The 57,671-nt window shown below is 71.1% G+C and carries 52 protein-coding genes (1 of these 52 only partly in view); 21 read left to right on the top strand and 31 right to left on the bottom strand.

The features are described from left to right. The 3 genes from QPJ90_RS06700 to QPJ90_RS06690 all read right to left on the bottom strand — a co-directional run. Positions 1–1,219, bottom strand: the 5' portion of a protein-coding gene (locus QPJ90_RS06700; RefSeq protein WP_290133659.1) for an extracellular solute-binding protein. 143 nt of this gene lie to the left of the window's left edge; the window shows 1,219 of its 1,362 coding nt (coding positions 1–1,219); it begins with the start codon at positions 1,217–1,219; the stop codon falls past the left edge of the window. Positions 1,220–1,331: 112 nt separating this feature from the next. Next, on the bottom strand, positions 1,332–2,171 hold the full coding sequence (locus tag QPJ90_RS06695) for a PhzF family phenazine biosynthesis protein (protein WP_290133658.1): 840 nt from the start codon (positions 2,169–2,171) through the stop codon (positions 1,332–1,334). A gap of 36 nt (positions 2,172–2,207) precedes the next feature. Further along, a complete protein-coding gene (locus tag QPJ90_RS06690; RefSeq protein ID WP_290133657.1) occupies positions 2,208–3,449 on the bottom strand; it encodes an ROK family transcriptional regulator in 1,242 nt (413 codons plus the stop codon). Between the two features lie 109 nt (positions 3,450–3,558). On the opposite strand from QPJ90_RS06690, the gene QPJ90_RS06685 reads away from it, so the two are divergent. Then, on the top strand, positions 3,559–4,017 hold the full coding sequence (locus tag QPJ90_RS06685) for a GNAT family N-acetyltransferase (RefSeq protein ID WP_290133656.1): 459 nt from the start codon (positions 3,559–3,561) through the stop codon (positions 4,015–4,017). Next, complete coding sequence (locus QPJ90_RS06680; RefSeq protein WP_290133655.1) at positions 4,014–4,481, top strand: MGMT family protein; 468 nt, start codon at positions 4,014–4,016, stop codon at positions 4,479–4,481. Before QPJ90_RS06685 ends, QPJ90_RS06680 begins: the two co-directional genes overlap by 4 nt. Here QPJ90_RS06680 and QPJ90_RS06675 read toward each other — a convergent pair. The 8 genes from QPJ90_RS06675 to QPJ90_RS06640 all read right to left on the bottom strand — a co-directional run bounded on the left by QPJ90_RS06675 (position 4,439) and on the right by QPJ90_RS06640 (position 16,540). Beyond that, on the bottom strand, positions 4,439–5,134 hold the full coding sequence (locus QPJ90_RS06675; protein ID WP_290133654.1) for a DapH/DapD/GlmU-related protein: 696 nt from the start codon (positions 5,132–5,134) through the stop codon (positions 4,439–4,441). The genes QPJ90_RS06680 and QPJ90_RS06675 overlap by 43 nt on opposite strands. Positions 5,135–5,210: 76 nt before the next feature. Then, entirely contained in the window at positions 5,211–5,636 is a 426-nt protein-coding gene (locus tag QPJ90_RS06670; RefSeq protein ID WP_290133653.1) for a DUF805 domain-containing protein, read from the bottom strand. Positions 5,637–5,673: 37 nt separating this feature from the next. Then, complete coding sequence (locus QPJ90_RS06665) at positions 5,674–7,764, bottom strand: acyltransferase family protein (RefSeq protein ID WP_290133652.1); 2,091 nt, start codon at positions 7,762–7,764, stop codon at positions 5,674–5,676. A gap of 130 nt (positions 7,765–7,894) precedes the next feature. Next, complete coding sequence (locus tag QPJ90_RS06660) at positions 7,895–9,799, bottom strand: ABC transporter ATP-binding protein (protein WP_290133651.1); 1,905 nt, start codon at positions 9,797–9,799, stop codon at positions 7,895–7,897. Further along, positions 9,796–11,619 carry an ABC transporter ATP-binding protein gene (locus QPJ90_RS06655; RefSeq protein ID WP_290133650.1) on the bottom strand — a complete coding sequence of 608 codons (1,824 nt, stop codon included), beginning with the start codon at positions 11,617–11,619 and terminating at the stop codon, positions 9,796–9,798. Before QPJ90_RS06655 ends, QPJ90_RS06660 begins: the two co-directional genes overlap by 4 nt. 687 nt (positions 11,620–12,306) lie before the next feature. Next, the gene (gene purH / locus QPJ90_RS06650; RefSeq protein WP_290133649.1) at positions 12,307–13,935 is read right to left on the bottom strand and encodes a bifunctional phosphoribosylaminoimidazolecarboxamide formyltransferase/IMP cyclohydrolase; all 1,629 of its coding nucleotides are present in this window, start codon (positions 13,933–13,935) and stop codon (positions 12,307–12,309) included. Then, positions 13,932–14,525 carry a phosphoribosylglycinamide formyltransferase gene (purN, locus tag QPJ90_RS06645; protein WP_290133648.1) on the bottom strand — a complete coding sequence of 198 codons (594 nt, stop codon included), beginning with the start codon at positions 14,523–14,525 and terminating at the stop codon, positions 13,932–13,934. Before purN ends, purH begins: the two co-directional genes overlap by 4 nt. A gap of 29 nt (positions 14,526–14,554) precedes the next feature. After that, entirely contained in the window at positions 14,555–16,540 is a 1,986-nt protein-coding gene (locus QPJ90_RS06640) for a DUF6350 family protein (protein ID WP_290133647.1), read from the bottom strand. 102 nt (positions 16,541–16,642) lie between these two features. Between QPJ90_RS06640 and QPJ90_RS06635 the strand changes: the two genes are divergently transcribed. Further along, positions 16,643–17,485: a hypothetical protein gene (locus tag QPJ90_RS06635; RefSeq protein WP_290133646.1), complete on the top strand. Its 843-nt coding sequence runs from the start codon at positions 16,643–16,645 to the stop codon at positions 17,483–17,485. Between the two features lie 71 nt (positions 17,486–17,556). On the opposite strand, the gene sucD is transcribed toward QPJ90_RS06635, so the two are convergent. After that, a complete protein-coding gene (sucD, locus tag QPJ90_RS06630; protein WP_290133645.1) occupies positions 17,557–18,450 on the bottom strand; it encodes a succinate--CoA ligase subunit alpha in 894 nt (297 codons plus the stop codon). Between the two features lie 15 nt (positions 18,451–18,465). Beyond that, entirely contained in the window at positions 18,466–19,635 is a 1,170-nt protein-coding gene (sucC, locus tag QPJ90_RS06625) for an ADP-forming succinate--CoA ligase subunit beta (protein ID WP_290133644.1), read from the bottom strand. A 260-nt stretch (positions 19,636–19,895) separates the two neighbouring features. Between sucC and QPJ90_RS06620 the strand changes: the two genes are divergently transcribed. The 5 genes from QPJ90_RS06620 to QPJ90_RS06600 all read left to right on the top strand — a co-directional run bounded on the left by QPJ90_RS06620 (position 19,896) and on the right by QPJ90_RS06600 (position 23,886). Continuing rightward, a complete protein-coding gene (locus tag QPJ90_RS06620; protein ID WP_290133643.1) occupies positions 19,896–21,521 on the top strand; it encodes a RecQ family ATP-dependent DNA helicase in 1,626 nt (541 codons plus the stop codon). Positions 21,522–21,795: 274 nt separating this feature from the next. Continuing rightward, complete coding sequence (locus tag QPJ90_RS06615; protein ID WP_290133642.1) at positions 21,796–22,248, top strand: ester cyclase; 453 nt, start codon at positions 21,796–21,798, stop codon at positions 22,246–22,248. A 43-nt stretch (positions 22,249–22,291) separates the two neighbouring features. After that, positions 22,292–22,585, top strand: coding sequence for a hypothetical protein (locus QPJ90_RS06610; RefSeq protein WP_290133641.1), 294 nt, complete (start codon positions 22,292–22,294; stop codon positions 22,583–22,585). Positions 22,586–22,625: 40 nt separating this feature from the next. Continuing rightward, the gene (locus tag QPJ90_RS06605; protein ID WP_290133640.1) at positions 22,626–23,033 is read left to right on the top strand and encodes a hypothetical protein; all 408 of its coding nucleotides are present in this window, start codon (positions 22,626–22,628) and stop codon (positions 23,031–23,033) included. Next, the gene (locus QPJ90_RS06600) at positions 23,023–23,886 is read left to right on the top strand and encodes an oxygenase MpaB family protein (protein ID WP_290133639.1); all 864 of its coding nucleotides are present in this window, start codon (positions 23,023–23,025) and stop codon (positions 23,884–23,886) included. Before QPJ90_RS06605 ends, QPJ90_RS06600 begins: the two co-directional genes overlap by 11 nt. Here the strand turns inward: QPJ90_RS06600 and QPJ90_RS06595 are convergent. Next, positions 23,859–24,368, bottom strand: coding sequence for an FHA domain-containing protein (locus QPJ90_RS06595; RefSeq protein ID WP_290133638.1), 510 nt, complete (start codon positions 24,366–24,368; stop codon positions 23,859–23,861). The two genes, QPJ90_RS06600 and QPJ90_RS06595, sit on opposite strands and share 28 nt — an antisense overlap. Positions 24,369–24,469: 101 nt before the next feature. On the opposite strand from QPJ90_RS06595, the gene QPJ90_RS06590 reads away from it, so the two are divergent. From QPJ90_RS06590 to QPJ90_RS06540, 11 genes are all read left to right on the top strand, one after another. Beyond that, positions 24,470–24,763 carry a WXG100 family type VII secretion target gene (locus QPJ90_RS06590; RefSeq protein ID WP_290133637.1) on the top strand — a complete coding sequence of 98 codons (294 nt, stop codon included), beginning with the start codon at positions 24,470–24,472 and terminating at the stop codon, positions 24,761–24,763. A gap of 145 nt (positions 24,764–24,908) precedes the next feature. After that, the gene (locus QPJ90_RS06585; RefSeq protein ID WP_290133636.1) at positions 24,909–25,166 is read left to right on the top strand and encodes a hypothetical protein; all 258 of its coding nucleotides are present in this window, start codon (positions 24,909–24,911) and stop codon (positions 25,164–25,166) included. After that, positions 25,163–26,371 carry a putative T7SS-secreted protein gene (locus QPJ90_RS06580; RefSeq protein ID WP_290133635.1) on the top strand — a complete coding sequence of 403 codons (1,209 nt, stop codon included), beginning with the start codon at positions 25,163–25,165 and terminating at the stop codon, positions 26,369–26,371. The genes QPJ90_RS06585 and QPJ90_RS06580 overlap by 4 nt, the downstream gene beginning before the upstream one ends. 92 nt (positions 26,372–26,463) lie before the next feature. After that, entirely contained in the window at positions 26,464–27,030 is a 567-nt protein-coding gene (locus QPJ90_RS06575; RefSeq protein ID WP_290133634.1) for a hypothetical protein, read from the top strand. Then, positions 27,023–27,613, top strand: a complete 591-nt coding sequence (locus QPJ90_RS06570) for a hypothetical protein (protein WP_290133633.1) — start codon at positions 27,023–27,025, stop codon at positions 27,611–27,613. The genes QPJ90_RS06575 and QPJ90_RS06570 overlap by 8 nt, the downstream gene beginning before the upstream one ends. After that, complete coding sequence (locus QPJ90_RS06565) at positions 27,610–28,158, top strand: hypothetical protein (protein WP_290133632.1); 549 nt, start codon at positions 27,610–27,612, stop codon at positions 28,156–28,158. Before QPJ90_RS06570 ends, QPJ90_RS06565 begins: the two co-directional genes overlap by 4 nt. Positions 28,159–28,222: 64 nt before the next feature. Next, positions 28,223–32,596: an FtsK/SpoIIIE domain-containing protein gene (locus QPJ90_RS06560; RefSeq protein WP_290133631.1), complete on the top strand. Its 4,374-nt coding sequence runs from the start codon at positions 28,223–28,225 to the stop codon at positions 32,594–32,596. A 44-nt stretch (positions 32,597–32,640) separates the two neighbouring features. Beyond that, positions 32,641–33,471 (top strand): ribose-phosphate pyrophosphokinase-like domain-containing protein, encoded by an 831-nt coding sequence (locus tag QPJ90_RS06555; RefSeq protein WP_290133630.1) that lies wholly within the window; start codon positions 32,641–32,643, stop codon positions 33,469–33,471. Then, positions 33,468–35,039, top strand: a complete 1,572-nt coding sequence (locus tag QPJ90_RS06550; RefSeq protein ID WP_290133629.1) for a nicotinate phosphoribosyltransferase — start codon at positions 33,468–33,470, stop codon at positions 35,037–35,039. Before QPJ90_RS06555 ends, QPJ90_RS06550 begins: the two co-directional genes overlap by 4 nt. Continuing rightward, positions 35,036–35,689, top strand: a complete 654-nt coding sequence (locus QPJ90_RS06545; protein WP_290133628.1) for a hypothetical protein — start codon at positions 35,036–35,038, stop codon at positions 35,687–35,689. The genes QPJ90_RS06550 and QPJ90_RS06545 overlap by 4 nt, the downstream gene beginning before the upstream one ends. Positions 35,690–35,707: 18 nt before the next feature. Further along, positions 35,708–36,343, top strand: coding sequence for a pyridoxal 5'-phosphate synthase (locus QPJ90_RS06540; protein WP_290133627.1), 636 nt, complete (start codon positions 35,708–35,710; stop codon positions 36,341–36,343). A 274-nt stretch (positions 36,344–36,617) separates the two neighbouring features. Here the strand turns inward: QPJ90_RS06540 and QPJ90_RS06535 are convergent, their stop codons facing one another. Further along, positions 36,618–39,080 (bottom strand): UvrD-helicase domain-containing protein, encoded by a 2,463-nt coding sequence (locus tag QPJ90_RS06535; RefSeq protein WP_290133626.1) that lies wholly within the window; start codon positions 39,078–39,080, stop codon positions 36,618–36,620. 12 nt (positions 39,081–39,092) lie between these two features. Beyond that, positions 39,093–40,121: a glycerophosphodiester phosphodiesterase family protein gene (locus QPJ90_RS06530; RefSeq protein WP_290133625.1), complete on the bottom strand. Its 1,029-nt coding sequence runs from the start codon at positions 40,119–40,121 to the stop codon at positions 39,093–39,095. A 215-nt stretch (positions 40,122–40,336) separates the two neighbouring features. Between QPJ90_RS06530 and QPJ90_RS06525 the strand changes: the two genes are divergently transcribed. Beyond that, complete coding sequence (locus QPJ90_RS06525; RefSeq protein WP_290133624.1) at positions 40,337–41,188, top strand: Bax inhibitor-1/YccA family protein; 852 nt, start codon at positions 40,337–40,339, stop codon at positions 41,186–41,188. A gap of 354 nt (positions 41,189–41,542) precedes the next feature. Here the strand turns inward: QPJ90_RS06525 and guaA are convergent, their stop codons facing one another. Genes guaA through QPJ90_RS06500 form a run of 5 tightly spaced genes read right to left on the bottom strand, consistent with a single transcriptional unit; the run spans position 41,543 to position 46,392 of the window. Then, positions 41,543–43,129, bottom strand: coding sequence for a glutamine-hydrolyzing GMP synthase (gene guaA, locus QPJ90_RS06520; RefSeq protein WP_290133623.1), 1,587 nt, complete (start codon positions 43,127–43,129; stop codon positions 41,543–41,545). Further along, positions 43,126–43,572, bottom strand: a complete 447-nt coding sequence (locus tag QPJ90_RS06515; RefSeq protein WP_290133622.1) for a DUF3817 domain-containing protein — start codon at positions 43,570–43,572, stop codon at positions 43,126–43,128. Before QPJ90_RS06515 ends, guaA begins: the two co-directional genes overlap by 4 nt. Positions 43,573–43,582: 10 nt before the next feature. Next, the gene (locus tag QPJ90_RS06510) at positions 43,583–44,362 is read right to left on the bottom strand and encodes an SURF1 family cytochrome oxidase biogenesis protein (protein ID WP_290133621.1); all 780 of its coding nucleotides are present in this window, start codon (positions 44,360–44,362) and stop codon (positions 43,583–43,585) included. A gap of 5 nt (positions 44,363–44,367) precedes the next feature. Then, positions 44,368–45,858 carry a cation:proton antiporter gene (locus QPJ90_RS06505; protein ID WP_290133620.1) on the bottom strand — a complete coding sequence of 497 codons (1,491 nt, stop codon included), beginning with the start codon at positions 45,856–45,858 and terminating at the stop codon, positions 44,368–44,370. Positions 45,859–45,861: 3 nt separating this feature from the next. After that, on the bottom strand, positions 45,862–46,392 hold the full coding sequence (locus QPJ90_RS06500) for a TrkA C-terminal domain-containing protein (RefSeq protein ID WP_290133619.1): 531 nt from the start codon (positions 46,390–46,392) through the stop codon (positions 45,862–45,864). Positions 46,393–46,514: 122 nt separating this feature from the next. Between QPJ90_RS06500 and QPJ90_RS06495 the strand changes: the two genes are divergently transcribed. Then, entirely contained in the window at positions 46,515–47,039 is a 525-nt protein-coding gene (locus tag QPJ90_RS06495; protein ID WP_290133618.1) for a hypothetical protein, read from the top strand. Between the two features lie 63 nt (positions 47,040–47,102). On the opposite strand, the gene QPJ90_RS06490 is transcribed toward QPJ90_RS06495, so the two are convergent. The 10 genes from QPJ90_RS06490 to QPJ90_RS06445 all read right to left on the bottom strand — a co-directional run bounded on the left by QPJ90_RS06490 (position 47,103) and on the right by QPJ90_RS06445 (position 57,405). Further along, positions 47,103–48,974 carry a glycerol-3-phosphate dehydrogenase/oxidase gene (locus tag QPJ90_RS06490; RefSeq protein ID WP_290133617.1) on the bottom strand — a complete coding sequence of 624 codons (1,872 nt, stop codon included), beginning with the start codon at positions 48,972–48,974 and terminating at the stop codon, positions 47,103–47,105. 33 nt (positions 48,975–49,007) lie between these two features. After that, positions 49,008–50,129: a GuaB3 family IMP dehydrogenase-related protein gene (locus tag QPJ90_RS06485; protein WP_290133616.1), complete on the bottom strand. Its 1,122-nt coding sequence runs from the start codon at positions 50,127–50,129 to the stop codon at positions 49,008–49,010. A gap of 9 nt (positions 50,130–50,138) precedes the next feature. Further along, positions 50,139–51,158 carry a D-alanine--D-alanine ligase family protein gene (locus tag QPJ90_RS06480; protein ID WP_290133615.1) on the bottom strand — a complete coding sequence of 340 codons (1,020 nt, stop codon included), beginning with the start codon at positions 51,156–51,158 and terminating at the stop codon, positions 50,139–50,141. Beyond that, positions 51,155–52,315, bottom strand: a complete 1,161-nt coding sequence (gene alr, locus QPJ90_RS06475) for an alanine racemase (RefSeq protein WP_290133614.1) — start codon at positions 52,313–52,315, stop codon at positions 51,155–51,157. Before alr ends, QPJ90_RS06480 begins: the two co-directional genes overlap by 4 nt. After that, positions 52,312–53,028 (bottom strand): M15 family metallopeptidase, encoded by a 717-nt coding sequence (locus QPJ90_RS06470; protein ID WP_290133613.1) that lies wholly within the window; start codon positions 53,026–53,028, stop codon positions 52,312–52,314. Before QPJ90_RS06470 ends, alr begins: the two co-directional genes overlap by 4 nt. A 79-nt stretch (positions 53,029–53,107) precedes the next feature. Beyond that, positions 53,108–53,317 (bottom strand): hypothetical protein, encoded by a 210-nt coding sequence (locus QPJ90_RS06465; RefSeq protein ID WP_290133612.1) that lies wholly within the window; start codon positions 53,315–53,317, stop codon positions 53,108–53,110. Positions 53,318–53,485: 168 nt separating this feature from the next. Then, positions 53,486–54,322: an ABC transporter ATP-binding protein gene (locus tag QPJ90_RS06460; protein WP_290133611.1), complete on the bottom strand. Its 837-nt coding sequence runs from the start codon at positions 54,320–54,322 to the stop codon at positions 53,486–53,488. Next, entirely contained in the window at positions 54,319–55,203 is an 885-nt protein-coding gene (locus QPJ90_RS06455) for an ABC transporter ATP-binding protein (protein ID WP_058725420.1), read from the bottom strand. The genes QPJ90_RS06460 and QPJ90_RS06455 overlap by 4 nt, the downstream gene beginning before the upstream one ends. Beyond that, positions 55,196–56,182, bottom strand: a complete 987-nt coding sequence (locus tag QPJ90_RS06450; RefSeq protein ID WP_290133610.1) for a branched-chain amino acid ABC transporter permease — start codon at positions 56,180–56,182, stop codon at positions 55,196–55,198. Before QPJ90_RS06450 ends, QPJ90_RS06455 begins: the two co-directional genes overlap by 8 nt. An 11-nt stretch (positions 56,183–56,193) precedes the next feature. After that, positions 56,194–57,405, bottom strand: coding sequence for a branched-chain amino acid ABC transporter permease (locus QPJ90_RS06445; RefSeq protein ID WP_290133609.1), 1,212 nt, complete (start codon positions 57,403–57,405; stop codon positions 56,194–56,196). Between the last annotated feature and the right edge of the window lie 266 nt (positions 57,406–57,671).

Raw genomic sequence — 57,671 nt, 5'->3', positions numbered from 1 at the left:
CGCTCGTCGCCGGGCGGAAGTTGGTGTGCTCCACCAGCCCGGAGAAGAACTTGAACGTGGGGTTCGCGTCGGTGTAGGCGCTGTCCTCGGCGACGTCCTTGCGGACGGCGATCTGGCTGTTCTCGGTGTCGTACTTGAGCGAGCCGTCCTTGTCGAGGAACTTCGTGATGAAGTCGAACGCCGCCTGCGGGTTCTTCGAGTTCTTGCCGACCGCGAGCGTCCAGCCACCCGACATCGAGTTGTAGCCGGGCTCCTGACCGTTCTGCGTCGGGAACGCTGCGGTCCCCATCACGTCGTTCCACTCGGACCACGGCGCGGTGCCGGTCTTCAGCCAGGTACCGGACTGCCACGAGCCGTCGAGGTCGATCGCGAGCTTGCCCTGCGGCAGCCACGTCTGGGCGATGGTCGTGCCGACGTTGGTGTCGAGCGCCTGCTGCGGGGTCGGGCCGAGGCCGCCCTGGTAGACGTCCTTCACGAACTGCAGCGAGTCCTCGAACTGCTTCGAGCCCGTGACCCACTTCTTGTCCTTGTAGAGCGTGTTGCCGTCGCCGTCGGCCCCGTACAGGAGCATCTCGAAGCCCTGCATGGTCGAGGCCTCGCCCTGCGCCTTGCCCGAGTAGATGTTGAACGGGATGACGCCGGAGTCCTTCTCCTTGATCGTCTTCGCCGCGGCGAGGACGTCGTCCCAGGTCTTGGGCTCCCACGGGACGGGGAGGCCGACCTTCTTGAAGATGTCCTTGTTGTACCAGAGGGCCCGGGTGTCGGTGCCCATCGAGACGCCGTAGGTCTTGCCGTCGACGCCCTCACCGGCCTGCTTGGCGTTGTCGTAGAACTGGTCCCAGTCCTTCCACTTCGCCGTGTACTTGTCCAACGGCAACAGGTAGCCGGCCTGCGCGTCCGCCTTGATGAGGAAGGTGTCCTCGTACATGACGTCCGGCGCGGTCGCCGGCGCCTTGTTCATGAGCGCGAGTTTCGTGTAGTAGTCGTTGCCCTGCGCCTGGATCGGCACGAGGGTGACCTTCTTGCCCGGGTACTCCTTCTCGTACTCCTTCTTGACTTCCTTCATCTGGGCGTCGAGCTGCTGGAAGGCGCCGAACTTCTGGTACGCGATCTTGATGGTGTCGCTCGAGGCGGACCCTGAGCTGGAACAACCCGCCAGTCCGACCGCGGCGACTGCCACGGCTGCGAGACCGGCGATGATTCGGGTGCGGCGTTTCATCGGTGCTCCTTTGCACGGGATGTCCGCGGGTGCCGTCACCCGCGCGCAGGATTAGTCCAGCGTATTGACTTATCCGTGTCAAGAGGGATTCCGGTACCGTTCCGGAACGACCTCACACCGGGGTGGCGCCGCCGGTCACCGTGGTGCCCCCGACCTCGGGCACGTCGACGAGCAGCACGCTCGGGCGTCCGACGTGCCGCCCCTGCCGGATCACCACGCGGTCTCCCGGCTGCGCGGCCCCGACCGCCCGGAGGTACGCCCCGGTCGACGCCGCGGCCGAGCCCGTCGCCGGGTCCTCGGTGATGCGGCCGGCCGGGAACAGGTTCCGGGCCTCGTACTCGAGCGGCCCCGTGCGGTGCAGCACCGTCACCGTGCCGGCCCACCCGGCTTCGTCCTTCAGCTCGGCGAGCACGCGCGGGTCGAACCGGAACTGGTGGAAGAGCTCGGCGTCGGCGAGGACGAGCACGGGGTGGCGGTTGCCCGCGAAGGACTCGAGCACCGGGAACCCGTCGGCGATGTCGTCCGGTCCGATCCCGGTCACGTCGAACAGCCGGGCGAGGTGACCGGGGTCGACCTCGCGCGTCCACGGGTCGACGCTCGTCATCGCCAGGAGCACCGCGCCGTCCGCACCCGTCGTCGTGTGCACCGCGATCTCCCCCGCCGGGGTGACGAACACGCGGTCCCCGGTGCCGTGCCGCTCGGCGAGCGCGACCCCGGTGGCGACGGTGGCGTGCCCGCAGAACGGCACCTCGGCCGCGGGCGAGAAGTACCGGACGACCGGGCGGTCGAGGGTTCCCCCGACGACGAAGGCCGTCTCGGAGTACCCGACCTCGCGGGCCGTCGCCAGCATCTCGGCGTCGGACATGCCGGCCGCGTCCAGCACGATGCCCGCCGGGTTGCCCCCACCCGGCTCGGCGGCGAAGGCGGTGTACCGGAGGATCTCGGAGGTCATCCCCCGACGGTACCGCCGGTGCGGCGCGGACCGGGGTCAGCGCCGGATCAGCAGGGTGCTCGCCCGTGGCGACAGGGCGGCGTCGAGCACGAGGCACGCCGCCCCGACCGCCGCGACGTCGGCGCCGCGGTCGCTCTCGTCCACGACGATCGGGTGCTTCGGGACGAGGAGCGGCGACGCCACGATCGCCGCACGCGCAGCCGGGAGCGCAGCCGCAGCGATGCGCGACCAGAACGGACCGCCGAAGACCACGCGGTCGAGGTCGAGCAGGTTCACGATGAGCACGGCCGCGTTCCCCATGACCCGGCCGGCGTCCGCCGCGAGCGCGTGCGCGTCGGGGTTGCCGTCCACGATCGCCGCGGCGAGCGCGTCCCACGCCCGGTCGACCGAGGCCGCGTCCGTGACCTCGCCGAGCGCCAGCCCGCGGGCCGCTGCGATCTGCACGAGACGGTCGGGGGCCACCGCGGCGCCGACCTCCCCGCGGGTGCCGGAGCCGTCCGGGGTCCCGGCGAGGGGGCCCTGGTCGACCATGATGTGTCCGGCGTCGCCCGCGTTCGCGCCCACGCCCCGCACGGGTTCGTGGTCGAGGACGAGCCCGACGCCGAACCCGGTGCCGAAGTACACGAAGGCGAAGTTGCGGGCGGCGGACTCCCCCGCCAGGAACATCTCACCGACCGCCGCGGCCGTGACGTCCTTCTCGAGCAGCACCGGGTAGCCGGTCGCCTCGGCGAGCGCGTCACGGAGCGGGACGTCGCGCCACCGTGGCAGGAACGGCGGGTCGAGGACGACGCCGGCCTCCGCGTCGATCGGCCCGGGACTCGCGATGCCCACGCCGAGGACGGTGTCGACGTCGACCTCCGCCCCCACGACGAGCGCGTCCACGGCGTCGGCGATGGTGCGGACCACCTCGGCGGGGTCGTCGGCGGTGGGCGTCGAGGTGGTGCTCTGCGCGACGACCGTGCCGGCGAGGTCGAGCAGGACGTAGGTGACGATCGCCGGGTCGACGTGCACGCCGACCGCGTAGCGGCTGCCGGCCTCGAGCCGGAGGATCGTCCGTGGCTTGCCCCGGCCGGAGACGACGGTGCCGGACTCGACGATCATGCCGGCCTCGATGAGGAACCGGGTCACGTTCGAGACGGTCTGCGCGCTGAGCCCCGTGCGCCCGGCGAGCTCCACCCGGCTGAGGCCCTCGGGCGAGCGTCGAACGGCGTCGAGCACGACGGTCCGGTTGAACCCCCCGATCGACGGGAGGTTCGCTCCGCGCCGGTGCTCTGCCATGTCGCGACCATACCGCCCCGCTGACCGGGCCCTGCACGGTGACAACGTTGCGGTATCGGTCCACGCGGCTCGCTGGCCCCCGGACTGGCGGCACGGATACGCTGACCGCATGGCCGATCTCCGTCTCGAACAGCTCTCCGCAGCGACCGCCGCCGCGGCCAACTCCCTGACGCTCAAGCCGGGGCAGGAACAGTTCGTGCAGCCGACCACCTACGGGCAGGCGGAGTCGGACGTGAAGCCCAGCTCCGCGTGGACCCGCGTCGTGCTCGACGGTGACGAGGTCGTCGGCATGATCATCGGCACGTTCGACGCCGACAACCCGGAAGAAGAGCTGCGCAGCGCGATCTGGCGGGTCAACGTCGCGGCGACGGCACAGGGCCGGGGCGTCGGACGCTTCGCGGTGCACGGCCTCGCGGACGAGGCACGCAGCCGGGGCTTCGAGCGTCTGACCGTCGTGTACGAACCCGGCGGCAGCGGCAGCCCCGAGGCCTTCTTCCGTGCGCTCGGGTTCGACTTCGTGCGCGAGACGCAGTACGGCGACCACTTCGCGGTCCTGACGCTCGGGTGACCCCTGACCCACCCGTGAGCGCCGAGCCGTCACCGGCGTTCGACTTCGGTGCCGCCGTCGCCGAGGTGGTCCGGAGCATCCCGTCCGGCCGCGTCATGACCTACGGCGACGTCGCCGCGGTCCTCGGGTCACGTGCCTCGCGCGCGGTCGGCAAGGTGATGGCCCACGAGGGCGCCGACCTGCCCTGGTGGCGCGTGGTGCGGTCCGGCGGGCACCCGCCCGTCCACCACGAGGCGCGCGCGCTCGAGCACTACCGCGCGGAGGGCACGCCGCTCGTGCACGGCGCCACGGCCTGGAGGCTCGACATGCGTCTGGCGCGCTGGTCACCCGACCCGGGTGACCGGTCGGACGACGTGACGGGCGGGGCGGGCGCACACCGCGCCTCCCGGCCGGGTCGCGCCACCGCCGGACCGGACCAGGGCTACGACCCGACGGATCCCGGGTTCCCGACCGACCCGTTCTGAACCGCGGTACCGGGCCCGGTCTCGTCGCGGGCCGCCGCGCTCGGACCCGGCACGGGTCCACCCGATCCGCTCGCGACGGCTGCCGTCACGGCGACGTCCGGCACGCCGGCGGACTCCGACGGCCGCAGGTCGCGGATGCGTCGGGCGGGGACGCCGGCGTAGAGCCCGCCGGAGCGGAGGTGTCCCGCGACGACCGCACCCGCGGCGACCACGACGTCGTCCTCGATGACGGCGCCGGGGAGCACCATGGTCCGGGCGCCGATCCAGACCCGCGCACCGATCGCCACCGTACGACCCGAGGCCGTCCGGTCCCAGTCGCCGGCGGCGTCGATGCTGTGGTGGCTCGTGACGATGAGCACCTGCATGCCGATCGCGGTGTCGTCGCCGATCGTCACTGGGGCGACGGCCTCGATCGAGACGTGCTTGTTGCAGAAGACGCCGGTGCCGATGGTCAGGTTCCGGGCCGAGCCGGTGAGGGCGAACCCGACGCCGGGGCCGGACCCGACGTGCGCTCCGGCGAGGTTCAGGAGCCCGCGGCGGACCACCCGCGGGACGAGCGCCGAGCCGAGCAGGGTGCTGAAGAGGACGTGCTCGGTACCGTACGTGAGGTCTTCGCGCAGGCGGGCCGCCGGGCCGCTCGGGGTGTGGGTCACACGCGAACAGTAGGTCGGTCCTGCCGTGTCCGTCCCCTGCTCCGGCGACTCTTGCGGGTTCCCGCTGCCGAACCTGTCAGAGGTCGAAGCGTGCGCCCTTCGGGTTCGCCGGGAGCAGGCACAGGACGAGGAACACGAGCGTGCCGATCCCCGGGACGACGTTCACGAACAGCCAGAACCCGGACAGGTTCGCGTCGTGCAGCCGTCGGGCACCGAGTGCGAGCGAGCCGATCAGGGTGACCAGGCCCCAGAGCACGAAGAGGTACGACCCGACGGGGTTCTCGAACAGCGGCGAGTCCGGGGTGAACGCCTGCGGGACGAGCTGCAGCGCCAGGCCGATCGCGAGCGACGTGATCCACCACCACCAGAACTCGGCCCGGGACGCACGGCCCGTGAAGACGGTGTACTTCCGCCAGAACCGTCGGACGGCCTCGGCGAAGGGCGCGCCGTAGAAGGGGTCGCGCAGGGCGACGCCGCCGGGCTGCACGCTGTCGTTGCTCATCCTGCAAGCCTGCCATCCCGTGCCGGGAGCGGATGGCTCAATCGTGGCGAGGAGACGATGCCGACGTCGTCGCGGTGTCGACCGCGGTCCGCAGGACGCCCGAGATCCGCTCCGCGAAGTCGCCGGTGATGTGCTGCCCGTCCTCCCGGACGAGGACGTTCCCCACCGTCGCGGGACAGACACCCGCGTCGTCGCAGTACCAGCCGGTCGTGTCGACGAAGTGCGCGTTCGGTCGTTCCTCGGCGACGCGGCGTTCGACGGCGGCGGCCAGGGCGTACGCCTCGGAGAGCCTGGTCGCACACGCGTCCGGACCGGTCCACCGGAGCGCCGCGCACCGTGCACGGTCGGGTCCCTGCGGCACGGCCGCGAGGAACACGACGGCGGCGCCGGACGGACGCACCGCATCGGCGAGGTCAGCTGCAGCGCGGAACCAGTTCTCCGCAGCGCGTCGACCGCTCGGCCGCCCGACCTGCTGCGCCAGACCGTCGTAGGCGTGCGTGACGATGACGACGTCCGGCGAGGAACGGTTGACCTCGCGGACCGCCGCCGCACGCTGCGCGTCACACCGCGCGCGTGCAGCCGGGGTCTTCCCCTCGACGGTGATGCCGATCATCGGGCACCCGTTCGCCGTGAGTCCCCGGACGAGCGCGTCCGTTCCGAACGCGAGCTCGACCGCAGGCATCAGGGAGGCTCCGACCGAGCTCCCGATGACGGTCACGGACCGTTCCGCACGGGGGTCACCGAAGCGACAGGACCCCGGGTCGGACACGTGCGTCCAGGCACACGCCTCGAAGCCCTCGGGCGGACCGGCGAGGTCGGAGTCGAGGCCGGGGGTCAGATCGACCGGCCAGGACTTCGCCCGGACGCCGGCGTCGACCGCCGCGGAGAGCGCTGCCGCGTTCCACGGCGGAGCCGCCGCGTGGTCGTGGCCCCCGCCCTCGCTGCCGACCGTCGACCGCGCACTGGTCACGGAACCCACCATCGCCAGCACCGCGGCCACGGACGCCGCGGCCAGGAGCCCCTTCGGGAGCGGACTCCGTGTGCTGCGACCGAGCCGCAGGGCGGGCAGCTCGACGAAGCGCCGGGAGAGCAGGCCGAGCAGCACACCGACGACGATCGCGATCCCCGCGCCCACGACCCGCTGCCCGGGGAGGAGGACACCGCAACCGATGACCACCGGGTAGTGCCAGAGGTAGATCGAGTACGAAGCATCGCCGATCACCTGCACCGGACGGGATCGCAGCAGCGGCAACGGCGGGAGCGCGCGGCCGGCGGCGAGAATGAGGGCCGTGCCGGCGACCGCGAGGAGCGCGTCCGGGATCGGCACTCCGCCGGAGGGCGGGCCGACGACCGTCGCGGCCGTGATCGCCACGAACCCGGCGGCCACGAACCCTGCGCGCACGCGTTGTCGGTCCCGGATCCGCTCGGGCCGAGCACGGACCGGTCGGGAGCCGACGGGGACGGAAGCGGCACCGAGCAGGGCTCCCGCGCCGAACTCCCACGATCGCACACCGGTGTCGAAGTAGGCAGCGCTCGGGTCGACTGCCCCGGCGACCGCTGCCCAGATCGCCGATGCGGTCAGCAGCGCGACGGCCACCCGGACCGCCACGGCACGGTAGCGGCGTGGGCTCCTCGCTCGGGTGACCCTCCACGGGGCGAGCACCAGCGCCGGGAACACCAGGTAGAACTGCAGCTCGACGCTGAGCGACCAGAAGTGCTGGAACGGGGATGCCGACGAGGACGCTCCCCAGTAGTCGGTGTCACGCGCCAGGAAGACCCAGTTGACCACACCCAGCGCCGCTGCGGCGCCGTCACCGAGGACCGGGGCGGAGGTGCCGCTCCGGAGCGCGACGAGCGACACGAGCGAGACCACCACGATCGTCGTCGTGGCGGCCGGTGCCAGGCGCCAGAAGCGTCGGGCAGCGAAGGCGAGCACCGCGAAGCGGTCGCTCGCCGACTTCTCCCGCACCATCGACCGGGCGATGAGGTACCCCGAGACGACGAAGAACGCGTCGACGCCGATCCAGCCCGAGGGCGGGAGCCCGGTGGCATGCACCGACACGACCGACAGGACGGCGAGGGCGCGGAGCGCGTTGATGTCTGTCCGGAAGCGAGAGGTGCTGCTCACACCGGAATACTAGTGCTGGCACATCACATCCGAACAGAGTTCCGCGGCACCCCTCCGTCGCGCACGCCGGCCCCGCCGGACGGACGACGCGCCCCGGCAGACCGCGGCGCGTCGTCGTGTCCGGCTCGGATCACACGAGCGAGTCGCGCCAGGCGGCGTGGAGCTGGGCGAACCGTCCGGTGCCGGCGATGAGGTCCTCCGGCGTGCCGTCCTCGACGATGCGTCCGTGCTCCATCACGAGCACGCGGTGCGCGATCGCGACGGTCGACAGGCGGTGCGCGATGATCACGGCCGTGCGGTCGGCGAGGAGGGTCTCGAGGCCCTCCTGCACGAGCCGCTCGGACGGGATGTCCAGCGACGCCGTCGCCTCGTCCAGGATGAGCACCTTCGGGTCGGCGAGGAACGCCCGCGCGAACGAGAGCAGCTGGCGCTGCCCCGCGCTCACCCGGCCGCCGCGCTTGTTCACGTCGGTGTCGTACCCGTCCGGCAGCGCCATGACGAACTCGTGCGCGCCGACCGCCTTCGCCGCACGCTCGATCTCCTCCCGGGACGCCCCGGGCTTCCCCAGCGCGATGTTGTCCGCGACCGAACCGGAGAACAGGTACGCCTCCTGCGTGACCATGACGATCGCGCGGCGCATGTCCTTCGTGTCGAGTTCCCGCAGGTCCACCCCGTCGAGCTGCACGGACCCCTCCGACGGGTCGTAGAAGCGCGCCATGAGCTTGGCGAGCGTCGACTTCCCCGCACCGGTGGACCCGACGAGGGCGATCGTCTGACCGGCCGGGATGTGCAGGTCGAACTCCGGCAGCACGACCTTGTCCGCGTTGTAGGCGAACACGACGTCGTCGAAGTCCATCTTCCCGCTGGCGTCGGCGAGGCGGGTGGGCTTCACCGGGTCCGGCACGCTCGGCCGTTCCTCGAGCACCCCGGAGATCTTCTCCATCGCGGCCGAGGCCGACTGGTACCCGTTGTAGAACATCGCGAGCTCCTGCGCCGGGTCGAAGAACCGCTTGGCGTACAGCGCGACCGCGAGCAGCGCGCCGACCTCGAGCGACCCGCCGACGATCCGGAAGCCGCCGACGACGACGACCGCGGCCAGCGTGACGTTGCCGATGAGCACGAGCACCGGGTCGAAGGTCCCGAACAGGTTGAACACCTTCGTGTTCGCCAGCCGGTAGTCCTCGACGTAGCGGCCGTACTCGTCACGGTTGCGGGACTCCTTGCGGAAGGCCTGCACCGCCCGGATGCCCGTCATCGTCTCGACGAAGTGCACGATCACCCGGGCCGAGGTGACGCGGGTGGCCCGGAAGAGCGTCTGCGAGTTCGTCTGGAACCAGCGGATCAGGAACCACAGGGGCACGAGCGACACCGCGAGCACGAGCCCGGACGTCGGATCGAGCGCCACGAGGGCGATCGCCGTGAACACCATGTAGAGCACGCCCTGGATGAGCTGGTTCAGCCCGGAGTCGAGCAGTTCGCGGATGGAGTCGAGGTCGCTCGTCTGGCGGGAGATGATCCGACCCGACGTGTACGTCTCGTGGAACTCGAGCGACAGCCGCTGCGTGTGCAGGAACACCCGCTTGCGGAGGTCGAACAGGATCGCCTGGCTGATCCGGGCCGCCAGCACGGTGTACCAGGCGGTCAGGACCGCGCCGGCGATCGCCACGACGATGTACGTCGCGACGACACCGAACGCCGGCACCCAGTCGTTCCGGTCGAGCACCGCCGGCAGGGCGTTGTCGATGCCCCACGCGATCAGCGCCGGACCGGCCACGGTCCCCGCGGTGGAGACCACGACGACGATGCCGAGCAGCACGAGGCGTGCCTTCAGCGGAGCCGCGAGCGACCCGAGCAGGGCGAGGGAGCGACGCCGCAGGCGCTTGCTCTCCGCCTTGGTGAAGTCGTCGCGCTCCTCGCCACGGACACCGAGCGTGGTGATCGACGCGGTGACCGGCTGCTGGACGTCGTCGATGTCGGGCGCGTCGGTCGACTGCGCCGCCGTCTGGGCTGGCAGCTGCTGTTCCTGCTGGCTCATGCCATCGCCTCCTCTCGTGCGGTGGCGTCGTCCTCGTCGAGCGAGGAGATGACGTAGCGGTAGTGGTCGTTGGTGGCCATCAGCTCCGAGTGGGTGCCGACGGCGGTGACGACGCCGTTCTCCATGAGGGCGACGCGGTCCGCGAGCGTCACCGTCGACGGACGGTGCGCCACGATGAGCGACGTCGTCTCGGCGAGGACGCGGCGCAGACCCGCCTCGACCCGGGCCTCGGTGTCGACGTCGAGCGCCGACAACGGGTCGTCGAGGACGAGGACCGACGGACGAGCGGCGATCGCACGGGCGAGCGCCAGACGCTGCCGCTGACCACCGGAGAGCGACAGCCCCTCTTCCCCGACCCGGGTGTCGACACCGTCGGGCAGGTCGTCCACGAAGGACGCCTGTGCGATGTCGAGCGCCTCGCGCATCACGGCCTCGGCCTCGTCACCGGACAGGTCCGGCCGTCCGAGCAGCACGTTGTCCCGCACCGAGGTCGAGAACAGCGTGGCGTCCTCGAACGCGACGCCGACGTGCCGCCGGAGCTCCTCGCGCGTGAGGTCACGGATGTCGACGCCGTCGATCGTGACCGAACCGCCGGTGACGTCGTACAGCCGGGGCACGAGCGAGAGCAGCGTGGTCTTGCCGCAGCCGGTGAGCCCGACGAGCGCCATGGTCTCGCCCGGACGGAGCTGCAGTTCGACGCCGTTGATGAGGTCCGGGTACTGCGGGGCGGAGTCCTGGTAGCGGAAGTGCACCCCGTTGAAGGACAGCGCGCCGTGCGGCTCCTCGATGGTCCCCGGCTCCCGCGGGTCGGTGATCGTGTTCTCCGAGTCCATGACCTCGAAGAAGCGGTCGACCGCCGTGCGGGTGTCGAAGGTCATCGAGAGCAGGAAGCCGATCGACTCGATCGGGAACCGCAGCACCGTCGCCGTCGCGAAGAAGCCGAAGAACTGGCCGACGGAGAGCTGCCCCTGCGACGCCAGGTAGATCCCGGCGAGGAGGCACAGTGCGAACGCCACGTCCGGCACGAGCAGCAGCCAGAGCCAGATGCCCGCGACGGCCTTGGCCTTCTCGATCTCGGTGCCGCGGAGCGCCTCGGCCTGCTCGCTGAACTCGTCGAGCTTGTACCGGCCGCGGCCGAACGCCTTGAGGACGCGGATGCCGTGCACGGACTGCTCCACGCTCGTGGCGAGGTCACCCACCTGGTCCTGGCTGCGACGGGCCACGACCGAGTACTTGCGCTCGAACAGCAGGCCGTTGATCCACAGGGGGATCGACGCGACGAGGAACACCAGGCCGAGCAGCCACCCGAAGGTGAACAGCACGACGAAGCCGACCACGATCGTCACGATGTTGACGACGAGCAGGACGACGCCGAACGCCAGCCACCGGCGGATGAGCGACAGGTCGGACACCGACCGGGACAGCAGCTGGCCGGACTCCCAGCGGTCGTGGAAGGCCACCGGCAGGTCCTGCAGCTTCGCGTAGAGCGCGTTCCGCATGCTCGTCTCGATCCGTGTGGACGGACGCATGACGAGCCGACGGCGCGAGGCGATGAAGAACGCCTCGAGCACGCCGAGCGCGAGCACGGCCAACCCGGCGGGCCAGATCTGTGCGGCGTCCTTCGAGGACAGCGGCCCGTCGACGAGCCACTGCAGGACGTAGGGAATCGCGAGCGCGACCAGCGAGGCACCCATGGCGGCGAACATGCCGCCGATGAGGCGCCGCTGGTACGGCTTCACGTAGGGGTAGATCCGCGCGATGGCGCGGAAGGTCGAGGGGCGGTCGGTGGACGGGCGCGCCTGGTCTGGCGTCTTGGACATGGGGTCTGCGTCCTCGTGCGTCGTGCCGGTCCCCCGGATCGGTCGCTGCTGTCGCAGCAGCCGGCCTGGAGGCACGGTGTCCGTTGCGTGGTGGTCGTCGGCCGAGCGGGTGGTCGCGTCGCGGGCCGTGGCCGCCCTGGTCGGGCGGGTGCGGTGTCGCGTCGCGGCCGTCCGCCGCCGCTGGTCGTGCGGCGTCGGTTCGGTCGGAGTGCACCGGGGACGTGGTGGTCCCCGGGTTCAGGCGTGGGCTCGCGCAGGCCCGTGCTCGTCGTCGCCGGTGGTCGTCCGGCGACTCGTCGCGTGCTCGTCGTCGTCGGAGGAGACCGACGGCTCGTCGCTGGCTGTGGGAAGCAGCCCTACGCGGACAGCGGTGCCGAGACGGCGGGCGTACCCGGGAACGGGTACGGCGCGACGGCTGCGGGTGCGATCCGCGGTCGTGCGTCGGGAGCGGTCCCCGCGAGGCGCACGATGTCCGCACGGGCTGCCATGGCCGTGGTTCCGGTCGTCGTGTGCATCGTCACTCCAGTCGTCGTCTTCGTCACCGTTGTGTCCCGCGGTGCCGCCGACCGCTCTGCAGTGTCCTGCTGGGTCGTCGGCGTGCCTGTCGCGGAGCCTTACAGACTATTCACAGTCGAACGTGGCGCGCAAGCGTTTTCCGGAGTTGCCGGTCGTTCCGGGTTGATGGACTCAGTGGAAGAAGTGCCGCTCACCCGTGAGGTACATCGTGACGCCGGCTGCCTTCGCGGCGGCGATCACCTCGTCGTCGCGGACACTGCCCCCGGGTTGGGCGACGGCGCGGACCCCGGCGTCGAGCAGCACCTGCAGCCCGTCGGCGAACGGGAAGAAGGCGTCGGACGCCGCGACCGATCCGGCAGCGCGGTCACCGGCACGGCTGACCGCGAGGTGGCACGAGTCGACGCGGTTCACCTGGCCCATGCCGACACCGACGCTCGCGCCGGCGTTCGCCAGCAGGATCGCGTTCGACTTCACCGCACGGCACGCCTTCCACGCGAACGCGAGGTCGGCGAGGGTCTGGTCGTCCGCGGGCTCGCCCGACACGAGGGTCCAGGTGGACTGGTCGAACCCGTCGAAGCGGTCGGCGTCCTGGACGAGGAAGCCGCCGGAGACCTGCTTGACCTCCTGCGGGACGAGCGCGAAGTCGGCCGGGAGCTGCACGAGACGGATGTTCTTCTTGCGGGAGAGGACCTCGAGCGCCTCGGGGTCGAACGCCGGGGCCACGACGACCTCGGTGAAGATGTCCGCGACGGTCTCGGCCATCCCGAGCGTCACCGGGCGGTTCGCCGCGATCACCCCGCCGAACGCCGACAGCGGGTCGCAGGCGTGCGCCGCAGCGTGGGCCGAGGCGATCGGGTCGGCCGCGTCCGTCGGGGCGACCGCGATGCCGCAGGGGTTCGCGTGCTTGATGATCGCGACGGCCGGCTCGGCGAAGTCGTACGCGGCGCGGACGGCCGCGTCGGCGTCGACGTAGTTGTTGTACGACATCTCCTTGCCGTGCAGCTGCGTCGCCTGCGCGATGCCGGTGCCGTGCTCGGAGCGGTAGAGCGCCGCACGCTGGTGCGCGTTCTCGCCGTACCGGAGGGTGGCGGCCAGCCCCGCGTCGACCGTGAGGTGCTCCGGGAAGTCCGCACGGGCCTCCCGGTCGTCACCGTTGCTCGCGTCGGACGCGACCACGTCCGTCGCGAAGTACGAGGCCACCGCCGTGTCGTAGGCCGCCGTGTGAGCGAACGCCTGCGCCGCCAGGCGCTTCCGGAGGTCGAGCGTCGTCCCACCGGCGCGAACGGCCTCGACGACCTCGGCGTAGGAGCTCGGCGAGACGACGATCGCGACGTTCGGGTGGTTCTTCGCCGACGCGCGGACCATCGCCGGGCCGCCGATGTCGACGTTCTCGACGACGGTGGCGGTGTCCGCACCGGACGCCACCGTCTCGACGAACGGGTAGAGGTTGACGACCACGAGTTCGAAGGCCTCGATGCCGAGCTCGGCGAGCTGCTGCTCGTGCGACTCCAGGCGGAGGTCGGCGAGGAGCCCCGCGTGCACGGACGGGTGCAGGGTCTTCACGCGGCCGTCGAGCGACTCCGGGAAGCCCGTGACGCTCGAGACGTCGGTGACGGCGAAGCCCGCGTCGCGGATGGTCTGCGCGGTCGATCCCGTCGAGACGATCTCGACGCCGGAGTCGGCGAGCGCACCGGCCAGCTCGAGCAGGCCGGACTTGTCGGAGACCGAGATGAGCGCGCGGCGCACGGGCACCACGTCACGGTCGCGGTACAGGCTGGGGTCGGCGGCGTGCACGCTCATGCGTTCGAGGGGCCCTTCAGGTCGGTCTTGCCGTTGGCGATGTCGAGGACGGTCTGGATGAGCAGGCGACGCTCGACCGGCTTGATGCGGTCGTGCAGCGTCGACTCGGAGTCGCCCGGCAGCACCGGGACGCGCTCCTGCGCGAGGATCGGCCCGGAGTCGACGCCGTCGTCGACCGCGATGACGCTCGCGCCGGTCTCCGTGACGCCGGCGGCGAGGGCGTCACGCACGCCGTGGGCGCCGGGGAACTCGGGCAGGTACGCGGGGTGGGTGTTGATGATCCCCGGGGAGAACTCGGCGACGACGGCCGGCGGCAGCAGGCGCATGAGGCCGGAGAGCACGAGGAGGTCGGGCGTCCACGGGCGGATCTGCTCGGCGAGCGCGGCGCCCCACTCGGCACGGCTCGCGTACCGGGAGTAGGGGACCGTGAAGGTCGGGATCGAGAACTCCTCGCCGAGTCCGAGGCCCTCGGCGTCGCGGTCGGCCCCGATCGCGACGACACGGGCGGGGTACTCGGCGTCCGTGGTCGCCTCGAGCAGCGCCCGCAGGTTCGACCCGGTACCGGAGATCAGGACGACCAGTTCGAGCACGGGGTCCAGCCTAGCGGGGCTCGGGCGCGCTACTCCGTCGACTTCGGCTTGCGCCACCAGGGCAGCTCGTCCTCGGGGATCTGGTCGGTGCGGTCCCACCTCGGGCGCGAGGGGGTGCCGTCGGCGCGCCGGGGTTCGTGCGGCGGGCGCACGGGTTCGGCACGGTCGACCGCGTCCGTGTCGTCGTGGTGCCCGGCGACGAACTCCTCCGTGCTCCACGGGAACGCCGGCTGCTGCTCGGTGCCCGGCGCGGTCGGCAGCGGCACGGGCTGGTCGCCGACGCGGTCGCCGCCGTGGTCGCCGCCGATCCGGTCGCGGACCGCGGCCGCGCGGTCACGGACGCCACCGCGCACCCCGTCGGCCGCACTGCGCAGGCGGTCCCGCACGCTCCCGAGGGCGGCGCGAGCCAGCTGGCCGTCGGTGGCGGTCGTGCGGTCGACCCGGTCGGAGGCGACGACGTCGGTGCGCGCCCACTCGGGCAGCTCGACGTCCTCGTCGTCCGCGTGGTCGGGCCGGTCCCGATCGGCCGTCGGCGTCGGGACGGGACCTGCTCGCTCGTCGTCGAGCCCGGTGACCGGCTCGGTGACGGCCCCGGTGGCGGAGGGGCCCGCTGCCGCTGCGCCGGTGGTGCGCGTGGAGTGGGGGTCGTGGACCTCCTCGACGACGAAGCGGTGCACATCCGTGGTGCGCCCGGCCCCGGCGCGGTCGAGCGCGTCGATCAGCGATCCCTCGGCGGCGTCGGCGTCGGCGCCCGCGTCGTCCTCCGCAGCCTCGGTCCAGCGTTCCCGCTGCTCCGGCAGCCGGACGAGGTCGCTGCCGACGGCGAGCGCGACGATCGCCGGCGCCCCGACCTCGAGGGCCGCGAACGCCCCCACGACGAGTGCGTGCGGGCCGACGTCGGCGAGCCGCCCCGGCCCGAGCGACCCCGAGGACACCCACGCCACCGCGCCCGTGAGCACGCCGGCGACGAGCCCGGCCGCGACGCCGCCGAGTGCCCGGTGCAACGCGGAGTCGGCGTCACCGAGTGCCCGGACGAGCCGGGGGCGCAGGAGTCCGGCGACCGCGAACCCGGCGACGACCGGCACGAGGACCCAGACGAGCCCGAAGGTGTGCCCGGACGCCGGCAGCGCGCCGAAGACGGGGATGCCGGGGATGGGGCCTAGGACCGTGCCGACCGGGGAGACGCTCGAACCGGTGCCGATCGCGAACCCCGGCCCGACGAGCCACGCGGTGGCCCAACCGACGAGGTCGGGCAGGAACGCGAGCTGTCCGACCGTCAGCGCGATCCCGCCGACCACCCCCGCATGCGACCGCTCGTACAGCGTGATCACCTCGGCGAAGGAGGCGAAGAGCAGGACCGCCACCACGAGTCCGGCGACGGCGACGACCGCGGCCGTCGCGGCGGTACCGGCCCGGAGACCGAAGCCGGCGACGGCACGCCAGACCGCGGGGACCCGCTCGACGAGGTCGATCGCCCGCTGCGACACCGCGTCCGCCGGGAGCATCCGGCGCACGCGGCACACCTCGGAAGCGACGAAGGCGGGGATCCCGAACCAGAGCGCGGGGAAGACGACCGCCTGCCAGGTGCTCGGCTGTGTGGCGGCCGAGGTCGACGACAGGGCGACCGCGAGGCCGAGGACGGCGACGACCGCAGTGCCGACGAGCACGCCCGTGGTGCGGTGGGCGGTCTCGGCGAAGCGGCGTCCGGCACGGGCCCCGAGCCAGGCCGTGACGATCGCGAACCCGAGGGCCGCGAGGGTGACGTGGATCGGCGCCGACGCCCCGCTCACGCCCGACGCCTTCGCGGCTGCCGCCCCCAGCAGGAAGGTGACGTCGACCCCGTGTCCGACGAGCCAGATGCTGCCGCTCGCCTTCCAGAACACGTCCCAGTCGACCTGCAGCCCGTACTCGAAGCCCCAGAGCAGGGTGAGCGGCACGAGGGCGATCCCGACGCCGACACCGACCGTCACGATCCCCTCGATCGCGGCGAGCACGGCGGTTCCCAGGCGGTTCATCCGGGCCAGGGTACGTGCTGGCCGGGCTTCGGAGAGGAAGCCGCGCGGTGACCGATCGCCCAACTCCTTGTCAGGCTTGTATTTCGTATTCATAATGTTCGTATGCACACTCTCGCGCTCGCCGCCCGCAAAGCCGCTCGCATCAGCACGCTCCGGCTCCGCAACGCCACCGCGGGCACGCACGCGTGCGTCGCTGACGAGGGACCCGTGGTCAGCATGACGAGCTACGGCGAGCGCATCGCGTCGGCGCACCTCGCGTTGGAGAGCATCGCGGCGGGTTCGCTGCGGCCCGGTCGACTGATCCTCTGGCTCGACGACGAACGCGCCGTTCGGGCACCGACACCCGGCCTGCGACGACTGATCGGACGAGGTCTCGAAGTGCGCCACGCCGAGGACGACGGTCCGCACAAGAAGTACTACCCGTACGTGCAGTCGGAGCGGATCCACCGGGTACCGCTGGTCACGGCGGACGACGACTGGCTCTTCCCCCGCCGGTGGCTCGAGACCCTGGTGCGGGCGCACGCCGTGGACCCGTCGACGAACACGACGCACCGCGCGCGTCACATCCCGCTCCTCGATGGCGGCGTCGCCCCGTACGCCGAGTGGGACCGGATCGGCGCGCGGGGCGCCTCACCGAGGAACCTCGCGACCGGCGGTTGGGGCCACGTGATGACGCCGCGCATGCTCGATGCACTCCGCGGCCGTCACCACGAGTTCCGCGCCACCGCACCGCGGGCCGACGACATCTGGTTGCACCGGGTCGCCGTGGAGTCCGGCACCGCACCGAAGTCGGTCGGACGCTACGACCACCGGCACATCCTCCACGTCCCCATCGGCTCGGGCCCCACGCTCGCGGAGACGAACGTCGACGACGGCGGGAACGACCGACAGGTCGCCGCGGCGTGGACGCCCGACGTCATCGCACGCATCGCAGCGGCAGCCTGAACAGCAGGAGGCACGGTGCGGACCCGCACCGTGCCTCCAGGCTGTTCCGGACCGACGGTCCGACGAAGCCGCTACGCCGTCGCGGCGGCGACCACCTCGCGCAGCAGCGCTGCGGTCTCGGACGGCGTCTTGCCGACCTTCACGCCGGCCGCCTCGAGTGCCTGCTTCTTCGCCTCGGCCGTGCCCGCGGAGCCGGACACGATCGCGCCGGCGTGCCCCATGGTCTTGCCCTCGGGCGCGGTGAAGCCCGCGACGTAGCCGACGACCGGCTTCGTGACGTGCGCCTTGATGTAGTCGGCCGCACGCTCCTCGGCGTCGCCGCCGATCTCACCGATCATGACGATCGCCTCGGTCTCGGGGTCGGCCTCGAACGCGGCGAGCGCGTCGATGTGCGTCGTGCCGATGACCGGGTCGCCGCCGATGCCGATGGCGGTCGAGAAGCCGAGGTCACGGAGCTCGTACATCATCTGGTAGGTCAGGGTGCCGGACTTCGAGACGAGCCCGATCGGCCCCTTCCCGGTGATCGTGGCCGGCGTGATGCCGACGAGGGACTCACCGGGCGTGATGATGCCGGGGCAGTTCGGGCCGATGATGCGGGTCGTGCCGCCCTTCGCCTTCGCGTGCGCCCAGAACTCCGCGGAGTCCTGCACCGGGATGCCCTCGGTGATGACCACGACGAGCGGGACCTCGGCGTCGATGGCCTCCATGACGGCGTCCTTCGCGAACGCCGGCGGGACGAAGACGATCGAGACGTCGGCGCCGGTGGTGTCCACGGCCTCGCGGACGGAGCCGAACACCGGGAGTTCGACGTCGCCGTGCGTGACGGTCGTGCCGGCCTTGCGAGCGTTCACGCCGCCGACGACCTGGGTACCGGCCTTGAGCATGAGCGCGGTGTGCTTGGTGCCTTCACCGCCCGTGATGCCCTGGACGATGACCTTGGAGTCCTTGTTGAGGAAGATCGACATTGTTCTGCAGGCTCCTTACGCCGCGGCCGCGGCGAGCTCGGCGGCCTTCTCGGCCGCATCGTCCATGGTCGCGGCGACGGTGACGAGCGGGTGCGCCGCCTCCGCCAGGATCCGACGACCCTCTTCCACGTTGTTGCCGTCGAGGCGCACGACGAGCGGCTTGGTGGCCGAGTCGCCGAGGATGCCGAGCGCGGCGACGATGCCGTTCGCGACGGCGTCGCACGCGGTGATGCCGCCGAAGACGTTCACGAAGACGCTCTTCACCTGCTCGTCCCCGAGGATGACGTCGAGGCCGTTCGCCATGACCTCGGCCGAGGCGCCGCCGCCGATGTCGAGGAAGTTCGCGGGCTTCACTCCACCGTGGCGCTCACCGGCGTACGCGACGACGTCGAGCGTCGACATGACGAGTCCGGCGCCGTTGCCGATGACGCCGACCTCGCCGTCGAGCTTCACGTAGTTCAGGCCGTGCTGCTTCGCCTTGGCCTCGAGCGGGTCCTCGCTCGCGGTGTCCTCGAGCGCCTTGTGGTCCTCGTGCCGGAAGTCGGCGTTCTCGTCGAGCGAGACCTTGCCGTCGAGCGCGAGGATCTGTCCGTCGCCCGTGCGCACGAGCGGGTTCACCTCGACGAGGGTGGCGTCCTCGCCCTGGTACACGTCGTAGAGCTTGACGAAGACGTCGGCGACCTGGTCGACGAGCTCCGCCGGGAACCCGGCCTGCTCGGCGATCGCCCGACCGGTTGCGGCGTCGATGCCGGTCAGCGGGTCCACCTCGACCCGGGCGAGGGCCTCGGGCTTCTCGACCGCGAGCTGCTCGATCTCCATGCCGCCCTCGACGCTCGTGAGCGAGAGGTACGAGCGGTTCGCCCGGTCGAGCAGCACCGAGAAGTAGAACTCCTCGGCGATGTCCGCGCCCTGGGCGACCATCACGCGCTGCACGGTGTGGCCCTTGATGTCGAGGCCGAGGATCGCCTGCGCGTGCTCGTACGCCTCGTCGGGGGTCTTCGCGACCTTGACGCCGCCGGCCTTGCCGCGACCGCCGACCTTCACCTGCGCCTTGACGACGACCACGCCGCCGATCTTCTCGGCCGCTGCCCTCGCCTCCTCGGGGGTGTCGGCGATGATCCCCTGGAGGACGGGGACGCCGTAGGACTCGAAGAGGTCCCTGGCCTGGTACTCGAAAAGATCCACGCTGTTCTTCTTCCCGCACGTTCCGTGCGATCGGCATCGGTTACCCGGTCGCCACACTCCACATCGAGGGTCGCTCGATGTCGAGACAACGGCCGCGGTCAGCCTAGCGCCGGCAGGTGGACGCGGGGTGCGCGGCAGGTGCGGTCGCGCGGGACGCGCGGTGCGCTGGCGGCCGGGAGGCACGGGTCGTCTCCGCAGGGCAGCATCCGCAGGGCGCATGGCCGGGCGGGCGCCCAGCGGCACCGGACGAGGGTGACCGGGTGCTCGACGAACTCCGTACCCGCGCCGCCGACGTCTTCGGCTGGGACCTCCGACCCGCGCAGGAGACCGTCATCGACGCGGTCCTCGGCGGCCGCGACGCCGTCGCCGTGATGCCGACCGGGTCCGGCAAGTCCGCGATCTACCAGGTCGCCGGACTGGCGCTCGACGGACTGGTGGTCGTCGTCTCGCCCCTCGTCGCCCTGCAGGAGGACCAGGTCGTCGGGCTGGAGGACCACCCCGACGCCCCGCGCGCCGTGACGGTGAACGCGACCCACTCGCGCCGTGACCTCGACGACGCCTGGGCGCAGGTCGAGTCCGGTGAGGTCCGCTACGTCTTCCTCGCTCCTGAGCAGCTCGCGAAGGACGAGGTCGTCGACCGGCTCCGTGCTGCCGGGGTCGCCCTCGTGACCGTCGACGAGGCGCACTGCGTGTCCTCGTGGGGCCACGACTTCCGCCCGGACTACCTCGTCCTCGGCGAGGTCGTCGAACGGCTCGGTCGGCCACCGGTGCTCGCGATGACGGCGACGGGGTCGTCCCCGGTGCGTGCCGAGATCATCGAACGCCTGGGGATGCGCGACCCGCTCGTGCTCGCCACCGGGTTCGACCGGCCGGAGCTGCGCTTCGAGGTCGTGCGGCACGCCGACGCCGAGGACAAGCGCGAAGCGGTCGCCGAGCAGGTCGCCGGGCTCGAGGGCGCCGGCATCGTCTACGTCGCCACCCGCGCGGAGACGCTCGAGTACGCGGACGTGCTCGTCGAGACGGGGCGGCGCGCGATGCCGTACCACGCGGGCCTCCGCGTCCGTGACCGCGAGGCCGTCCACCACGCGTTCCTGGACGGCGAGGTCGACGTGGTCGTCGCGACGAGCGCGTTCGGCATGGGGATCGACAAGCCCGACGTCCGCTTCGTCGTGCACGTCGACGTGCCGGAGTCGGTGGACGCCTACTACCAGGAGGTCGGGCGCGCGGGACGCGACGGCCAGCCCGGGGTCGCGACGATGCACTACCGGGCGGAGGACCTCGGCCTGCGGCGCTTCTTCGCCTCCGGGAGCCCGCGGCCGGCGACCCTGCGCGCCGTGTTCGACGCCGTCCCCGCCGACGGGGTCGTCGCACGGTCCGGGCTCGCCGAGCGGTCCGGTCTCGCCACCCGGACCGCAGGGCGCGCCGCGAACGCCCTCGTCGAGGCCGGAGTCCTGGTCGACGGCCCGGACGGTGTCCGCCGCGCGGACGGCGCTCCGACCACCGCCGAGGCAGCGGCGGGGCGCGCGAAGGACCGCGCGGCCGAGCGGGAGCAGATCGAGGAGTCGCGCATCGCGATGATCCGCCGGTTCGCGGAGACCGACGAGTGCCGTCGCCAGTTCCTCCTCGGGTACTTCGGCGACGAGCTCGCGGAGCCGTGCGGCAACTGCGACACCTGCAGCGCCGGGACCGCCGCGGCCGCGCACTCCGCCGACGGGTCCCACGACGCGTCGTGGCCACCGGACGCACCCGTCGAGCACGCGGAGTGGGGCCGCGGCACCGTGATGAGCACCGAGGACGACCGCCTCACGGTCTTCTTCGAGTCGGCGGGCTACCGCACGCTCGCTCTCGCCGACGTCGAGGAGCGCCACCTGCTCGAGCGCGTCTGATCGCGACACCGCGGTGGCGGGAAGCCGGCTCGCAGGGGAAGGCGCGGCCGCTCGACCACCCGTCGGCGACCGCGCTCCACTCCCCCGAGCACCGTGAGCATGCACCGCCGCCGTGTCGTGGAGGTGACCACACGGTGAACGCGACCCGAACCCGGCCCGCTCGCCGCGCCTCCAGGCCGGCCCGGTGCGTGCACCGGACACCCGTCCCCCGGACCATCCGGTCGCTCCGACCTCCGTCGCGTACGCAGGAAGACCACGACGAGAGGAACACCACATGAGCACCGACGTCAACCAGGCCGCGCAGGAGCGCCTCGGCGGCATCATCCAGGACCGCGCCTTCGACCGCTTCGGCGAGGTCTGGGCCGAGGACGTCGTCGACCACGACCCGGCGCCGGGCCAGGCCCCCGGGCTCGCGGGCATCGTCGACTTCTGGCAGGACTTCACGACGGCGTTCCCGGACCTCGAGCTCACCCCGGACCCGCTGGTCGTCACCGACGACTTCGTCACCGCGGTGTTCACGATCCGCGGCACCCACTCCGGCCCGTTCGAGGGGCACGAGCCGACCGGCAAGTCGTTCGAGGTCCGCGGCATCCAGGTGGCGAAGTTCCGCGACGGCAAGATCGTCGAGCGCTGGGGTGCCACCGACGAGCAGGGTCTGGCGCAGCAGCTCGGGCTCGACGACGCATCGGACGAGGACCACGGGGACGTCCGCTTCGTGTCCGCCTAGGGGCCGCGCGTAGACAGGACACCCACACGACGAGAGGAACGCCATGACCGACCCCGGCACCACCCCGAACGACGGCCCCGACACGGAGGGCTTCCGTGACGACGACGTGGACACCGAGCACACCGGCCCGTACGAGGTCGACGACCGCGAGGAAGCACTCGAGACCGTGACGAACGACGCGGTCGGCGGCGAGACCGTCGAGCCGCAGCCCGGCGACGGGACCGCGTCCGGCCCGACCGGCGGCGCCGAGCGCGAAGAGGCTCCGGACCTGTGGGAGCACGAGGGCGACGAGGACCACCCCGACCTCGGGAACGACCTCGGCACCAAGCCGCTCTGACACCGGCGCTGACCAGCATCGTGCTGACTAGCATCGGGGCGTGATCTCCCGACTCCGGCAGCGCCTCGGCCGACACCCCGGCACCGCGCGGCTGGTGTCGGTCGCGGGCCTGCTGCTGATCGCGGCGGCAGCGACGCTCGGTGTCCGGTCCGGTGTCACGGCGTGCGGACCGCAGACGTTCGGTCCCGCCTGCACGGCCGGGAACCTCGGTTGGCTCGCGCTCCTCGCGGTCGGTGTCCTCGCGGCGGTCGTCGCGGGGACCGGCGTCCTCTGGCCGCTGCCCGCCATCTGGACGGTCGCGGCGCTCCTCTCGGCGGCACGCGACGACGTCGGGAGCACGACCTTCCTCGTCGTCGCGACCACCGTCGGCCTCGCCGCGCTCGTCGCGGCGGTCTGGGTGGACGTCTCGCCCCGTGCACGACAGCGGCGGGCACGACGTGACGACTGAGCGGTCGACGGGCACCGACCGGACGGGAGGCACGGCGCACGACCCGCACCGTGCCTCCCGTCCGGCGTCCACTCGCGATCGCGCGTTCCGTCGCCTGCTGGCGGACAGCACGCCCGTGGCGGCCGGCGGCCGCGCCATCCTGCTGCAGATCGCGGACCCCGTGGTCGCGGCCGGGGTCCGACGGCACTCCGACTTCGCGCGGCGGCCGCAGCAGCGGCTCGCGCACACCCTGTCGTTCGTCTTCGCGGTGGTCTCGGGTACGCCCGCCGACGCGGCGATCGCGGCCTCCTTCGTGAACCGCGCGCACGTGCCCGTCACGGGGGCCGACGACGTGGACCGGCAGCTCTGGGTCGCCGCGACGCTCTTCGACTCGGCGCGGCAGGCGCACGCTGCCTTCGGGTCCGACGTCTTCGCTGTCCGGGCCGAGGAGGTCCTGCAGGCCTACGCGCCGATCGGGACCGCGCTCCGGGTGCCGCCGTCACGCTGGCCGAGGTCGGTGGCCGCGTTCGACCGGTACTGGGTGGAGACGCGCGACGGGCTGACCGTCACCGACGACGCGCGCGGTGTCGTCCGCGACCTGTTGCACCCGCGGTTCGCGCCCTGGTGGGTGCGGGCGGCGATGCCGCTCGTGCGGGTCGTGACCGTCGGGATGCTGCCGGAGCGGATCCGGGCCGGGTACGGCTTCGCGTGGGGGCCTCGGGAGCGGCGGCGGTACGAGCGGGCCGTGCGGGTGCTCCGCGTCGTGCGCGCGCTCGTGCCGGGGTGGCTCCTGCGGCTGCCGGGGCCGTTGCTGGTCCGGGCGATGCGGCGGGCTGCTCGTCGGCGTCAGCCGGCGAGCACGCGGACCGCGTAGTCGCCCACCATGAGGACGTCCCCGGGTCGCGCGACGACCTGCGCGCCGCCGACGCTCGGCTCCCGCGCACCGGAAGCCCGTACCACCACGGTGCCGTTCGCCGAACCGAGGTCCTCGACCACGAGCCCGCCGCCACCCGTCGGACGGACCGCCGCGTGCTCGCGCGAGACCGAGCGCCCGGGGTCGTCGAGCAGTACCGCCCGCCGACCGGGGGCGGTCGCCACCTTGCGGCCCAGGACCACCGGCTGGTCCAGCGGTACGACGTTGCCCGGCGCGACCTCGAGGACGACCCGCGGCGCCACGCCGATCGTCGGGAGCGACGGCTCGGTGTGCACCTCGACGTCCGGCTCGCGGTCCGGCACCGGAACCCTCGGGAGGACCCACGCGCGGGAGAGGTGACCGGCCTGCCGGTCACGCTCGACCTCGGCGTGCGTGACGACCGGACGCTCCGGCGTCCGCTCCTCCTTGCAACGTCGTGCCAAGGCGTACCCCTCGTCCTGCTTCCTGTCCCCACCTGGTGCGAGATTCGTCGGAAACCAGTATCGTCCTAGTACATCAGATACCGCATCGGGAGGGTATGCACATGGCAAACGTCAATGTCACCTACGACGATCTCCGCAACCAGGCTTCGCAGCTGCGCAACGGCCAGAAGGCCATCGAGGACCAGCTGAGCCAGCTCAAGAGCCAGATCGACAACCTCGTGTCGTCGGGCTACGTCACCGACAAGTCGTCGAAGGCGTTCGACGGGACGTACTCGGAGTTCAACTCCGGCGCGACGCAGACGATCCAGGCGATCGACGGCATGGCCGGCTTCCTCGAGAGCGCCGCGAACACGCTCGAGTCCACGGACGAGCAGCTCGCGTCGAGCATCGGCTAGTCAGGCTCTGCACGACGGTGGCCGGCACCTGGGGGTGCCGGCCGCCGCTCTCGCCGCAGGGGCGGCGACACTTGCAGCACGAGCGTGAACCCGGGGGAAGAGGAAGACAGTGGCAGGCGGAACGCTGCGCTACAGAGGCGCAAAGATGGAGTCCCTCTGGAGCGACCTCAGTGCAGTGAAGCACGAGTTCGACAACGCGGACCAGCACTCGGGCGACGCGGCCGATGCCGTCGGCCACCCCGAGCTCGCCAGACGGATCCGCTCTTTCTCGTCGGGGTGGGACAGCCACCGCCGCGACCTGAGCGAATCGATCGAGAAGCTCGCGAAGATGGCGCTCACCATCGACAACGCGTTCGACGACTCGGAGACCGAACTCGTGAAGTCCATTGCGGGTGAGCAGTGAGCGCGCTCGCGTCAGGTCCGACCGGTGACCCGAGCGCTGTCCAGGCCATGGCGCGCCAGTACCACCAGGTGGCCTCCGCGATCAGCGGTGCCGCGAGCACCTTGAAAAGACTCGACAACTCTGACTCTGAAAGCAAGGCGGTCACGGCGTTCCTCAAGAAGGCCGGGGATCTCGCCGACAAGCTCGGCGGTGCCGAGGGTCGGTACTCCGGCACAGGCGACGCGTTGAACGAGTACGCCGGCGCACTCTCGACAGCGATCGACGAAGCTTCGTCTGCCAGCCACCTGCACGACCAGAGCCAGACGGAGGCTCGATCCTCTACTCGGTCCCGGGATCGCTACCAAGACCTCGCCAACTCCTCGACCGACCCGGATCAGCAGCAGGAGTACCAGATTCTTTCGGACACGCAGCGGAGTCGGGCCGAGAGCGCCCAGGCCGAGGCAACGCGCGCAGCGAGCATGATGCGGTCCGCGCTCGAAGGACTCGAGACCGCGGCGCAACGCGCGATCGCGAAGATCGACGACAGCGTCGACGACGGTCTGGACGACAGCGCGTGGGACGACTTCAAGCAGTGGATGAAGGACAACGACGAGTGGATCTCGGTGGTCCTCAAGGTCGCCCAGTTCGCCGGTACCGTTCTCGCGATCGCAGCACTCCTCTTCCCGCTCACCACATGGCTCGGCGTGCTCGCTCTGAGCGTGATGGCACTCGCTACCGCGGGGGATGTCGCCAAAGCCGCAGCGGGCACGGGCTCCTGGGCCGATGTTGCGCTTGATGCCGTAGGCCTCCTGACGTTCGGTGCCGGCAAGCTCGCCGTGTCTGCGGGACGGACCGCGGTCAACGCAGTCGCCCGTTCTCGCGTGCAGTCGATCGTGTCCGACGGGATGGCGGAACGCGCCGCGTTCCAACGTGTCGCTCGGAGCTACAGTCGCATCCCACGCGAAGGGATCTACGACAAGTACCGCTTCCTTGCGGCAGGGGATGAAGAACTCGCGCACATGGTGCAATGGATCCGTCGATCGCAGGTAGGTGCTGTGGGGCAGAGCCCGACCGCCGTTGCGCGGCTCGAGCGGGTCCTGGCCACGGGGATCGGAGTCGGCTGGACCGGAGTCGGGCTCGACGGATTCGGCTGGGCCAAGGACTACATTCCGCTCTGGAAGAAATTCGACCACTGGGCAACCGCGCCGATCGGCCCGCGGTTCTGACGCACGCGATGACCGACACGGTCCCGGAGTCGTACACATTCGCACTCCCTGCGGGGTGGCTACACGTTCCGAAAGGCGACTACGCCACGTGGATGGAGCGCACTCTCGAGGCGGTTCCAGCACCGACTCAGGCGAGCGATTCGTGGCGGGCTGAGGTAGGAACCTTGTTCGAGGAGGCTCGCGCCGCAGATCACACGCAGAGCGTGCTGGACAGCTACATGACGGCTGGCCCGCTGCCGGGCACTTCGGTTGCGGCAAGCATGACGATCTCGCGGGTATCGATGACGGTTGCCGACGGCCATTCCACCTCGGACATCCTTCTCGCACGCAGTTTGGCACCAGGGGCAGAGGTGATCGAAGTCGCACGAACGGCCGCAGTTCTCGTTCCCCTGGAGAGCGCTGCACCGCCGGTAGACCGCTCGGCTCGGGTGCTGAGTTCGACGGGGGCGTTCATCGAAGTCCCCGGCCACGCCGACTTCATCATCGCGATCGTGTTCACCGTCGTCTCCGAGCACCCAGAGGTGCTCGAAGAACTGCGGCACGCGGAGCGCCACGTGAACGAGGCGCTCTTGACGCTGTTCCGTGCACTCCTCGCAACCTTCCGCTGGGCGGATGCAGACGGACGTGTCCTCCCGTCCCCGGAGGACATTCGTGGTTGACGCGGACCCCCAGCGAGCCATGCTGCGAATCGAGCTCGATGCATCAGACTGGCTGTTCGCCGAAAACGAAGACGGACCGACTCGTGCGCAACGCATCCAGCACTGGCACACATCCACTGCTCCGCGCGAACAGATGGACGACGCCATGCGGGCGTGGCTGGAGTTGACCCTCGAGGCGTTGGCTCCTTCGAACTCGGATGAGTTGGTTGCCGTCCACCTTCCCTCGATGGCAGCTTCACCGACCACCGTTCGAGTGCGTTTCACGACTGACATCCCGACGTGCGAGCTCGACCTCGATGAAGTCGTCCGACGATCGCTCGGGAACACGGTCGAACCTCCGAAGGTCGAACCACATGCTGCTGTGCAGCTCGGGAGAGGTGTCCGCGCGGTCGGTTTCCGATCGCGAGGGCCCGGGCGAGAGCTCGATGGCTCCCTTGCCTTCGGCTTCCGAGCCGGTCAGATCGTCGTTTCGGTGCTCTGCGCGAACGCCGACTTCGGAGCTCTTGTGCGACACGCATCCGCCGTCATGGAATTCGTTGATGCGATCAGCATCGTCAACACGAACGAAGAAGGATCAAGTTGATCAGCATCGAAGCGCAGGACGTCGAAGATGAATGGGTCGTCGTACCGAACGATCTGCAGCAGGCGTCCGACCGAGTAATCGAGAAGTGGTCAGCACGCGCCGCGCGTTCGGTTCTCCCGAAGCGCTTTCTGCGTCAGGACCCAGAGCAGTTTCCCATTCAGGCTTCTCTCGCGGCAGCTGCGGTGATGACCAGCCCGGACGAACGCGCTTTCGTCCTGCGCGCCGCCCTTCCCGCAGCGTTCTTGCCCGTCCGACTTCACTGGCGCGAATCGGAGACTCATGACGATGATGCACTTCGAGAACTTGCCATGCCGTCCTTGAAGCAGGTCAGCATCGCTGAACCAGAGCCCTGGCGTTCGCCCACGGGCTCGTCGGGTCTGCGTTCCACGATCTCGCGGGAACACGCTCCCCACGGTTGGGTCGCGAGTTTCCCGTTCCAGCAGGTGCTCGTGCAGGTCAAGGTGGATGTCGGACCGCGGGACGCGGAGATCATGGAAGCGCCGATAGGCCGTCTTCTCTCGAGACTTCGTGTACGCGTCCTCTGATCTTGCGAAGACCGGCCGCGCGCTCGGCGCGCGTCACCGTTGCACGGTCAGCCACGGTCGAGCGGTGCGCCTGACGTTCACCGCCACCCACCTACCGACCGACGCGACTGCCGACTTCGTGGCGGAGTGCGACGAGGACACCGTCCTCGGCGAGGTCGTCGAGATCGTCGCCCGCCGGTTCGGCCTGAGCGCCGAGTCCATCGTCGAGGTCGCCGTCGACGCGGTACCGACGACCCCGCACGCCCGCCTCGGTGACGGCGTCCTGCTCGAGGGGGCCCGACTGACGTTCGGCGCACCCGCACCGGTCCTCCCGCTCCCGGCCGACCTGCCCAGCGTCCGCATCGTCGGCGGCCCGGGTGCGGGCACGGTCGTGGTGCTCGACGCGGGGGTCGCGCACGTCGGGTCCGCGCCGGATGCGACGGTGCACCTGCCGGACCGCACGGCTCCCGAGTACGCGGCGGTGCTGCGGCTCGACCTCAACCGTCGCTTCACGATCATCCCGACGCGGGGCTCGCGCGTCCTCGTCGACGGGGCAGAGGTCGACGTCGAGACCCCGGTCGAGCCGGGGGGCGTCGTCGCGATCGGCGACACGCTCCTGTCCGTCGCGGTGCCGGACGCCGACCGCGCTGCGATCACGCTGACGCCGGGTGGCGGAACCCTCGACTACACGCGGCCGCCGCGGCTGCTACCGGAGGAGACTCCGACGGTCTTCAAGCTGCCGGCCGCGCCGGGGCAGCAGTCGCGACGGTCGATCCCGATCATCGCGGCGCTGGCGCCGCTCGGCATGGCGGCCGTGATGATCTCGATCTTCCACAACGTCGCCTACCTGGCCTTCGGCCTCATGTCGCCGATCATCATGTTCGGCAATGCCTGGTGGGACCGCCGGAACGGCAAGAAGACGCACCGGCAGCGCGTGGCCGAGTACGAGGAGACGAAGCGAGCGGTCGAGGCGGACGCCCTGGAGGCCGTGGCCCGGTACCAACGCGAGTCCCGCACCAGCGCGCCCGACCCGGCGACGGTGCTCGACATCGCCCTGCGGCGCCGCGCCCGCCTGTGGGAGCGTCGCCGGACCGACCCCGACTACCTGACGCTGCGCGTCGGGACGGCGGACGTGCCGTCCGGCGTGGTGCTGGAGGACCCGGCTGCGCTGGAGCACCGTCGTGCGGTCGACAAGCTGGCGGAGGACGTCCCCGTGGTCGTCGACCTCGTCGAGCACGGTGTCGTGGGGATCGCTGGGCGCGAGGAGCACACGAAGCACCTCACGTCGTGGCTCGTCGCGCAGCTCGCCGTGCTGCAGAGTCCCCGGGACACGCAGTTCGTCGTGTTGACCGACGCGCAGTCGTCCTCGGAGTGGGCATGGCTCCGCTGGGTGCCGCAGGCGCGCCCGGGCTTCGGGCAGGACGCGGTGATCGCGATCGGCAACGATGCCGAGACGCTCGGCGCCCGCGTGGCGGAACTGGGGCAGGTGATCGACTCCCGACAGCGAGCGCTGCGGGAGTCCGGCGCGCGGGTCGTTGCGGGGCCCGACGTCGTCGTGGTGCTGGACGGCGCCCGGCGGCTCCGAGCCCTGCCCGGACTCATCCGGATCCTCAAGGAGGGCCCCGCCGTCGGTGTGCGGGCGATCTGCATCGAGGAAGAGGCCCGGCTGCTGCCGGAGGAGTGCTCGGTCGTCGTGACGGTGGGTTCCGAGCGCATCCGGGTGGCCGCCCAGCGACAGGCGACGATCACCGACGTCCGCCCTGACCGGGTGCCGGACGGCTGGTTCGAATCGGTCGCCCGGGCGATCGCGCCGATGGTCGACGCCGACGACGAGCGCGATGCTGGTGGGCTCCCGACGTCCTCGCGGCTGCTCGACGTCATGCTGCTCGAACCGCCGACGGCGAGGGCGATCACGGGCGGGTGGGGCGTCCGCCCCCGGACGACCGAGGTCGTGGTCGGCGAGAGCCTCGACGGGCCCTTCGCGTTCGACCTCCGGCGTGACGGTCCGCACGGACTCGTCGCGGGCACGACGGGCTCGGGGAAGTCCGAACTCCTGCAGACGATCGTCGCCTCGCTCGCGGCCACGAACACGCCGGAGGGGATGAACTTCGTCCTCATCGACTACAAGGGCGGGGCCGCCTTCCGGGACTTCGCGCCGCTGCCGCACACGGTCGGGATGGTGACCGACCTCGACACACACCTCGTCGAGCGGGCGCTCGAGTCGCTCGGAGCCGAGCTGCGCCGCCGCGAGCACCTGCTCGCCGAGGCCGCCGCGAAGGACATCGAGGACTACGTCGAGCGCCTCGGCCGGGGTGAGCCGCTGCCCCCGATGCCGCGGCTGCTCATCGTCATCGACGAGTTCGCCAGCCTGGTGCGGGAGCTTCCCGACTTCGTCGCCGGCCTCGTCAACATCGCCCAGCGCGGGCGATCGCTCGGCATCCACCTCATCCTCGCCACGCAGCGACCGACGGGTGTGGTGTCGAACGACATCCGGGCGAACACGAACCTGCGGATCGCGCTCCGCGTGACCGACTCGAGCGAGAGCACCGACGTCATCGACGCCGGGGACGCCGCGCAGATCCAGAAGAGCACGCCCGGTCGGGGGTACATCCGTCTCGGTGCCGGAGCCCTGCTGCCGTTCCAGTCCGGCCGGGTCGGGGGCCGCCGTCCGGGCACGACGTCGAACCGGCGACGGGCGGTGTGGGCGGGCTCGGTGTCGTGGTCCTCGCTCGGCACACCGCCCCCTGCCCCGCCGAAGTCCGAGGACCGTTCCGACGACGACCGGACGGACCTCCAGGAGCTCGTCGCCGCGGTGGCGGGTGCTGCCGAGACCCTCGGCGGGCCGGAGCCGTACCGTCCGTGGCTCGACGCGCTGCCGGAGTCCTTGCTCTTCACCGACGTGAACGACTCCGCGTGGGAGCTCGACGTCCCCTCGACGACCTCGTCGCGCGTGAACCCGCTGCCGTTCGCCCTGCAGGACTTCCCGGGCGAACAGGCCCAGCGCGTCCGCAGCCTCGACCTCGACACCGACGGCCACCTCTACGTCGTCGGTGCACCGCGCAGCGGACGGTCCCAGGTGCTCCGGACGATCGCGGCGGCCGTCGCCCGCAACACCTCGTCGGCAGACGTGCACGTGTACGCCCTCGACTGCGGCAACGGTGCGCTCCTGCCGATCCAGGCGTTGCCGCACGCCGGCGCGGTCGTCCAGCGTGTGCAGACCGAGCGGGCGCAGCGGCTCCTCGCCAAGCTGACGCAGGAGCTCGCCCGTCGCCAGCAGGTCCTCGCCGACGGCGGGTTCGCGAGCATCGTCGAGCAACGCGCCGCGGCGGTCTCACCGGCCGACCGGCTGCCGCACATCGTGTTCATGCTCGACCGGTGGGAGGGCTTCGTCGGATCCCTCGGCGAACTCGACCACGGTGCACCGACCGATCAGGTCATGACCATGCTCCGCGAGGGCGCCAGTGTGGGGATCCACTTGGTCGTGACCGGCGACCGGCAGCTGCTCTCGAGCCGGATGGCCACCCTGGTGGAGGACAAGCTCGTGCTGCGCCTGTCCGACCGGGGCGACTACGGCCTCGCGGCACTGAACCCACGGAAGCTGCCGGAGCAGATCCCCGACGGTCGGGCCTTCAGCTCGGAGACCGCCGTCGAGACGCAGATCGCCCTCCTCGCCGCCGCCGGGACGGGTCAGGCGCAGGCCGCCGCCATCACGGCCTTGGCGACGTTCGCGACCGGGCGGGACGCAGGAGTCGAGCGCTCGCGTCGGCCGTTCCGGGTCGACCAGCTCAGCGGCCCCGTGCCGTTCGACCGGGCGTGGGAGATGCGGACTGACGACACCGACCTCTTCGGGCTCGTGGGCATCGGTGGCGACGACCTCGCCGCGATCGGCCCGGACCTCGCGCAGGCCGGTTCGTTCGCGATCGGCGGTCCGGCGAAGTCCGGCCGCAGCTCGGTGCTCCTCTCGATCACTCGGTCGGTCCTTCGGGCCGGAGGCCAGGTCGTCCTCGTCACCCCGCGGCAATCGCCGTTGCGAGCGCTCGCATCGGAACCGGGCGTGCTCGCCGTGCACGAGGGCACCGACATCACGGACGACCTCCTCGCGCCGTGGTTCGACGACCAGCCCGGCCGACGCGTGCTCGTCATCGACGACGCCGAACTCGTGAAGGACGCGCCGGCGAAGACGTGGCTGCAGGGGTTCGTGAAGCGCGCGTCGGACAGCGGCCAGGCGATCGTCGCAGCCGGACTGACCGCCGAGTTCGGGGTCGGGTTCACCGGCTGGCAGGTCGACATGAAGCGAGCGCGTTCGGGCGCGCTCCTCAGCCCGCAGGCGATCGCTGAGGGCGACCTGCTCGGCATGCGCCTGCCCCGGAGCTCCGTGGTCGACCGGGTCCAGCCGGGGTCGGCGATCGTGCACCTCGGAGACGGAGAACTGGTCTCGGTGCAGGTTCCCGTTCCGTGACCCGGTACTTGTCAATCTGACAAATACCGTGGTACGGTCGAGCCATGGCAGTCGAACTCAGCACCTGGGACACCCTGGGCACACCGACGACACCGACGTTCTCCACGATGCGGTTCCCCGCAGGCGAAGCACACGTCAAGGTCCGGGACGACGCCGACGCGGAGGCGACCACCGAGATCGCGACCCTGCGCGGCACGAGCGGCGACGACCTCCTCATGCTCGGCATGTGGGCGGACGCGGTCCGGCAGCGGGGCGCACGGTCCGTCGCGCTCGTCCCGTACCTGCCCGGTGCCCGACAGGACCGCGGCCTCCCCTTCGGCGCGAAGGTCTACGCGGACGTCCTCAACGGGTTCCGCATCGACCAGGTGATCGCCTTCGATCCGCACTCGCCGGTCATCGTCGGGCTGGTCGAGCGGCTCACGGTCGTCACGAGCGAGCAGGTCGTCTGCGACGCCGTGCTCGCCGGCTCCGACTACAGCGGGATCATCGCCCCCGACAAGGGTGCGGTCGCTCGGGCCTCCGCGGTCGCCGTCGCCGCGGGCCTGCCGCTCTTCCGCGCCGAGAAGCACCGGAACCCCGACACCGGGAAGCTCGACGGCTTCTCCTGCGAACCGCTGCCTGAGACCGGTCGCCTGCTCGTCGTCGACGACATCTGCGACGGCGGAGGCACCTTCATGGGCCTGGCCGGCTCGACCGGCCTGCCGAAGGAGCGCCTGGGCCTCTGGGTGTCGCACGGCGTCTTCTCGGGCCGCGCTCCGCAGCTCGCCGACCACTTCGGCGAGATCGTCACGACCGACAGCTATCCCGCACAGCAGGACGTCCCCGGCCTCCGCACCGTCCCGCTCAGCCCGTACCTCACAAAGGAGATCCGATGACGAACACCGCCAGCACCGTCACGACGACGGGCCTCGAGCCCCGCATCACCACCCCGAGCCCGATCGCGCCGCTGCTCGCCGTCGACGGCTACAAGCACTCACACCGGCAGGTCTACCCGGCCGGCACGACCCGGATCCTCATCAACTGGACGAACCGGTCGAACGGGCACATGCCGGACTCGACGCACGCCGTGGTCTTCGGCCTGCAGGCGTTCATCCAGCGCCACCTCGTCGAGGCCTGGGCGCCGTTCTTCGCCGCCGACGAGGACGAGGTCGCGGACCTGTTCGAGCAGGCACTCCAGGGCTACTTCGGCCCGAACCACATCGGCACCGACCACGTCCGTGCACTGCACCGGCTCGGGTACCTGCCGCTCGACGTCAAGGCGCTGCCCGAGGGCACCCTCGCACCGATCGGCGTCGCGACCCTCACCATCGAGAACACGATCGACGAGTTCTTCTGGCTGCCGAACTACATCGAGACCGCCCTGTCGGCGTCGATCTGGCACCCGTCCACCGTCGCGACGAAGGCGCTCGAGTACCGCGACCTCATGGAGGACTGGGCAGCGCGCACCGGTGCGGACCCGGCGAGCATCGACTTCGCCGCCCACGACTTCTCTTTCCGAGGCCAGTCGAGCATCGAGTCCGCCGCCGCTGCCGGCGCCGGTCACCTCCTGTCGTTCCTCGGCACCGACTCGATGCCGTCGCTCGACTTCATCGACCGCTACTACCCCGGCGACAACGGCTGGGTGGGCGCCAGCGTCCCCGCGACCGAGCACAGCGTCATGTGCGTGCGCGGCGCCGACGGCGAGCTCGAGACCTTCGAGCAGATCCTCGACGTCTACCCGACCGGCATCGTCTCGGCGGTGAGCGACGGCTTCGACCTGTTCAAGGTGATCACCGAGACGCTCCCGCAGCTCAAGGACCGCATCACGGCCCGCGACGGCAAGCTCGTCATCCGCCCCGACTCCGGCGACCCGGTCGACATCGTCACCGGCACCGTGCACGGCGTCCCGGAGTACGAGCTCTTCCGCCCCGGGCGCAGCAACGAGGAGAAGGGCGTCGTCGAGCTCCTCGACGAGCTGTTCGGCCACACCGTGAACGAGCAGGGCTTCAAGGTCCTCGACCAGCACATCGGCGTGATCTACGGCGACAGCATCACCCTCGACCGCGCCCGGCGCATCTACGAGCGTCTCGCCGCGAAGGGCTACGCGAGCGACACCATCGTCCTCGGGATCGGGTCGTACACCTACCAGTACATGACCCGCGACAACCTCGGCAGCGCGGTGAAGGCGACCTGGGCCCTCGTCGACGGGAAGCCGGTCGACATCCAGAAGGACCCGAAGACCGGCAGCGGCAAGAAGAGTGCCAAGGGTCGGATCGCCCTGCACCGTGGCGCGGACGGCGAGATCCGGCAGACAGACGAGGCGAGCGCCGAGGACGAGGCCACGAGCCTCCTCCAGACGGTGTGGGTGGACGGCCGGTTCACGGTCCTGCAGTCCTTCGCCGACGTCCGGGCCACCCTCCGCGCGGAACGGGCCGCGCGCTCAGCGCGCCGGTCGCGGGCGTGACCGACGCCGCCTCCGCGGCCCGCGACCAGCCGCTCATCGCGATCGACGTCGTCCCGGTGTCGTTCACGACGGCGCACGGTCTGCGGGTCGCGACCGCGCGTCGGCCGTACGCCCCCTTCGCCGGCCGGGAGGCACTTCCCGGCGTGCTCCTGGACGCTGCGGAACGCCTCGTCGACGGCGCGGGGCGCGCACTGCGGACCAAGACCGGGATCGAGGCGGCTGCGGTCCGGCACCTCGCGCAGGTCGGCGCGTTCGACGGACCGTCGCGTGACCCGCGGGACGCCGCGATCAGCATCGCGTTCATCGCGGTGGTGACCCCGGGGGTGGACGCACCGCCCACGGTGTGGCGACCCGTCGACGGGGCCGAGCCGGGCCTCCCGTTCGACCACGACACGATCGTCCGGACGGCCGTCGACCAGGTGCGCACGCGACTCTGGCGAGACGTCCCGTTGACCCGCGCGCTGCTCGGCGAGCTGTTCCCGACCTCCGCGGCGGCGCAGCTGCACACGGCGCTCCACGGCAGCGCGCCCGATGCCGGCAACCTCAACCGCTCCCTGCGCACGAACCCGGCGCTCGTGCGGGCCGAGGCGTCCTCGGCGGCGACCACGCGGGGCGGGCGTCCCCCGGCGACCTGGACGTGGGTGGACTGAGCGCGGTTGGCTGGGGCCATGTCCGCTTCGCTGTCCGGTGACGACTCCCTGCACCTCCCCGAGTTCGACGCCCCGCCGGCGTCGCCGATCGACCTCGCCCGGCAGTGGCTCCACGACGCCGACGAGCGCGAGGTGTCGGAGCCGCTGTCGATGACCCTCGCCACCGCGGGCGCCGACGGCCGGGTGTCCGCGCGCACGGTCGACGTGAAGCGCCTCGAGGACGACGGGCTCGTGTTCGGCACCTCCACGCTGAGCCCCAAGGGTCGGCAGCTCGCCGAGAACCCGCACGCGGCGCTGCAGGTGTACTGGCGCGAGACCATGCAGCAGCTCCGGTTCGAGGGCCGGGCCGTGCAGCTCTCCGACGAGGCGTCCGACCAGCTCTTCGCCGACCGGTCGCCGAAGTCCCGCGCCGCGACCGCGATCGCCGACCAGTCGGACGTGCTCGAACCGCGGACCCTGCAGGACCTCATCGACGACGCGAACGTCCTACTGTCCGAGACCGACGACGACGTGCCCCGTCCGGAGGGCTGGGTGGCCTGGCGGCTCGAGCCCGAGATCGTGGAGTTCTGGCACGGCAGCCGCGACCGGATGCACCGACGACTGCAGTACGTCCGCACGTCGGACGGGTGGGACGCCGCGCGGCTCCAGCCGTAGCGGTCCGACGCGCGCCGCCGCGCGCCGCCGCGCTCGCTGGCGTGCGCCCGCGGGTGCAGTGCCAGCGGGCACCGTGGCGCCCGCTCACGCTCGCCATGGCGTCCGCCGGCGTGCACCGCGTTCGCACAACCGGAGTCGGCTCGCACCGCGAGAACGCGCGGTTCGACGCGTCTTTGGTTGTGCGCCGTCGCGCCGCCGTCGTCCCGCCGCCGCGCCCGCCGCCGCGTCCGCTGGCGCCGCGCCCGCTGGCGCCGCGCCCGCTGGCGCCGCGTCGCTAGAGCTTCTCGATGGGGGCGATCTTGATGAGGAGCTTCTTGCGCCCCGCCGAGTCGAACGCGATCTCGGCGATCCGCTTGGCGCCCTGCCCCGTCACCGCCGAGACCGTGCCCTCACCGAAGTCGAGGTGCTTGATGCGATCGCCGGCCACGAGCTCGAGGTCGCCGTTGTCGCGGACCTGCCCGGACACCCGGTTCGCCCACTCGGTCTTCGGGCGGGTCTTCTGCGCCGCGGCCGCCCGGTCGTACGACCCGCCGCCCCAACCGCCACCACCGCGGTAGCCACCACCACCGGACGCACCGCCGGCACCGCCCGCGCCGCCGAAGCCACCGCGCCGGGCGTTCAGTGCCCGGGGCTCGGTGCCACCGCGACTGTTCGCCATGCCCGGCGACTGCTTCCACTCGATGAGCCCCTCGGGGATCTCCTGCAGGAAGCGGGACGGCATCGCCACGTTGACGTCACCGAACTGTGCCCGGGTCATCGCGAGCGACAGGAAGAGCGACTTCTTCGCGCGGGTGATCCCGACGTAGAAGAGCCGGCGTTCCTCGGCAGGGCCGCCCGGTTCGTTCGCGGACATCCGGTGCGGCAGCAGGTCTTCCTCGACGCCGGTGAGGAACACCGCGTCGTACTCGAGGCCCTTCGCCGTGTGCAGCGTCATCAGGGACACCGTTCCGGATGAGTCGTCGAGCTCGTCCGCCGCCGCCACGAGCGAGACCTCGGTGAGGAAGTCCGAGAGCGTGCCGTCCGGGTTGTTCTTCTGGAACTCGCGCGTGACCGCGACGAGTTCGTCGATGTTGTCCGCCCGCGCAGCGTCTTGCGCGTCGGGCGACTTCCGGAGGTTCTCGAGCAGTCCGGAGCCGTCGAGCAACTGCGTCAGGGTGTCGACGACCGGCTGGTCCTGGGCCTTGGCGGAGACCTCGTCGAGGAGCGCTGCGAACGCGGTGATCGCGTTCCGGACCTTCGGACCGAAGCCGAGCTCGTCCGCGTGCCGCAGGGCGTCGCGCATCGTCGTCTCGTGCTCGTCCGCGTAGCGCTGCAGCGTCGTCTCGGTGACGGCGCCGATGCCGCGCTTCGGCACGTTGAGGATGCGGCGGAGCGCCATCGGGTCGGCGGGGTTCGCGATCGTGATCAGGTACGCCATCGCGTCCTTGATCTCGGCACGCTCGTAGAACTTCGTGCCGCCGAGCACCCGGTACGGGATCGCCGCCCGGATGAAGATCTCCTCCAGCGCACGCGTCTGCGAGTTCGTCCGGTAGAAGACCGCCATGTCCCGGTAGGCCGTGCCGCCCTCGTGCAGCCGCTGGACCTCGTCCGCGACGAACTGGGCCTCGTCGTGGCCGGTGTACCCGGTGAAGCCGACGATCTTGTCGCCGGCGCCGACGTCGGTGAACAGGTTCTTCGCCTGCCGGTCGAAGTTGTTCGCGATGACGGCGTTCGCGGCGTCGAGGATGTTCTGCGTCGACCGGTAGTTCTGCTCGAGCAGGATGACCTTCGAGTTCGGGAAGTCCCGCTCGAACTCGACGATGTTGCGGATGTCCGCCCCGCGGAAGGCGTAGATCGACTGGTCCGAGTCACCGACGACGGTCAGTGACGCCGGAGCGATCGACCCGTCGCGCTCCCGCATGCGTTCGACGTGCTGGCCGGCGTCCTCGAGCGCGTCGACCTGCTCGACGGGCACCGGACGGGTGAGCTCACGGATGAGGGCGTACTGCGCGTGGTTCGTGTCCTGGTACTCGTCGACGAGGATGAACCGGAACCGCCGCTGGTACAGCGCGGCGACGTCGGGGAAGGCGCGGAAGAGGAACACCGTCTGCCCGATGAGGTCGTCGAAGTCGAACGCGTTCGCGCGACGGAGCTCGTCGGTGTAGCGGCGGAACACCTGGGCGAACATGACCTCTTGCGGGTCGTTCGCGTTGATGTTCCGGACGTAGGTGTCGACGTCCTGCAGCTCGTTCTTGAGCTTCGAGATCTTCGACGCCGCCGCACCGACCGTCAGTCCGAGCTGGTCCGCCTCGTACTCCTTGATGATCCGCTTGAGGAGCGCACGGGAGTCGGCCGAGTCGTAGATCGTGAAGGACTGCGAGAACCCGAACCGCTCGGCCTCGCGCCGCAGGATGCGCACGCACGCGGAGTGGAACGTCGAGATCCACATGCCCTCGGCCTCGTTGCCGACGAGGGCACGCACCCGCTCCCGCATCTCCGCCGCGGCCTTGTTCGTGAACGTGATCGCCAGGATCTGCGACGGCCAGGCCTCGCGGTTGGCGAGCAACAGCGCGATCCGCCGTGTCAGCACGCTGGTCTTGCCCGATCCGGCACCCGCGACGATGAGCAGGGACTCGCCGCGGTACTCGACGGCTTCCTTCTGCTGGGGGTTCAGACCCGCGGTGAACGGGTCTTCGTAGGCAGCGGCCCCGCCACCCTGCTCGGGCGACGAGTCGAATGGGTCCAGCACGATCGTCATGTCCGCAACAGTCTAGGCGGGGCCCCCGACAGCCGAACCGGGCCCGACGATCGAACGGGCGTGGACGGCGAGGTCCGTGTGGTCGGCGAACACCCCGTCGACACCGGTGCGGACGATCGACGTGAACCACCGCTCCCAGTCACCGTGCGCCGCCACGTCGCCGCCTCGCCGGAGCGGTGCCGGCAGGAAGCGGTTCTCCGGCCGCAGGGTCCACGTGAACACGTCGAGCCCGGCGTCGTGCGCCCGGTCGACGATCGCACTTCGCACCGGCCCACGGTCGTCCACCGCCCGGGTGTCGACGCCCGCCATCAGGGTCCCCAGGTCGACGCTGATCCCGTGGAACTCGGTGGCGAGCTCCGCGAGCGCCTCGTCGGACCGCTCGGACGCGTAGGACGGGGCCAGCGACCCGTGGGACGCGACCTCGTCGGCGGCGCTGCCCCGCGCCTCCTGGAGGTACACGAGCCGGCCACCGGTCCGACGCGTGCGGAGGTCGCGGAGCACGCCCTTCTCGAAGCTCTCGACCGTGAGCCGCTCGTCCTGCCGCCACCCAGCGCCCGCGAGCACCTCGTCGAGCATCGCGCCCATCGGGAACCCGGCCCGCTCGAAGGACGTGGCGTGCTTGACCTCGGCGACCAGCCTCACCGCCCGAGGGGCGCCGTCGAGGATAGCGAGGAGGTCCTCGAGCCGCAGGATCGGGTCCTCCCCGTCGTGCGCTGCGGAGGCGGGGCGCAGGGCGGGCAGCCGCTCGCGGGTCCGCAGCGTCTGCAGCTCTGCCCACGTGAAGTCCTCGGTGAACCACCCGGTCAGGGTCTGCCCGTCGACCGTCTTCGTGGTCCGGCGGCCGGCGAACTCGGAGTGGTCGGCGACGTCGGTCGTGCCGGAGATCTCGTTCTCGTGCCGCAGCACGAGGACGCCGTCGCGCGTCGGGACGAGGTCCGGTTCGATCGCGTCGCACCCCATCGCGATCGCGAGGTCGTAGGCGCTGCGCGAGTGCTCTGGGCGGTGTCCGGACGCGCCGCGGTGGGCGATGACGAGGGTCATGCGTGCACGGTACCGGCCTGGAGGCACGGCTCGCCGCCGCCTTCCAGCCCACCTCCGTCAGGTGCTCAGGCCCGGTACGGCGAACTCCGAGCCGGGGCTGCGACGATCGCCGCAGGCGACCACGGGACAGCCGTTCCGCTCGCCGCGAATCCACAGCCTTCCGGGCCACCTGATCCGTAGGCTGAGAGGACTCGAATCATCCATGAGAGGACACCATGGCCTTCAAGCCCGGTTTCGACCAGTCCCCCGCCTTCAACGACGCGGGCCGGAACGCCTGGGGCGCGGGCGCCGGACAGCAGCAGGCTGGCTGGGGTCAGACGCCGCAGCAAGGGATGACCCCTGATCAGCTGCAGTACATGTACGACCGTCCGTCGGCCTCCACGGTCGACACCGACCGCATGTCGTACGAGGACACCATCGTCAAGACGCTCCTCGCCTTCGGCGTGCTCGTCGTCGGCGCGGTGGCCGGTTGGAACCTCCCGCCGGTCGTCTGGATCGTCGGCGCGATCGTCGGGTTCGTCCTCGCCCTGGTGAACACCTTCAAGAAGAAGCCGTCGCCGGCGCTCGTACTCGCCTACGCCTTCTTCGAGGGTCTCTTCGTCGGTGGCATCTCGGCGTACTACAACAGCGCGTTCGACGGCATCGTCACCCAGGCAGTGTTCGGCACGCTCGGCGTGTTCGCGGTGACACTGTTGCTCTTCACGTCCGGCAAGGTGCGTGCGACCCCGAAGGCAACGCGGTTCTTCCTGGTCGCGATCGTCGGGTACATGGCGTTCTCGCTGGTGAACCTCGTGCTCATGTGGACCGGCGTCACGAACACCGCGTTCGGTCTGCTCGGCGTGACGGTCTTCGGTATCCCGCTCGGTGTCGTGATCGGCATCTTCGTCGTGCTGATGGCGGCGTACTCGCTGATCCTCGACTTCGACCAGATCAAGACGGGCGTCCAGCGCGGCGCTCCCCGGATCTACGCGTGGACCGCGGCGTTCGGCCTCATCGTCACCCTGGTGTGGCTGTACCTCGAGATCCTGCGCATCCTCGCCATCATCGCGAGCAGCTCGCGCAACTAGCACTCGCGCGCAGCACGACCAAGAGGACCCCGGCGAACACGCCGGGGCCCTTCGTCGTGCGCGGGGCCACGCGTGCGGGATCCGCGCATGCCGGGGTCGACGCCGAGCAGCCCGAATCCGAGCTCCCCCGACACGGCTGGACTCGGCCGGACCGCGGTCAGGACTCCCCGCATGCGGATTCCCAGCGGTCACGAAAGGTCGGTCTCCACGACGCTGAGCGACGTTTCGTGACCGATCGACGCCGAGCAAGCGGGGAGTCTTGCCCGCCGGAGGAATGGCCCGCAGGGAACACACCGGACGCACGAGGGCCCGGCACGCAAGATGCGCGCCGGGCCCTCGGGCGTCAGGGAGTGACTACTCCCACTCGATCGTCCCCGGCGGCTTCGACGTGACGTCGAGCACGACGCGGTTCACGTCCGGCACCTCGTTCGTGATCCGGTTCGAGATCTTCGCGAGGGTGTCGTACGGCAGGCGCGTCCAGTCGGCGGTCATGGCGTCCTCGGAGGACACCGGACGGAGCACGATCGGGTGGCCGTACGTGCGGCCGTCGCCCTGGACACCCACGGAGCGGACATCGGCGAGCAGGACGACCGGGCACTGCCAGATCTCCTCGTCGAGGCCGGCCGCGGTGAGTTCCTCGCGGGCGATCTTGTCGGCGGCACGGAGCAGCTCGAGGCGGTCCTTCGTGACCTCGCCCACGATGCGGATGCCGAGCCCCGGACCGGGGAACGGCTGGCGTCCGACGATGACCTCGGGCAGCCCGAGCTCGCGGCCGACGGCGCGCACCTCGTCCTTGAACAGGGTGCGCAGCGGCTCGACGAGCTCGAAGGTCATGTCCTCGGGCAGACCGCCGACGTTGTGGTGCGACTTGATGTTCGCCGTGCCGGAGCCACCGCCGGACTCGACCACGTCGGGGTAGAGGGTGCCCTGCACGAGGAACTTGACCTCGCCCGCCTCGTCGTCTCCGCGAGCCTCGAGCACGAGCGCCTCGGCGGCGGCCTCGAAGGTACGGATGAACTCACGCCCGATGATCTTGCGCTTCTGCTCCGGGTCGCTCACCCCCGCGAGGGCGTCGAGGAACTGCTGCTCGGCGTCGACCGTCACGAGCCGGACACCGGTGGAGGCGACGTAGTCCTCTTCCACCTGCTTGCGCTCGTCGGCGCGGAGGAGCCCGTGGTCGACGAACACGCACGTGAGCTGGTCGCCGACGGCCTTGTGCACGAGAGCCGCGGCCACGGCAGAGTCGACGCCGCCGGAGAGCCCGGCGATGACCCGCGCGGAACCGACCTGCTCCTTGATGCGCGCGACCTGCTCGTCGATGACGTTGGCGGAGTTCCAGTCACCGGGCAGCCCGGCGGCGCGGTGGAGGAAGTTCTCGAGCACGGCCTGGCCGAACGCCGAGTGCTTGACCTCGGGGTGCCACTGCACGCCGTAGAGCTTGCGCTCGTCGGACGCGAACGCCGCGACGGGGGTCGACGCGCTCGATGCGAGCACCTCGAAGCCCTCGGGGGCCTTCGCCACGGAGTCGCCGTGCGACATCCACGTGACCTGCGACGCCGGCTGGTCGCCGAGGAGGACACTGCCCGTGCCGGTCTCGTTCACACTGACGTCGGTCGCGCCGTACTCGCGCTGACCGGTCTGGGCGACCTCGCCGCCGAGCGCGGTCGCCATGGCCTGGAAGCCGTAGCAGATGCCGAGCACCGGGACGCCGAGGTCGAGGATGTCGCCGTCGAGCGACGGCGCACCCGGTTCGTAGACGGACGACGGACCACCGGACAGCACGATGGCCGAGGGGTCTTTCGCCTTCACCTCGTCCGCGGTGATCGAGTGGGGGACGATCTCGCTGTAGACGTTGGCCTCGCGGACGCGGCGAGCGATGAGCTGCGCGTACTGGGCTCCGAAGTCGACGACGAGGACGGGACGCTGGTCGGTCTCGCTCACCGAGCGGCCTCCTTCTCACGCTGCTGGGCAGCGGTCAGCTCGTGGTAGGTGTCCATGGCCTTCTGCTGCATGCGGTGCTCGACGACGAAGGACATGAACGGGATGATGCCGCCGAGGGCGATGAGCAGGAAGCGCGAGGGCCTCCAGCGCATGATGCTCCACAGACGGAAGTCCGTGAAGAGGTAGAGGACGTACAGCCAACCGTGCGCGATGAGGATCGCGATCGACAGGTTGAACGTGCCCGGGGCTTCACCGGCCGTGCCGTTCGGGACGAAGAACGGGCCGTTGCCGAGCTGCATCTCGAGCTGCAGCGGGGTGTACTTGATGATGACCTCGACCACGAGGGCCAGGAGCAGCACACCGGTGATGTACGCGGAGACGCGGTACCACTTCACCGCTCCCGGGATCTTCGGGACGTCGCGGGGTCGGACGGTCAGAGCCATATCGGCCATCCTACCGTCGGTCGACGAGCGCCCCGTCGGAGCTGTGGAGGCGCTCACGGCGGTCCTCTTCCTCGCGCTCCCAGGCGTCCTTCACGAAGCGGTACCAGAGGAACACGGCGAACCCCGCGAACACGGCCCACTCGACCGCGTAGAAGAGGTTGAGCCAGTCGAACTGGACCTCGCGCGTCGGTGCACGGTCGGCGATGGTGCCGAGGTCGGCCGCCTTCGCGGTGGAACCATCGGCGACCACGTACCCGAGGTACATGCGGTCGTCGAACTGCTTCCACGTGTTGACGAACCGGGCCGGCGCCACGGCGGAGTACTCGCCCTCGGCGTAGGTGTCCTGGTCCGGGGACTCCTCCGGGTAGAGCCGCCCCTCGATGGTCATCGTCTGCCCGTCGGTGAGCCGGTCACCGCCGGCGACGGCTGCGGACCGCTGGTCGGACCAGCCGATCACGACCGGGAGGCTCGCGCCGGTCCCGGAGTCGACGAGGTGTCCGACGGTCTGGTACGTCCCACCGCCGCTCCGCCCGGTCAGGACGGTGGTGTCACCCGCGACGAAGGTGCCGGTGACGGTGACCTTCTGCCCGGCGAGCGCCTCGGTGACGGGCTTCATCGGAGCGAGCGCGTCGTCGAGCGTCCGCTGCGTCTCGGTGGTCGCGGGCAGGGGCTTGCCGTTCTGGATGCTCCGCTCGAGCTGCCACTTGCCCAGGAACGCGAACACCGCCGCGAGCACGAGCGCGAGCAGCAGCAGCGCGATCCACTTCGGTCGTCGGGCAACGGCCCACATCTGTATCAGTACTCCGGATCGCGCTGTCGCACCGGGCGTTCGGGACGCTCGGCGGGGATCTCCACCGACGAGGTCACGGGTTCGTCGCGGGGCTCCGGTGCACCATTCTCGCGCTCTTCCCTCCCAGCGGCCTCCACGAGGGCGAACTCCTCCGCGAACTGCCGGTCGCGTTCGGCACGACGGGCGGCCCGGGAGGCGTCCTCGTCGGCGACCCCGGCCTCCGCGGCCGAGTCGATCGCTTCGTCGAGGGCCGGTCCGGACGCTCCGACGGGCACGGCGCCGCCGCGGCCCCCGAGCCGCGCGCGGAGGCGCTGGCGCAGCCGCGCGACGCGCGCCGGACGCACCACGAGGCGGCCGATCCGGTCCGAGTTCACGGCGAGCAGCGGACCCAGGACGGCCATGACGAGGACGTAGAGGCCCGCGAACGCGGTGATCCGCGCCTCCAGGCCGGCGGCAGCCGAGAGCGTCGCGAGGATCAGCGCGAACTCGCCACGGTTCACCAGGATGACGGCGGTGTTGATCCCCTGCTGGACGTTGAACCCGTTCATGCGGGCGACGATCTGACCGGCGACGGCGTTGAGCACGACGGTCATGCCGATCGCGCCGAGGACCGGCCAGAGCACCTCGCCGAAGGTCGACAGGTCGAGTCCGAGGCCGAAGTTCACGAAGAAGAACGCCGCGAACACGTCGCGCATCGGGAGGGCGAGCTGCTCGATGCGGTCTCGGTAGCGCGTGGCACCGCAGAGCAGGCCGATCACGAACGCACCGATCGCGTCGGTCACGCCGAGGATCTCGCCGATCCCGCCGAACATCACCGCGAGGCCGAAGAACAGCACGGTGAAGAGCTCGTCGTCACGCGTGGCGAAGATCTTGGACACCCACTTGCCGGCGAACCGGGCGAGGGTGAACATCACGATGAGGAAGCCGAACGCCAGCGCGAGCTTGCCGACCACGCCCCAGATGTTCGTGTCGCCCGAGAGCACGACCGACACGATCGCCAGGTAGATGGCGATGAAGACGTCCTCGATGACGGTGACACCGAGGATCATCGGCGTCTCGTCGTTCGCGAGCCGCCGCAGCTCGATGAGGAGCTTCGTGACGATCGCACTCGACGAGGTCGCGGTCATGCCCGCGATGATCAGCGCCTCGCGGGTGCCCCAGCCGAGCGAGAACCCGAACGCGAAGCCGATCCCCATGTTGATGGCGACGTACGTGCCACCGGACACGAGGAGCTTGCCGGCGTTGCCGTAGAACTCCTCCTGGTCGAACTCGAGTCCGAGGTTGAACAGGAGCAGCACGAGCCCGAACGTCGCGATGAGCTCGATCGTGTGCGACTCGACGTTGAGGCCGATCCACGGGGTGTGCGGGCTCGCGATGAGTCCGACCACCATGTAGATCGGGATCGCCGGGAGCCCGATGGTCTTGCCGAGGCGTCCGAGGACGTAGGCGATGACGAAGAGCACACCGATGGTGAGCAGCTCACCGCCCAGGTGCACGCGTCAGCTCCGGCGCGGGGCCTCGGCCGGTGCGGCCGCGAGCTCTCCGCTGCGGTAGAACGAGAAGGCCTTGGCGACCTTCTCGGGTGCTCCGGCCACGACGATGGTGTCGCCGGGGAAGACGACGAAGTCCGGGGAGGGAGCAGGGTTGGCGCTGTCACCACGGACCACCGCGACGACGGTCAGTCCGATGAACCCCGAGTCGTGGAGGTCGCCGAGGGGCTTGCCCGCGATGGCGTCCTCGTAGTCGACGGAGAACCAGTCGATGCTGAGGCCGGGGATCTCGTCGAGCTTGTCGAGGCCCTCGGTGATGCGGGTGCCGCCGAGCAGCTCCGCGAGCGTGTGCGCTTCGTCCTCGCTGAGGCGCAGCGACACCTTCTCCGACTTGTCAGCGCCGTCCGAGACGTCCGCGAAGGAGATGAGGTCGGAATGTCCCGACCGGTGCGTGATGACACCGCACTTGCCACCGTCGTCGGTGTAGAAGCTGTGCAGCACGCCGACTCCGGGGAGCTTGACGCGATGGACGTCGACCATGAGATGGCCTCCCTTTCCGAGTACCACGATGATAACCACCGGGAGGCGCGCACCATTCCGGCGGGTGGGCATCGTCCTCCGGACGGATGCGGGTGGCCGCGCGGCGGGGCTACGGTCGCGGCATGACCTCCAGGACCGTCTCGATCGCGGGTGCCGCCGTCGTCGTCACCTACGCCGCGCTGCTCGCGGTCAACGCGCTCGTGGCAGAGCCGCTCTCGGTCGCACCGGGTCGCCCGCTCGCGGCGGTCTACGCGCACGTCGACGCGATGGGGAACTCCTCCACGCAGGACCTCGTCGGCGTGCTGGTCGTCGCGGGCATCGGCGCGATCCTCGGCATCGGCGTCGGCGTCCTCGGCATCCGGCAGCACCTGCCGACGACCGTGGTCACGGTCCTCCACCTCGGCCTCGTGGTCCTCGGCGCGGCCGCGGTCTTCCAGTCGTCGTGGTTCCTCGGCATGGACCTCGCGGACTCGTACCCGGGCTCGGGTGGCCCGCACACCGTCTGGCCGACGGTGCTCGGCTGCACGAGCGCGGCCGCGGTGGTCGCGCTGCTCGCGGTCCTCACGGCCACCGCCGAGCGCACGCGACGGCGGACGCGACAGCGCGCGGACCAGGCGCGAGCGTCCGACCAGGGCGCGGCTGCCTGACGGGCACGCACCGCGCCTCCAGGCCGGTCTGGAGGCACGGTGCGGGTCGGCGACGTCCGTGGCCTAGCTGGGTTCGCTCGTCTTCTCCCCGACCACCTGCTCGTCGGACGCCTTCGCGCCGTCCGCGCCGCTCGACCGGCCACCGCCGACGACGACGTCGTCCTCGTCGAAGCCGAACGCGATGTCCGGCGCCTCGAGGCGCACGCGGTCCGCGGACTCGTCGTCGGGCTGGAGCTGCGACTCGCGCTCGGCGGCGACGCGCTTGAGGTAGTTCGAGACCTCGTTCTCGGTGGTCTCCTGGTCCCAGCCGAGGACGTCGGCCATGAGCTTCGCCGCGACCGGGGCCGCCGACTCCCCGCGGTCCCACGCCTCGATCGAGATGCGGGTGCGGCGGGCGAGGACGTCCTCGAGGTGCAGTGCGCCCTCGTGCGAGGCCGCGTACACGACCTCGGCCCCGATGTAGTCGTCGGCCTGCGGCAGGGGCTCGGCGAGCGAGGGGTCCTGCTCGACGAGCGCGAGCACCTCGGTCGCGAGGGTGCCGTAGCGGTTGAGCAGGTGCTCGATCCGGACCTTGTGCACGCCGACCTGCCGGGCCGTCCGGCCGCGGCGGTTCCACGCGGCGGGGTAACCCTCGGCACCGAGCAGCGGGATGTCCTCGGTCGTCGACTCGGGGATCCTGCCGTCCATCGCGGCGACGGCCTCGTCGATGGCGTCCTTCCCCATCACGCGGTAGGTCGTCCACTTGCCGCCCGCGACCACCACCAGGCCTGGTGCGGTGTGCGCGACGACGTGCTCGCGGCTGAGCTGCGAGGTCTGGTCGGACTCCCCGGCGAGCAGTGGGCGGAGGCCGGCGTAGACGCCCTCGACGTCCTCGCGGGTGAGCGGGACCGCGAGCACCTTGTTGACGTGCTCGAGGATGTAGTCGATGTCCGCCGCTGTCGCCGCCGGGTGTGCCTTGTCGAGGTTCCAGTCGGTGTCGGTGGTGCCGACGAGCCAGTGCCGACCCCACGGGATCACGAAGAGGACGCTCTTCTCGGTGCGGAGGATCATGCCCGTGTTCGACTGGAAGCGGTCGCGCGGGATGACGAGGTGCACGCCCTTCGACGCACGGACCTTGAACTGCCCGCGGGTGCCGACCATCGCCTGGGTGTCGTCGGTCCAGACGCCCGTCGCGTTGACGACCTGCTTCGCCCGGATGTCGAACTTCTCGCCGGTCTGGATGTCGTGCGCGTGTGCACCGACCACGCGTTCCCCGACCTTGATAAAGCCCTCGATGCGGACCCGGCTCGCGGCGTGGGCACCGTAGGACGCCGCGGTGCGGACGAGTGAGGCGACGTAGCGTGCGTCGTCGACCTGGGCGTCGTAGTACGTCATGCCGCCGACGAAGGCGTCCTTCTTGAGGCCCGGCATGTTCTTGAGCACCTGCTTGCGGCTGAGGTGCCGGTGGTGCGGGACCCCCGGCGGACGGCCACCGGACCAGCTGAACACGTCGTACATCGCCATGCCGATGCCGATGTAGAAGCGCTCCCACACGCGGTGGTTGAGCGGGTAGAGGAAGCGGACGGGCTTCACCAGGTGCGGGGCGATGCGCTGGAGGAGCAGGCCGCGTTCGATCAGTGCCTCGCGGACGAGGGCGAAGTTGAGCTGCTCGAGGTAGCGGATGCCGCCGTGCACGAGCTTCGACGAGCGGCTCGACGTCCCGGAGCCCCAGTCGCGGGCCTCGACGATGCCGACGCTCAGGCCGCGGGTGGCGGCGTCGAGTGCGCTGCCGGCCCCGACGATGCCACCACCGACGACGAGGACGTCGACCTCGTGCTCCTTGAGCGCCGCGATCGCGACCGCGCGTTCGTCGGGTCCGAGCTTCACGGTCGGGTCGAACCCGACACCGCCGGGCAGGCCGTCGGTCGTGGTGCTGGTGGTCGTTGCCTTCGCCATGGTCGCCTCCGGTTCACGGTCGGCGCCGGAGCGTCACTGCTGGTGGTACGGCGCCACGACCACTTCTACTCGCTGGAACTCCTTGACGTCGGAGTATCCGGTCGTCGCCATCGACCGACGCAGGGCGCCGACGATGTTCGCGCGGCCGTCCCAGGTGGGGGTCGGGCCGTGCAGGACGTTCTCGAGCGGGGCGATCGTGCCGACCTCGACCCGACGGCCGCGGGGCAGCTCCGGGTGGTGCGCCTCGGCACCCCAGTGGAAGCCACCGCCGGGGGCCTCGGTCGCCCGGGCCAGCGCGGTGCCGAGCATGACGGCGTCGGCTCCCACGGCGATCGCCTTGACGACGTCACCGGCGGTGTCGAGGCCGCCGTCGGCGATGACGTGCACGTACCGGCCGCCGGACTCGTCCATGTAGTCACGACGGGCACCGGCGACGTCCGCCACCGCGGTCGCCATGGGCGCGTGGATGCCGAGCGCGGCCCGGGTGGTCGACGCCGCGCCCCCGCCGAAGCCGACGAGGACACCGGCGGCACCGGTGCGCATGAGGTGGAGCGCCGACGTGTAGGTCGAGGCACCGCCGACGATGACGGGGACGTCGAGCTCGTAGATGAACTTCTTGAGGTTGAGGGGCTCCTCGTCCTGCGAGACGTGCTCGGCCGAGACGGTCGTGCCGCGGATGACGAACAGGTCGACTCCGGCGTCGACGACGGTCTGCGAGAACTCCTGCGTGCGCTGCGGGCTGAGCGAGCCGGCGACGGGGACACCAGCGGCACGGATCTCGGCCAGACGTGCGGTGATCAGCTCGGCCTTGATCGGCTCCGAGTAGATCTCCTGCATGCGCTTGGTGACGTTGCCGTCGGCGAGGGCCTTGATCTCCTCGTAGTACGGCGCCGGGTCCTCGTATCGGGTCCACAGGCCCTCGAGGTCGAGCACGCCGAGGATGCCGAGCTTGCCCATCTGGATGACCGTGGCCGGGGAGGCGACGGAGTCCATCGGGGCGGAGAGGATCGGCGACTCGAAGGTGAACGCGTCGATCGTCCACTGCACGCTGACGTCGCGCGGGTCTCGCGTGCGACGCGAGGGGACCACCGCGATGTCGTCGAACGCGTACGCCCGTCGTCCGCGCTTGCCTGCACCGATCTCGACTTCACTCACGCGCACAGCCTACCGGGCGGCCTCCACGGCGGTCCCCGACCGGGTGGACGGTCGCCGGGCGGTCTCGACCAGGTCGGACAGCAGGTCCGGGTAGTCGACCCCGACCGACGCGAACATCTTCGGCAGCTGGGACTGCGCGGTCAGCCCGGGCATCGTGTTCACCTCGTTGAGCACGACCGCGCCCTCGGGGGTGACGAAGCAGTCGACCCGCGCGAGACCGGCGCATCCGAGGCGGGCGAAGAGCGTCCGGGCCACCTCGTCGATGCGCTCCGCGACGACGGGGTCGAGCGGTGCGGGCAGCACGAACCGGGCGGAGCCGTCGTACTTCGTGTCCGCGTCGAAGAACCCGGCCGCGTCGTTCAGCACCTCGAGCGGCGGCCCCACGACGAGCTCGCCGTCCGGGCGTTCGAGCACGGCGACGTCGACCTCGCGCCCGGTCAACATGCGCTCGACGAGCACGCGGTCGTCGTGGGCGAACGCCTCGGCGAGCCCAGCGTCGAGCTGGTCGGGCTCGTCGACGCGGCTCACACCGAAGCTCGACCCGCCCGCCACGGGCTTGACGATCCACGGCATCGGACCGACCGCTGCTCCGAGCGACGTCGCGTCCGCGTCCAGTCGCTCGTCGCGCGTCAGCAGTGCGCCCGGAGCGACGGCGACGCCGGAGGCCTCGGCGACCAGCTTCGTCGCCCACTTGTCCATCGCGACCGCCCCCGCCCCGACGGGTGACCCGACGACGGGCACGCCGGCGAGCCGGGCGAGGGCGGCGAGCGAGCCGTCCTCGCCGTCCGGCCCGTGCACCGCGGGGAACACGACGTCGGCGGATGCGAGCACCGCTGCGGCCTCGGGGAAGGAGCACGGGAGGTCGGCCGAGCGCCACCCGCCGTCGCGGTCGATCGTCAGGCGCGCGACCTCGTACCTCGTCGGGTCGAGGGCGGCCGCGACCGAGGCGGCACTCGCGAGCCCCACCTCGTGCTCGCTGTTGGCGCCGCCGCCGATGACGACGACGCGGACGGGCTCGGTGGTGCTCATGCGGTGCTCCTGCTGTTCGTGGTGGCGACGGTGCGCGCGATGCGGCCGCCGAGTCCGGTGACGATCTCGTGGGGGTTCGTGTCGGCCCAGGCGGCCCAGTCCGCGGCGGTCGGCCCCGTGCCGGCGGGCACGCCCGCAGGTCCGATCAGCGTGGCGACCTCTCCGGGCACCACGGGTGACCCGGGCAGCCCGGTCACGTCGAGCACGACCTGGTCCATGTTGATCCGACCGACCACGGGCACGAGCTGCCCGCGGAGGCCCACCCGCGCCGACCCCGACGCGGCGCGGGGCACACCGTCGGCGTACCCGACCGGCAGCACGGCGAGCACGGCGTCCCGCGGCGCCGTCCACGTGCCGTCGTACCCGACCGGGGTGCCCGCACGGACCGAGCGCACCGCGACGACCGGCGCGGTGACCGTCATCGCGGGGACGAGTCCGGCACCGGCGGGGCCGATGCCGACGAGCGCCGCCCCGACCCGCACGGCGATGCCGGCCAGGTCGGCCCCGGCGAACGCGGCCGGGGTCCCGCCGAGGTGCAGGTCGACCGGGTGCCCGAGCGTCAGGTCGGCCGCGAGTCCGGCGAGCCGCAGGAGGGTCGCCGCGCGCGACGCCGAGGCACGGTCGGCGTTCGGCACGTGCCCCATCACCGCCCGCACGACCACGTGACCGGCTCGCTCGGCAGCGGCTGCGGCGTCGAGGAGGCCCTGCCAGCGGTGGGGTTCGGCGCCCTCGCGCGCCATCCCGGTGTCGACGTGGAGGTGCACGACGACGGGGGTGCGGGCGAGACGTCCGGCGTCCGTGACGGCGGTCAGCGTCGTCTCGTCGCCGACCGCGACCTCGATCCGCTCCCGCGCGGCGGCGGCGAAGTCGGCCCCGGGGAGGTGCAGCCAGCAGAGCAGGCGGGCGTCGATGCCCGCGGCCCGGAGCGCGAGTGCTTCGGCGAGGGTCGCCGTGCCGAGTGCGGACGCCCCCGCGGCGAGCGCCGTGCGACCGACGACCTCGGCGCCGTGGCCGTAGCCGTCGGCCTTCACCACGGCGACGAGGTCGTGCCCGCGGGCGGTGACCCGGCGGACGTTCGCGGCGATCGCGGCGGGGAGCACGGTGCGGAGCGGCCCGACCGTCGGTGTGGTCGGCACCGGCGCCGCGAGGACGGTCATGCGACGACCCGAGGGTTCACCGCACCGGCGCTGCGCACCGCGGCGCAGGCCCCCTCCGGGACCGCCCTGGACCGTGCGGCGTCGGACGCCTCCGGGACCGCCGCGTACCGCGCGGCGGCGGCCCCCGTCCGGTGTGCCCAGTACCGGTCGCCGTGGCTCCAGTGCCACCACTCGGTCTCGTAGTTCACCATGCCGACCGGTTCGAGGACCGAGGCCATGAGCGCTCGGTTCGCCCGGGCTTCGTCGTCGATGTCCGGCGAGCCCGTGAAGCACCGGCCGCCGCTCTGCTCGGGGGTGTCGTCGATCGCCGTGCCCATCCAGAGCTGGTCGCCGTCGTCGTCCACGAGGGTGCAGTCGACCGCCGCACCGGCGACGTGCGGCGCCGCCTGCGCGGGTGCGACGAAGCGGGAGACGAGGTCGTCGAGCTCGCCCGGGGTGACGCCGGGGTGGAGGGCGGCGAGGGTCGCACGGTAGTCGGCGATGATCGCGTGCTGGGCCGCGAGCGTCCGGTACCCCTCGACGACGAGCAGGTGCACGCCGGCGGGCAGTGCGCGGTCGGCATGGGCGAGGCGCTCCGCCACCCCGCGGCGGACGAGCCCGCCGACACCGGTCGAGGTCGTGCGGACACCGAGGTCGGCCACGGGCACCAGCGGCTCGCGCCGTGGTCGGACGGTGACCGCGAGGACGCGAGGGTCGTTGATGAGCGTCGGCACGCACTCAGCGTGGCGGCAGGGTGCCCGCGGCGGATCGGGGCCGCGGGTGAGCGCTGTCGTCCCGGAGGATGAACTGCGATCAGCCGCGCGACCGACGCTTCCGCAGGACCCGCAACGTGAGGCCGAGCAGGACCGCGAGCACCACGAGGACGACGAGCAGCACCGCGGCGACCTTCACGAGCAGCGCGGCGCCGACGAACAGGGCGACGAAGAGCAGCCAGACGACGGCGTCGAGCGCACCGGGACCGAGCTGACGGGGTCCGGACGGACGGGAGCCGGGGGTGCGCACCCGCGCAACGGTAGCCGAGCGGCGGGGCCGACCCGTGCCTCCAGGCCGGTGTGCGACCCGACACGACCGGGTGCAGACGGGAATGGGGCCGTGCGGCGCGGAGCGTCCACGCACGGCCCCACCCGGTGCGGATCCCACCCCCACAGCGGGACCCGCGGCCGACCGGCGCTACCGCGCCGAGTCGACGTCCTTGGCGAGCGTGCCCAGGTACAGCTCGATGACCTTCGGGTCGTCGGCGAGCTCACGCCCGGTGCCCGAGTACGCGTTCCTCCCCTGGTCGAGCACGTACCCACGATCGCAGATCTGCAGACAGCGTCGCGCGTTCTGCTCCACCATGATGATCGACACACCGGCCTTGTTGATCCGGCGTGTGCGGATGAACGTCTCGTCCTGCCGAACGGGAGACAGTCCGGCGCTCGGCTCGTCGAGGAGCAGCACCTTCGGGTCCATCATGAGCGCCCTGGCCATCGCGACCGACTGCCGCTCACCGCCGGAGAGCGAGCCCGCCCGCTGGTTGCGGCGCTGCGCGAGCACCGGGAAGAGGTCGTAGATGACCTCGAGGCGCTCGGCGAACTTCCGGGGCCGGAGGTAGAGCCCCATCTGCAGGTTCTCCTCGATGGAGAGCGACGGGAACACGTTGTTCGTCTGCGGGACGAAGCCGACGCCCGCCTGGACGAGCTTGTTCGCCTTGAGGTTCGTGATGTCCTCACCCTGCAGGCTCACGGACCCCTCACGGATGGAGACGAGGCCGAAGAGCGCCTTGAGGAGCGTCGACTTGCCGGCGCCGTTCGGGCCGATGATGCCGATGAGCTCGCCGGGGTAGCAGTCGAGGTCGCAGCCGTTGAGGATGTTCACCCCGGGCAGGTAGCCGGCGACGAGGTTCTTCGCGCTCAGGACCGGCTCGCGGTCCAGGGTGGCGGTCGCCGCCTGCGGCGTTTCCGGCGCCTGCGGCGTTTCCGGACTGGAGGCGCGGCTCGCGTCCGCAGCGTTCGGTGCGTCGGTCATCGGGTCGCCTCCTGCTCGTCTTCTTCCTTGACTTCCTCGGCGAGCTCCTCGTAGGTCTCCTCGGTGAGGAGCGAGTCGTCGCCCAGGTCGGTGTCGTGGTGGGCGCCGAGGTACGCGTCGATGACGGCCTGGTCGTCCATCACGGTGTCCGCCGGTCCCTCGGCCACGACCTTGCCCTCGGCCATCACGACCACCCAGTCCGAGATGTGCCGGACCATGTGCATGTCGTGCTCGACGAACAGCACGGTCATGCCGTCGTCGCGGAGGGACTGGATGTGCCCGAGGAGCGACTGGGTCAGCGCCGGGTTCACGCCGGCCATCGGCTCGTCGAGCATGATCATCGTCGGGTCGGACATCAGCGCGCGGGCCATCTCGAGCAGCTTCCGCTGGCCGCCGGACAGCGAGCCGGCGTAGTCGTCGGCCTTCGTGTCGAGCTTGAAGCGGGCGAGGATCTCCTCGGCCTTCGCGGTGATGGCCCGCTCGCGGGGTCGCCAGAGGGCGGGGACGAGCGCGGCGAAGAAGTTCTCGCCCGGCTGGTCGCGCGCTCCGAGCAGCATGTTCTGCATCACCGTGAGCCGCGAGAGCGCCTTGGTGAGCTGGAACGTGCGGACCATGCCCTTGTTCGCGATGTGTGTCGCGCTCGTCTTCTGCAGCGTGTCACCGTTGAAGCGGGTCGTCGCGCCGGGGCTCGGCTTGTCGAACCCGGTGAGCAGGTTGAAGAACGTGGTCTTGCCGGCGCCGTTCGGGCCGATCAGGGCGGTGATCGAGCCCCGCTGGACCTCGAGGTGGTCGACGTCGACCGCGGTCATGCCGCCGAAGCGACGGGTGACGGTGTCGACCGTGAGGATCGGGTCGGCCTTGGGGTGGCTGTACTCAGACACTGAACGTCAGCTCCTTCTTGTTGCCGAGGAGTCCCTGTGGACGGAACACGATGAGGAGCATGAGCGCGACGCCGACGAGCACGTAGGAGAACTGCTCCGCCTGCTGCTGGTTCATGATCGAGTCGGGGATGAAGTCGCTCGCGACCGTGCGGATGAAGAGTCGGACGACGAAGAACAGCACCGCGCCGAGCACCGGCCCGAACACCGTCGCCGCGCCGCCGAGGATGAGCGCCGTCCAGATGAAGAACGTCATCGATCGGCCCATGGCGTCGGGCTGCACGGAACTCGGCAGGACGTAGATCACGCCGGCCAGGGCCCCGAGCGCGCCGCCGAACACGAGCGCCTGCATCTTGTACGAGTAGACGTTCTTGCCGAGGGAGCGCACGGCGTCCTCGTCCTCACGGATCGCCTTCACGACCCGGCCCCAGGGGCTGCGCATGAGGAGGAAGAGCACGAGGGTGAACAGGGCGACGAGGCCCCACGCCGCGAGTCGGATCCACCAGCCGTTGACGCCGTTGTTCGAGTACGTGAACCACAGGATGGTGGTCGTGCCGTCCGGCAGCGGGCTGATCGCGTTGAACGGGTCGCGGTAGGTCGAGCCGGCGATGCCGTTCGAGCCGCCGGTGGTGTCCGTGAGGAGGCTCGATCGGCCGACCATGCGGATGATCTCGGCGCCGGAGATGGTCACGATCGCCAGGTAGTCGCCGCGGAGCCGCAGCGTCGGGATGCCGAGGATGACCGCGAAGACGATCGCGATCGCGAGGGCGATGAGCACCGCCACCACGAAGGGCAGTCCGTTCGTGATCGAGATCGCGAAGCCGTACGCGCCGAGCAGCAGGAACGCCGCCTGGCCCATGTTGACGAGTCCGGTGAGGCCGAAGTGCACGTTCAGACCGATCGCGGCGAGGGCGAACGCGGCCGTGGTGGGTGCCAGGGCCTCCTGGCTGAGACTGCTGAGCAGGTTGACGAAGTAGTCCATGACGCGCTCCCTTAGCCGATCCGCTCGGCGCGACCGAAGATGCCCTGCGGCCGGAACAGCAGGATGAGGATGAGGATCACGAGGGCCGTGGCGTACTTGAAGTCACCCGGCAGCACGAGGTTCGTGAGCTCCACGACGATGCCGATGATCATCGAGCCGACGAGCGCTCCGTAGGCGGTGCCGAGGCCACCGAGGGTCACCGACGCGAACATCAGCAGGAGCAGCTGGAGGCCGGTCTGCCAGTTCACGCCGTTGAGCACGAGGCCGAGCATCACGCCGGACAGCCCCGCGAGGCCGGCGGCGAGCGTCCACACGAACCGGATCACCCGGTCGACGTCGATGCCGGACGCCGCGGCGAGCGCCGGGTTGTCCGACACCGCGCGGGTCGCTCGACCGAAGCGGGTCTTGGCGAGGAAGAGCCCGGTGGCGACGAGCACGACGAGTGCGATGGCCATCGCGACGTAGGACTGCACCGTGAGGGTGATGCCGGCGAACGTGATCGTCTCCGGGTTGCCCTGCTGGATCCGGACGGTCGCGGCGCCGAAGAAGTACTGGAAGGCGTACTGCGCGGCGATCGAGAGGCCGATCGTGACGATCATGAGCTGCGTCAGGCTGATCCGCTTCCGGCGGAGTGGCCGCCAGATCGCCGCGTCCTGGAGGTACCCGGTCGCGGCGCACAGCAGCGTGACCACGATGCCCGTCACCCAGATGTTCCATCCGAGCTGGTTCGCGAAGACGTAGGCGAGGAGCCCGCCGAGGGTCACCTGCTCGCCGTGCGAGAAGCTGGAGAGCCCGGTGGTGCCGTAGATCAGCGAGAGGCCGATCGAGGCGAGCGCGATGAGGAGCCCGAGTCGGATGCCGGAGGCGAACTGCTGCCAGGCACGCGTGAAGCTGAAGCTGCTCGTGTCGGCCTGCGTGGTGGCGCCCTGCTGGTCGGAGAGCTGGAAGATCTGCCCGACGTTGGCGTTGAGCGTCGCGGTCACCTTCCGCTCGGCGTCCGCGGCGTTCGTCAGGTACTGGCCCTTCGGCAGGGAGTCCTGGTCGACGCTGACGGTGTACTGCCCCGGCGTCGTGATCGTCACGGACCAGCGACCGGAGTCGTCGGTGGTCGCGGTCTGGGCGAAACCGCCGGCGCCCGCGACGTCCACCGCGACGCCCGCAGCGGGGTCCCGCTCGGAGTCGAGGATCGTTCCGCGGATGCACCCGTTCGTCGGGCTGACCACGCACGGCCCGGTCGAGGCAGGCGCGCTGGCGCTGGGACTGCTCGTCGCCGCCTGGGCCGCGGGCGACACTGCCCAGTCGACCGCGAAGGTGGCGAGGAAAGCGAGGAAGAGTACTGCGGCGAGGACCAGGCGGCTGCGGCCTGGCGCCCCTCGGCGGAACCGGCGCCGCAGCGCTGGTCCCGGCGGAGTGATGGAACCCACGGATGAGCCTCTCGTTCGGATAGTCGAGGACCCTAGGGAGTTTTTGTGTCCCCCGTGTTTCCACC

It is taken from the genome of Curtobacterium sp. 458, assembly GCF_030406605.1.
Taxonomy (GTDB): domain Bacteria; phylum Actinomycetota; class Actinomycetes; order Actinomycetales; family Microbacteriaceae; genus Curtobacterium.
The sequence above is the reverse complement of the archived record's forward strand: the minus strand, read 5'-3'. Positions and strand labels throughout refer to the sequence as shown.

Bases quoted from the DNA above. Each gene is read 5' to 3' on its own strand.
- QPJ90_RS06535 (WP_290133626.1), bottom strand. From the start codon at position 39,080: ATGACGATCGTGCTGGACCCATTCGACTCGTCGCCCGAGCAGGGTGGC.
- alr (WP_290133614.1), bottom strand. From the start codon at position 52,315: ATGACCGTCCTCGCGGCGCCGGTGCCGACCACACCGACGGTCGGGCCG.
- QPJ90_RS06490 (WP_290133617.1), bottom strand. From the start codon at position 48,974: ATGGCGAAGGCAACGACCACCAGCACCACGACCGACGGCCTGCCCGGC.
- QPJ90_RS06480 (WP_290133615.1), bottom strand. From the start codon at position 51,158: ATGAGCACCACCGAGCCCGTCCGCGTCGTCGTCATCGGCGGCGGCGCC.
- QPJ90_RS06690 (WP_290133657.1), bottom strand. From the start codon at position 3,449: ATGGCAGAGCACCGGCGCGGAGCGAACCTCCCGTCGATCGGGGGGTTC.
- QPJ90_RS06655 (WP_290133650.1), bottom strand. From the start codon at position 11,619: ATGTCCAAGACGCCAGACCAGGCGCGCCCGTCCACCGACCGCCCCTCG.
- QPJ90_RS06640 (WP_290133647.1), bottom strand. From the start codon at position 16,540: ATGAACCGCCTGGGAACCGCCGTGCTCGCCGCGATCGAGGGGATCGTG.
- QPJ90_RS06685 (WP_290133656.1), top strand. From the start codon at position 3,559: ATGGCCGATCTCCGTCTCGAACAGCTCTCCGCAGCGACCGCCGCCGCG.
- QPJ90_RS06510 (WP_290133621.1), bottom strand. From the start codon at position 44,362: ATGTGGGCCGTTGCCCGACGACCGAAGTGGATCGCGCTGCTGCTGCTC.
- sucD (WP_290133645.1), bottom strand. From the start codon at position 18,450: ATGTCGATCTTCCTCAACAAGGACTCCAAGGTCATCGTCCAGGGCATC.
- QPJ90_RS06500 (WP_290133619.1), bottom strand. From the start codon at position 46,392: ATGGTCGACGTCCATCGCGTCAAGCTCCCCGGAGTCGGCGTGCTGCAC.
- QPJ90_RS06635 (WP_290133646.1), top strand. From the start codon at position 16,643: ATGCACACTCTCGCGCTCGCCGCCCGCAAAGCCGCTCGCATCAGCACG.
- QPJ90_RS06610 (WP_290133641.1), top strand. From the start codon at position 22,292: ATGACCGACCCCGGCACCACCCCGAACGACGGCCCCGACACGGAGGGC.
- QPJ90_RS06515 (WP_290133622.1), bottom strand. From the start codon at position 43,572: ATGGCTCTGACCGTCCGACCCCGCGACGTCCCGAAGATCCCGGGAGCG.
- QPJ90_RS06530 (WP_290133625.1), bottom strand. From the start codon at position 40,121: ATGACCCTCGTCATCGCCCACCGCGGCGCGTCCGGACACCGCCCAGAG.
- QPJ90_RS06615 (WP_290133642.1), top strand. From the start codon at position 21,796: ATGAGCACCGACGTCAACCAGGCCGCGCAGGAGCGCCTCGGCGGCATC.
- QPJ90_RS06450 (WP_290133610.1), bottom strand. From the start codon at position 56,182: ATGGACTACTTCGTCAACCTGCTCAGCAGTCTCAGCCAGGAGGCCCTG.
- QPJ90_RS06660 (WP_290133651.1), bottom strand. From the start codon at position 9,799: ATGAGCCAGCAGGAACAGCAGCTGCCAGCCCAGACGGCGGCGCAGTCG.
- QPJ90_RS06670 (WP_290133653.1), bottom strand. From the start codon at position 5,636: ATGAGCAACGACAGCGTGCAGCCCGGCGGCGTCGCCCTGCGCGACCCC.
- QPJ90_RS06540 (WP_290133627.1), top strand. From the start codon at position 35,708: ATGTCCGCTTCGCTGTCCGGTGACGACTCCCTGCACCTCCCCGAGTTC.
- QPJ90_RS06460 (WP_290133611.1), bottom strand. From the start codon at position 54,322: ATGACCGACGCACCGAACGCTGCGGACGCGAGCCGCGCCTCCAGTCCG.
- QPJ90_RS06695 (WP_290133658.1), bottom strand. From the start codon at position 2,171: ATGACCTCCGAGATCCTCCGGTACACCGCCTTCGCCGCCGAGCCGGGT.
- QPJ90_RS06555 (WP_290133630.1), top strand. From the start codon at position 32,641: ATGGCAGTCGAACTCAGCACCTGGGACACCCTGGGCACACCGACGACA.
- QPJ90_RS06495 (WP_290133618.1), top strand. From the start codon at position 46,515: ATGACCTCCAGGACCGTCTCGATCGCGGGTGCCGCCGTCGTCGTCACC.
- QPJ90_RS06575 (WP_290133634.1), top strand. From the start codon at position 26,464: ATGGAGCGCACTCTCGAGGCGGTTCCAGCACCGACTCAGGCGAGCGAT.
- QPJ90_RS06590 (WP_290133637.1), top strand. From the start codon at position 24,470: ATGGCAAACGTCAATGTCACCTACGACGATCTCCGCAACCAGGCTTCG.
- QPJ90_RS06585 (WP_290133636.1), top strand. From the start codon at position 24,909: ATGGAGTCCCTCTGGAGCGACCTCAGTGCAGTGAAGCACGAGTTCGAC.
- QPJ90_RS06550 (WP_290133629.1), top strand. From the start codon at position 33,468: ATGACGAACACCGCCAGCACCGTCACGACGACGGGCCTCGAGCCCCGC.
- QPJ90_RS06525 (WP_290133624.1), top strand. From the start codon at position 40,337: ATGGCCTTCAAGCCCGGTTTCGACCAGTCCCCCGCCTTCAACGACGCG.
- purH (WP_290133649.1), bottom strand. From the start codon at position 13,935: ATGAGCGTGCACGCCGCCGACCCCAGCCTGTACCGCGACCGTGACGTG.